This window comes from Colwellia sp. MB3u-8 (assembly GCF_014076985.1).
Lineage (GTDB): Bacteria > Pseudomonadota > Gammaproteobacteria > Enterobacterales > Alteromonadaceae > Cognaticolwellia.
Genome location: NZ_JACGVA010000066.1, coordinates 115343 through 173013 on the forward strand (window position 1 = coordinate 115343; position 57671 = coordinate 173013).

General features: G+C 39.9%; 50 protein-coding genes and 1 pseudogene (2 of these 51 running past the window's edge). 31 read left to right on the top strand and 20 right to left on the bottom strand.

The window, feature by feature from the left end:
* The 9 genes from H4J54_RS11725 to fdhA all read left to right on the top strand — a co-directional run.
* Positions 1-1575 carry the 3' portion of an ATP-binding protein gene (locus H4J54_RS11725; RefSeq protein ID WP_259366988.1) on the top strand. It extends 726 nt beyond the left edge of the window, so only the last 1575 of its 2301 coding nucleotides appear in the window; its start codon lies off the left edge, out of view; it ends in the stop codon at positions 1573-1575.
* 312 nt (positions 1576-1887) lie between these two features.
* On the top strand, positions 1888-3390 hold the full coding sequence (gene nhaC / locus H4J54_RS11730) for a Na+/H+ antiporter NhaC (protein ID WP_182191050.1): 1503 nt from the start codon (positions 1888-1890) through the stop codon (positions 3388-3390).
* A gap of 158 nt (positions 3391-3548) precedes the next feature.
* Positions 3549-4802 carry a serine hydroxymethyltransferase gene (gene glyA, locus H4J54_RS11735; protein WP_182191051.1) on the top strand — a complete coding sequence of 418 codons (1254 nt, stop codon included), beginning with the start codon at positions 3549-3551 and terminating at the stop codon, positions 4800-4802.
* Positions 4803-4876: 74 nt separating this feature from the next.
* Positions 4877-6127 (top strand): sarcosine oxidase subunit beta family protein, encoded by a 1251-nt coding sequence (locus H4J54_RS11740; RefSeq protein ID WP_182191052.1) that lies wholly within the window; start codon positions 4877-4879, stop codon positions 6125-6127.
* Positions 6128-6139: 12 nt separating this feature from the next.
* A complete protein-coding gene (locus tag H4J54_RS11745) occupies positions 6140-6439 on the top strand; it encodes a sarcosine oxidase subunit delta (protein WP_182191053.1) in 300 nt (99 codons plus the stop codon).
* Positions 6436-9459 (top strand): sarcosine oxidase subunit alpha, encoded by a 3024-nt coding sequence (locus tag H4J54_RS11750; protein WP_182191054.1) that lies wholly within the window; start codon positions 6436-6438, stop codon positions 9457-9459. The genes H4J54_RS11745 and H4J54_RS11750 overlap by 4 nt, the downstream gene beginning before the upstream one ends.
* Positions 9452-10048 carry a sarcosine oxidase subunit gamma gene (locus H4J54_RS11755; RefSeq protein WP_182191055.1) on the top strand — a complete coding sequence of 199 codons (597 nt, stop codon included), beginning with the start codon at positions 9452-9454 and terminating at the stop codon, positions 10046-10048. Before H4J54_RS11750 ends, H4J54_RS11755 begins: the two co-directional genes overlap by 8 nt.
* A 79-nt stretch (positions 10049-10127) precedes the next feature.
* Positions 10128-11006, top strand: a complete 879-nt coding sequence (purU, locus tag H4J54_RS11760; protein ID WP_182191056.1) for a formyltetrahydrofolate deformylase — start codon at positions 10128-10130, stop codon at positions 11004-11006.
* Between the two features lie 325 nt (positions 11007-11331).
* A complete protein-coding gene (gene fdhA, locus H4J54_RS11765; protein ID WP_182191057.1) occupies positions 11332-12528 on the top strand; it encodes a formaldehyde dehydrogenase, glutathione-independent in 1197 nt (398 codons plus the stop codon).
* Positions 12529-12991: 463 nt separating this feature from the next.
* Here the strand turns inward: fdhA and H4J54_RS19480 are convergent, their stop codons facing one another.
* On the bottom strand, positions 12992-13126 hold the full coding sequence (locus tag H4J54_RS19480; protein ID WP_259366989.1) for a hypothetical protein: 135 nt from the start codon (positions 13124-13126) through the stop codon (positions 12992-12994).
* 76 nt (positions 13127-13202) lie between these two features.
* Positions 13203-13424, bottom strand: a complete 222-nt coding sequence (locus tag H4J54_RS11770; protein WP_182191058.1) for a diguanylate cyclase domain-containing protein — start codon at positions 13422-13424, stop codon at positions 13203-13205.
* A gap of 354 nt (positions 13425-13778) precedes the next feature.
* Between H4J54_RS11770 and recA the strand changes: the two genes are divergently transcribed.
* From recA to H4J54_RS11795, 5 genes are all read left to right on the top strand, one after another.
* Positions 13779-14849, top strand: coding sequence for a recombinase RecA (recA, locus tag H4J54_RS11775; protein ID WP_182191059.1), 1071 nt, complete (start codon positions 13779-13781; stop codon positions 14847-14849).
* Between the two features lie 314 nt (positions 14850-15163).
* Positions 15164-16264 (top strand): XdhC family protein, encoded by a 1101-nt coding sequence (locus tag H4J54_RS11780; protein ID WP_182191060.1) that lies wholly within the window; start codon positions 15164-15166, stop codon positions 16262-16264.
* Positions 16265-16362: 98 nt separating this feature from the next.
* A complete protein-coding gene (locus H4J54_RS11785; RefSeq protein WP_182191061.1) occupies positions 16363-16821 on the top strand; it encodes a GNAT family N-acetyltransferase in 459 nt (152 codons plus the stop codon).
* 369 nt (positions 16822-17190) lie between these two features.
* The gene (locus H4J54_RS11790) at positions 17191-17880 is read left to right on the top strand and encodes a pseudouridine synthase (protein ID WP_182191111.1); all 690 of its coding nucleotides are present in this window, start codon (positions 17191-17193) and stop codon (positions 17878-17880) included.
* Between the two features lie 377 nt (positions 17881-18257).
* The gene (locus H4J54_RS11795) at positions 18258-18530 is read left to right on the top strand and encodes a hypothetical protein (protein WP_182191062.1); all 273 of its coding nucleotides are present in this window, start codon (positions 18258-18260) and stop codon (positions 18528-18530) included.
* A 239-nt stretch (positions 18531-18769) separates the two neighbouring features.
* Here the strand turns inward: H4J54_RS11795 and H4J54_RS11800 are convergent, their stop codons facing one another.
* The 3 genes from H4J54_RS11800 to mfd form a co-directional block, all read right to left on the bottom strand.
* Complete coding sequence (locus tag H4J54_RS11800; protein WP_182191063.1) at positions 18770-19060, bottom strand: DUF1244 domain-containing protein; 291 nt, start codon at positions 19058-19060, stop codon at positions 18770-18772.
* Between the two features lie 53 nt (positions 19061-19113).
* Positions 19114-20784, bottom strand: a complete 1671-nt coding sequence (locus tag H4J54_RS11805; RefSeq protein ID WP_182191064.1) for a CsiV family protein — start codon at positions 20782-20784, stop codon at positions 19114-19116.
* Positions 20785-20926: 142 nt separating this feature from the next.
* On the bottom strand, positions 20927-24436 hold the full coding sequence (gene mfd, locus H4J54_RS11810) for a transcription-repair coupling factor (protein WP_182191065.1): 3510 nt from the start codon (positions 24434-24436) through the stop codon (positions 20927-20929).
* 358 nt (positions 24437-24794) lie between these two features.
* Between mfd and H4J54_RS11815 the strand changes: the two are divergent.
* Together H4J54_RS11815 and H4J54_RS11820 are read left to right on the top strand one after the other, a co-directional pair.
* A pseudogene (locus tag H4J54_RS11815) lies at positions 24795-25244 on the top strand (DUF1456 family protein); the annotation flags it as partial.
* A gap of 582 nt (positions 25245-25826) precedes the next feature.
* On the top strand, positions 25827-26813 hold the full coding sequence (locus H4J54_RS11820) for a YeiH family protein (protein ID WP_182191067.1): 987 nt from the start codon (positions 25827-25829) through the stop codon (positions 26811-26813).
* Between the two features lie 177 nt (positions 26814-26990).
* On the opposite strand, the gene H4J54_RS11825 is transcribed toward H4J54_RS11820, so the two are convergent.
* The gene (locus H4J54_RS11825; RefSeq protein ID WP_182191068.1) at positions 26991-27857 is read right to left on the bottom strand and encodes a PA4780 family RIO1-like protein kinase; all 867 of its coding nucleotides are present in this window, start codon (positions 27855-27857) and stop codon (positions 26991-26993) included.
* A gap of 140 nt (positions 27858-27997) precedes the next feature.
* Between H4J54_RS11825 and H4J54_RS11830 the strand changes: the two genes are divergently transcribed.
* Positions 27998-28933 carry a glyoxylate/hydroxypyruvate reductase A gene (locus tag H4J54_RS11830; protein WP_182191069.1) on the top strand — a complete coding sequence of 312 codons (936 nt, stop codon included), beginning with the start codon at positions 27998-28000 and terminating at the stop codon, positions 28931-28933.
* 213 nt (positions 28934-29146) lie between these two features.
* Here the strand turns inward: H4J54_RS11830 and H4J54_RS11835 are convergent, their stop codons facing one another.
* Positions 29147-30340: a serine hydrolase gene (locus H4J54_RS11835; protein ID WP_182191070.1), complete on the bottom strand. Its 1194-nt coding sequence runs from the start codon at positions 30338-30340 to the stop codon at positions 29147-29149.
* A gap of 192 nt (positions 30341-30532) precedes the next feature.
* Positions 30533-31348 (bottom strand): mechanosensitive ion channel family protein, encoded by an 816-nt coding sequence (locus H4J54_RS11840; RefSeq protein WP_182191071.1) that lies wholly within the window; start codon positions 31346-31348, stop codon positions 30533-30535.
* 312 nt (positions 31349-31660) lie between these two features.
* Between H4J54_RS11840 and H4J54_RS11845 the strand changes: the two genes are divergently transcribed.
* Positions 31661-32377: an SIMPL domain-containing protein gene (locus H4J54_RS11845; protein ID WP_182191072.1), complete on the top strand. Its 717-nt coding sequence runs from the start codon at positions 31661-31663 to the stop codon at positions 32375-32377.
* Positions 32378-32625: 248 nt separating this feature from the next.
* On the opposite strand, the gene H4J54_RS11850 is transcribed toward H4J54_RS11845, so the two are convergent.
* Together H4J54_RS11850 and H4J54_RS11855 are read right to left on the bottom strand one after the other, a co-directional pair.
* Positions 32626-33594 (bottom strand): alpha/beta hydrolase, encoded by a 969-nt coding sequence (locus H4J54_RS11850; RefSeq protein WP_182191073.1) that lies wholly within the window; start codon positions 33592-33594, stop codon positions 32626-32628.
* A gap of 1 nt (position 33595) precedes the next feature.
* Positions 33596-34780: an MFS transporter gene (locus tag H4J54_RS11855; protein WP_182191074.1), complete on the bottom strand. Its 1185-nt coding sequence runs from the start codon at positions 34778-34780 to the stop codon at positions 33596-33598.
* Positions 34781-34937: 157 nt separating this feature from the next.
* Between H4J54_RS11855 and H4J54_RS11860 the strand changes: the two genes are divergently transcribed.
* Complete coding sequence (locus H4J54_RS11860) at positions 34938-38438, top strand: PAS-domain containing protein (protein ID WP_404851900.1); 3501 nt, start codon at positions 34938-34940, stop codon at positions 38436-38438.
* Between the two features lie 475 nt (positions 38439-38913).
* On the opposite strand, the gene H4J54_RS11865 is transcribed toward H4J54_RS11860, so the two are convergent.
* The 4 genes from H4J54_RS11865 to H4J54_RS11880 all read right to left on the bottom strand — a co-directional run bounded on the left by H4J54_RS11865 (position 38914) and on the right by H4J54_RS11880 (position 44864).
* A complete protein-coding gene (locus H4J54_RS11865) occupies positions 38914-40338 on the bottom strand; it encodes an OmpA family protein (RefSeq protein WP_182191076.1) in 1425 nt (474 codons plus the stop codon).
* Between the two features lie 255 nt (positions 40339-40593).
* On the bottom strand, positions 40594-41262 hold the full coding sequence (locus tag H4J54_RS11870; RefSeq protein ID WP_182136133.1) for a response regulator transcription factor: 669 nt from the start codon (positions 41260-41262) through the stop codon (positions 40594-40596).
* Positions 41263-41453: 191 nt separating this feature from the next.
* Complete coding sequence (locus H4J54_RS11875) at positions 41454-43727, bottom strand: TonB-dependent receptor (protein ID WP_182191077.1); 2274 nt, start codon at positions 43725-43727, stop codon at positions 41454-41456.
* 216 nt (positions 43728-43943) lie between these two features.
* On the bottom strand, positions 43944-44864 hold the full coding sequence (locus H4J54_RS11880) for a PHB depolymerase family esterase (RefSeq protein WP_182191078.1): 921 nt from the start codon (positions 44862-44864) through the stop codon (positions 43944-43946).
* 332 nt (positions 44865-45196) lie between these two features.
* On the opposite strand from H4J54_RS11880, the gene H4J54_RS11885 reads away from it, so the two are divergent.
* The 7 genes from H4J54_RS11885 to H4J54_RS11915 all read left to right on the top strand — a co-directional run bounded on the left by H4J54_RS11885 (position 45197) and on the right by H4J54_RS11915 (position 52133).
* A complete protein-coding gene (locus H4J54_RS11885; RefSeq protein ID WP_182185276.1) occupies positions 45197-45541 on the top strand; it encodes a hypothetical protein in 345 nt (114 codons plus the stop codon).
* 329 nt (positions 45542-45870) lie between these two features.
* On the top strand, positions 45871-46401 hold the full coding sequence (locus H4J54_RS11890; protein ID WP_182191079.1) for a sigma-70 family RNA polymerase sigma factor: 531 nt from the start codon (positions 45871-45873) through the stop codon (positions 46399-46401).
* The gene (locus H4J54_RS11895) at positions 46398-47096 is read left to right on the top strand and encodes an anti-sigma factor domain-containing protein (RefSeq protein WP_182191080.1); all 699 of its coding nucleotides are present in this window, start codon (positions 46398-46400) and stop codon (positions 47094-47096) included. Before H4J54_RS11890 ends, H4J54_RS11895 begins: the two co-directional genes overlap by 4 nt.
* Before the next feature lie 586 nt (positions 47097-47682).
* Positions 47683-49236 (top strand): DUF4331 domain-containing protein, encoded by a 1554-nt coding sequence (locus H4J54_RS11900; RefSeq protein WP_404851904.1) that lies wholly within the window; start codon positions 47683-47685, stop codon positions 49234-49236.
* 11 nt (positions 49237-49247) lie between these two features.
* On the top strand, positions 49248-49790 hold the full coding sequence (locus tag H4J54_RS11905) for an Ig-like domain-containing protein (RefSeq protein ID WP_182191082.1): 543 nt from the start codon (positions 49248-49250) through the stop codon (positions 49788-49790).
* A 36-nt stretch (positions 49791-49826) separates the two neighbouring features.
* On the top strand, positions 49827-50969 hold the full coding sequence (locus tag H4J54_RS11910) for a lipopolysaccharide assembly protein LapB (RefSeq protein ID WP_182191083.1): 1143 nt from the start codon (positions 49827-49829) through the stop codon (positions 50967-50969).
* Positions 50970-51023: 54 nt separating this feature from the next.
* The gene (locus H4J54_RS11915) at positions 51024-52133 is read left to right on the top strand and encodes a HupE/UreJ family protein (protein WP_182191084.1); all 1110 of its coding nucleotides are present in this window, start codon (positions 51024-51026) and stop codon (positions 52131-52133) included.
* A 189-nt stretch (positions 52134-52322) separates the two neighbouring features.
* On the opposite strand, the gene fur is transcribed toward H4J54_RS11915, so the two are convergent.
* On the bottom strand, positions 52323-52766 hold the full coding sequence (gene fur / locus H4J54_RS11920) for a ferric iron uptake transcriptional regulator (RefSeq protein WP_182191085.1): 444 nt from the start codon (positions 52764-52766) through the stop codon (positions 52323-52325).
* A gap of 211 nt (positions 52767-52977) precedes the next feature.
* Here fur and H4J54_RS11925 point away from each other — a divergent pair, with 211 nt between their 5' ends.
* The gene (locus H4J54_RS11925) at positions 52978-53433 is read left to right on the top strand and encodes a DUF4442 domain-containing protein (protein WP_182191086.1); all 456 of its coding nucleotides are present in this window, start codon (positions 52978-52980) and stop codon (positions 53431-53433) included.
* A gap of 205 nt (positions 53434-53638) precedes the next feature.
* Here the strand turns inward: H4J54_RS11925 and H4J54_RS19695 are convergent, their stop codons facing one another.
* Complete coding sequence (locus H4J54_RS19695; protein ID WP_310650768.1) at positions 53639-54010, bottom strand: hypothetical protein; 372 nt, start codon at positions 54008-54010, stop codon at positions 53639-53641.
* Between H4J54_RS19695 and H4J54_RS11930 the strand changes: the two genes are divergently transcribed.
* Both H4J54_RS11930 and H4J54_RS11935 read left to right on the top strand, forming a co-directional pair.
* Complete coding sequence (locus tag H4J54_RS11930) at positions 53949-54389, top strand: outer membrane beta-barrel protein (RefSeq protein WP_310650081.1); 441 nt, start codon at positions 53949-53951, stop codon at positions 54387-54389. The genes H4J54_RS19695 and H4J54_RS11930 overlap by 62 nt on opposite strands.
* 159 nt (positions 54390-54548) lie before the next feature.
* Complete coding sequence (locus H4J54_RS11935) at positions 54549-54881, top strand: hypothetical protein (RefSeq protein WP_182191087.1); 333 nt, start codon at positions 54549-54551, stop codon at positions 54879-54881.
* 45 nt (positions 54882-54926) lie between these two features.
* On the opposite strand, the gene H4J54_RS19790 is transcribed toward H4J54_RS11935, so the two are convergent.
* The 4 genes from H4J54_RS19790 to H4J54_RS19485 are packed head-to-tail and all read right to left on the bottom strand — an operon-like array spanning position 54927 to position 56449.
* On the bottom strand, positions 54927-55313 hold the full coding sequence (locus H4J54_RS19790) for a CFI-box-CTERM domain-containing protein (RefSeq protein WP_404851901.1): 387 nt from the start codon (positions 55311-55313) through the stop codon (positions 54927-54929).
* Complete coding sequence (locus H4J54_RS11940; protein WP_182191088.1) at positions 55270-55749, bottom strand: hypothetical protein; 480 nt, start codon at positions 55747-55749, stop codon at positions 55270-55272. Before H4J54_RS11940 ends, H4J54_RS19790 begins: the two co-directional genes overlap by 44 nt.
* Positions 55728-56306, bottom strand: a complete 579-nt coding sequence (locus tag H4J54_RS11945; protein ID WP_182191089.1) for a TraU family protein — start codon at positions 56304-56306, stop codon at positions 55728-55730. The genes H4J54_RS11940 and H4J54_RS11945 overlap by 22 nt, the downstream gene beginning before the upstream one ends.
* Positions 56307-56314: 8 nt before the next feature.
* Positions 56315-56449: a hypothetical protein gene (locus tag H4J54_RS19485; protein WP_259366927.1), complete on the bottom strand. Its 135-nt coding sequence runs from the start codon at positions 56447-56449 to the stop codon at positions 56315-56317.
* A gap of 209 nt (positions 56450-56658) precedes the next feature.
* Here H4J54_RS19485 and H4J54_RS11950 point away from each other — a divergent pair, with 209 nt between their 5' ends.
* Complete coding sequence (locus tag H4J54_RS11950) at positions 56659-57339, top strand: LPP20 family lipoprotein (RefSeq protein WP_182191090.1); 681 nt, start codon at positions 56659-56661, stop codon at positions 57337-57339.
* 71 nt (positions 57340-57410) lie between these two features.
* Positions 57411-57671, top strand: partial view of a hypothetical protein gene (locus H4J54_RS11955; RefSeq protein WP_182191091.1) — the 5' portion only. Its footprint extends 264 nt past the window's final position; the window shows 261 of its 525 coding nt (coding positions 1-261); the start codon lies at positions 57411-57413; its stop codon lies beyond the right edge, outside the window.

A 57671-nucleotide genomic window follows, 5' to 3' on the forward strand; every position in this document is an offset into this window, starting at 1 on the left:
CGCTATAATCGCGATCAACTCCAACAAATGGTAGAACGTCGTACGATGAGCTTGCAGCAAGCTAAAGAAGTCGCCGAAGAAGCAAACAATTCCAAATCAAAATTTCTGGCTACTATGAGTCATGAAATACGCACACCAATGAATGGCATGCTAGGGATGATTCAACTACTACAAAACGATGAACTCACAAAACTACAGTGCTACCGCGTGAAGGTATTACATGATTCCACTGAAGCATTACTTGAAACTTTTGACCATGTGTTGCAATACGCTCAACTGGAAGAAGGTGGCTACGTTGGCTCTGAATCTATTTTTTCTCTCGATGAGTTACTCCATAGCCTCATCAGCTTGATGCAGCCTAATGCTGATGAAAAGCACTTACAATTGAAGCTTGACCTCCATACAGCGGGTGAATGTTATTATGATGCCGCAGGCAGCTTGCGCCAAATCCTAACCAACTTGTTAGCCAATGCGATCAAATTTACCTACCATGGTGAGATATTACTCAGTGTCACTCACCTTGGGCAAGAAGATAATCAACATCGGCTACGCTTTTCAATTCAAGATAGCGGAATTGGTATTGAGTTAGCATTACAGCAAAAAATATTCGAACGCTTCACTCAGGCCGATGAGTTTATCACCCGCCGCTTTGGCGGAACAGGCCTAGGACTTTCTATCTGTCGTCAACTGAGTCAGGAAATGGGAGGACAAATTGGCGTCGAGAGTACCCTAGGTGAGGGGAGTACTTTCTGGGTTGAGGTGATGTTGAAAGTAGCTGAAGCAAGTGAATATAAAACCAAACCAATATTGCCGATACTGCCGGTACTGAAAATTTTATTAGTTGAAGATGTTGAGATTAACCAGCAAGTTGTGCTGGGTTTGCTGGAAAAACACCAAGTAAAACTAGCTGATAATGGTCATAGTGCCATCGAGATCGCGAATAACGAAACCTTCGATATCATTTTAATGGATATGCATTTACCGGGAATAAGTGGCTTAGGGATCAGTGCAAAAATCCGAAAAGAAACTGAATGTCGCAACTATAAAACGCCAATAATTGCTTTAACTGCCAGTGTCCGTCCTGACGATATTCACGATTATTTCAATGCTGGGTTACAAGATGTCGTGGCTAAACCTGTGAAACAGCACTTATTATTAGGGGCGATAGAGCGGGCATTGGATCCACAACAGCCCCAGCCTTTTATAACGACTACTCAAATAAGTCTCACCAGTGAGGCAGAGTTACTAGACCAGTCAATGATCGAAACTCACCTACAGATATTAGGTCCAGCTAAATTAGCAAAGTTAATGCAAAGCTTTTGCAAGACCCAACAGAGACTCTGGCCGACATTACAACAAAGCCTAGCGAGTGATGATCATTATGAAGTAGAAAACAAAGCGCATGAACTCGCAGGAGCCTGCGATATGCTAGGTTTTACACAAGCCAGTAAACTATTGCGTCAACTCGAACATAAGGCTAAAAAGGGTACCCTTAAACAAGGGTCACAACTGCTTTTACAATTGGTTCCTATTATGGAAAAGAGTTTAGCTAAGGCGGCAACTTATAGTAGTTAAATTATTCAAACAGACCCTAATAAAATCCAACTAAAATTGATATTAGGAAAATATAACAAGAAAACTTGGCAACATAAACACAATATGATTTAGCTAGTGGTATCGGCTATATCCCAAGAGTATTGTAAATTTCTCTCCAATCCTTCCTGCTAACCAGCGAGACATCTAATCAAGTAATCGCTCGTTTACATATTTTTACAAGTCATTTATTCTGAGTTTACATTTGTACTTTAGTGTTATCTAGAGAGTGAGAAAGAGCTCAAATTATTTTGAAATTTTGCTCATCACCTGATAACTGAACAGGAGCAACAAATGACTGAAAATAACAAATTAAAACCCAGTTTATTTATGGCAATACTGCCGGTAATATTGACACTGGCATTACTGGCCATGCAATTATTCTATTATGGCGATTTTACGCCCCATATTCCGCTGGCAATAGGCATAGCGATTACGGCTACATTAGCCTGGTTTCGTGGCTATCGCTGGGATGATATCGAAAAAGGGGTAATGCACGTCGTTCGTGTTGGCCTGCCATCCATTGCTATTCTAATGATCGTTGGTATGATCGTTGGCGTTTGGATTGCCAGTGGTACGGTACCTGTAATAATCTACTATGGTCTAAAAATATTGAATCCAGAAATATTTCTGGTTGCAGCTATGCTGTTATGTGCCGTCGTATCTGTATCTCTAGGAACCTCTTGGGGTACTACAGGTACGGTAGGATTGGCATTGATGGGCATTGGTTCTGGCTTTGATATCCCAATGTATTGGACTGCAGGAGCCGTAGTTTCCGGTGCTTTCTTTGGTGATAAAATATCGCCGCTATCAGATACTACCAACTTGGCACCTGCCGTAACAGGCGTTAATCTCTTTGATCATATCCGTAACATGTTGCCAACGACGGTACCCGCAATGCTTATTGCTTTGGTCATCTATTTGTTTGTTGGATTTAATCTAATTGCTTCCAATGAAGTTGATTTTTCTAAAATAGAAGCGATTACTAGTGGCCTAGAGAGCAATTTTAATATCACCTTGTTAGTGTTACTGCCACCATTACTCGTCATTGTACTTGCCCTTAACAAAATGCCTGCCTTGCCTTCGTTGTTCGCTGGCGTATTGGCGGGTGCGTTACTCGCGATATTTGTTCAGGGCGCTTCATTGCATGAAATATTTAATTTTATGCAATCAGGATATAAAATTGAAACCGGCGTTTCTGAAATAGATGGCTTATTAAATCGAGGTGGAATTCAATCGATGACTTGGGTTATTACCCTAGTTATCATTGCATTAGGGTTTGGTGGTGCACTTGAGTGTACTAAATGTCTAGATACTATTATTACGGCAATACTTGGCAGTGTTAAATCTTTTTTTGGCCTACAAGCATCAGCTACCGGTGCTGCAATAGCAACTAATCTTGTCGCTGGCGACCCTTACCTTTCTATTGCGTTACCGGGAAGAATGTTTGCATCAGCTTATGTTAAGAAAGGTTATTCTAAATTGAATTTATCGCGCGCCGTAGAAGAAGGCGGTACTTTAATCTCTCCTTTAATTCCATGGAATGCGGGTGGCGCTTTTGTCATCACGTCACTAGGTTTGGGAATTAGCGAAGGTAATGTAGAAAATCTACTTTATATTCCATTAGCATTTGCGTGTTGGTTATCACCCTTAATTGGTTTGTGCTATGCCGCATTGGGACATTTTTCACCCCAAATATCTGCTGCTGAATTAGCACGATATGAACAAGAAAAAATATATTTAGCGCAGAATGGAGCAACTAAGGTAGCTCATACACCGCCCACCAGTAAAGGTTAAACACAGAAGCTAAGCACGACATTATCCCTCAAAAAAAATGTCGTAATTTAGCGCAAAAATGGCGTTAACTGAACTATTACTAGGTTGACCTCAGGCTAGTATCAAATCAATCCTAAATAAAAAACTACGGCGATTATTTTAGCCGCGGAGAACGTAAAGTGTTTTATAAAAATGATCAAATAGCAGGCTTCGACGACAAGATTTGGCAGGCAATTCAGCAAGAAGATAGACGTCAAGAAGATCACGTTGAACTGATCGCCTCAGAAAACTATACCAGTGCTAGAGTAATGCAAGCTCAAGGAACACAACTTACCAACAAATATGCCGAAGGTTATCCAGGTAAACGTTATTACGGCGGCTGTGAACACGTAGATGTTATAGAACAATTAGCTATTGATCGTGCTAAAAAATTATTCGGTGCCGATTACGCCAATGTACAACCACATTCTGGTTCACAAGCCAATGCTGCTGTATTTATGGCATTGCTAAAACCGGGTGAAACTGTGCTTGGTATGAGCTTAGCCCACGGTGGTCATTTAACTCACGGCTCTAAAGTAAGTTTTTCCGGTAAAATTTATAACGCAGTTCAGTATGGCTTAAATGAAACAACGGGTGAAATTGACTACGAGGAAGTCGAACGCCTTGCCAAAGAACATCAACCCAAAATGATCATTGCTGGCTTCTCTGCTTATTCACGTGTGGTTGATTGGCAGCGTTTTCGTGATATTGCCGACGGCATTGGCGCTTGGTTATTTGTTGATATGGCTCATGTAGCAGGTTTGGTGGCTGCAGGGCTATACCCTAACCCAGTACCCATTGCCGATGTGGTTACCACCACAACTCACAAAACATTGCGAGGCCCTCGTGGCGGATTAATTTTGGCGAAACAAAATGATGAGCTTGCCAAAAAACTTAACTCAGCGGTATTCCCTGCGGGTCAAGGTGGACCCTTGATGCACGTTATCGCAGCCAAAGCTATTTGTTTTAAAGAAGCACTCTCTGATGGTTATGTCGAGTATCAGCAACAAGTCATCGACAATGCGCGTGAAATGGCAAAAGTATTCCAGCAACGTGGACATAATGTTGTCTCTGGAGGCACTGATAATCATTTGTTTTTATTAGATTTAATAGACAAAGGTATTACGGGTAAAGACGCTGATGCTGCACTAGGACGTGCCAATATCACGGTTAACAAGAACTCAGTACCCAATGATCCACAATCACCGTTTGTTACTAGTGGCCTGCGTATCGGCACACCAGCAATCACTAGTCGTGGCTTTGGTATTAATGAAGCGGCACAACTCACCGGTTGGATTTGTGATGTTTTAGATGACATCAACAACGAACAGGTTATTGATGATGTACGAAATAAAGTGTTGGAGTTGTGTGAAAAAAATCCAGTGTATCGATAATGGATATGCCCAAGGCTTAAGCTGCTTAGGTCTTCCTATTTGGCCAATAATACAATTTAGAAAAAGGTAATACCATGCAACAATATTCAGGATTTGGTTTATTAAAACACTCGTTTAGTTACCACGAGAATTGGCAGCGGGTTTGGAGTAATCCTACCCCTAAAAAACACTATGATGTTGTCATCATAGGAGGAGGTGCGCACGGTCTGGCAACCGCTTATTATTTAGCTAAAGAACATGGTATCACTAACATTGCTGTGGTTGAAAAAGGTTATTTGGGTGGCGGTAATACCGCGCGTAATACCACCATTGTACGTTCAAACTATTTATGGGACGAAGCATCACACTTATATGATCACTCATTAAAACTATGGGAAGGTTTAGCACAAGAGCTGAATTATAACCTGATGTTTAGTCAACGTGGTGTATTAAATCTAGGACATAGTTTACAAGACATGCGTGACATCGAACGTCGCGTTAATGCCAATCGTCTTAACGGCATTGACGGGGAAGTACTTAGCAACGCACAAGTACAAGAAATGGTCCCTATTTTAAACTGTTCTAAAAATGCACGTTATCCGGTAATGGGCGCTTCATGGCAAGCGCGTGGAGGTACGGCTCGTCACGACGCCGTTGCCTGGGGTTTTGCCCGTGCAGCAGATGCATTAGGTGTTGATTTATTACAACAAACAGAAGTAACTGGTATTCGTCGTAAAGATGGGGCAGTGGAAGGTGTTGAAACCAATCGTGGTTTTATTTCCGCGAATAAGGTTGCTTGTGTCGCTGCCGGCAACTCTAGTGTGATCGCCAAGATGGTCGGCATGGAATTACCGCTTGAATCACATCCTTTACAAGCAATGGTTTCAGAGCCATTAAAACCCGTTTTAAATACCGTGGTTATGTCAAACCATGTACACGGTTATATGAGTCAATCCGATAAAGGTGACTTGGTCATTGGTGCCGGTATCGATGGTTATAACGGTTATGGCCAGCGTGGTTCTTTCAATGTTGTTGAACATACCATTGCAGCCATTATCGAAATGTTTCCAATCTTCAGTCGTGTGCGACTCAATAGAGCTTGGGGTGGTGTTGTTGATACTTGCCCTGACGCCTGTCCTATTATTTCTAAAACGCACATTAAGGGGCTTTATTTTAACTGTGGTTGGGGTACGGGTGGTTTTAAGGCAACACCGGGGGCAGGTCATGTGTTTGCCCATACTATTGCCCATGATGAGGCGCACCCGTTAGCGAAACCATTTAGCATTGATCGTTTTTCATCGGGTGAATTAATTGACGAACATGGCGCAGCCGGCGTTGCCCACTAAGAGGAATTTATTATGTTACTTATCCACTGTCCTTATTGTGAAGAGATGCGTGAAGAAGAAGAGTTTAGTCCAGCAGGACAAGCACACATCGAGCGCCCGCTAAACCCAGAAGAACTAAGTGATGAGCAATGGGCGCATTATTTATTTTTCCGTAAAAATCCGCGTGGTTTACATCATGAAATGTGGCTGCATAGCCATGGTTGTCGTAAATATTTTAACGCGACTAGAAATACGGTGACCTATGAAATCATGGAAACATACAAAATGGGTCAAGAGCCCAGTGTTACCGCTAGTAAAGAGGGCCAATCATGAGCCAAGTTAATCGAATCGCTCAAAGTAGCAAACGCATTAATCGTAACCGAACTTTAACGTTTAGCTTTAACGGTAAAGAGTATGAGGGGTTTGAAGGTGATACCGTCGCGTCAGCCTTACTAGCCAACGGCGTTGATGTCGTCGGGCGTAGTTTTAAATACTCACGGCCTCGCGGTATTATTACCAGTGACTCACAAGAGCCCAATGCCATTTTTCAAATTGGCTCGACCCAAGCCACGACAATTCCGAACCCACGCGCGACCCAAACCGACCTGTATCAAGGGTTGACGGCGAGCTCAACGAACGGTTGGCCTAATGTTGATTTCGATCTAATGTCAACAGTTGGCAAACTAGGTGGTTCAATGATGCCGCCTGGATTTTATTATAAAACCTTTATGTTTCCACAGTCGTTATGGATGTCTTATGAACACTTGATCCGCAAAGGTGCAGGTTTAGGAGCTAGTCCACAAACAGGCGATCCAGATAGTTATGACAAAATGCACAATCATTGTGATGTGATGGTCGTTGGCGGTGGCCCTGCAGGGTTAGCGGCAGCATTGTCTGCGGCACAATCAGGCGCACGGGTTATCATTAGTGATGAACAAAATGAATTTGGTGGTAGTTTATTATGCAGCACACAGCAAATAGATGGTCAAATTCCAAGCAAATGGGTTGAAAAAACTGTCGCCCAGCTTGCTAACATGGACAACGTATACTTATTACCACGCAGTACAGTTTTCGGCTATTTCGATCATAATCTTGTGGGTATTAATGAACGCCGTACGGACCATTTAGGTGAGCATCAGTTACAAAGTACGCGCCAACGATTGCACAAAGTACGAGCAAAACAGGTCATTTTAGCCACGGGTGCTCATGAGCGTCCTTTGGTTTATGCTAATAATGACGTTCCAGGTTGTATGCTAGCGAATGCGATTTCTACCTATATTAATCGTTATGATGTTGTACCCGGTAACAAATTGGTGCTAATGACGACGAATGATAATGCATACAAAACGGCTATTGATTGGCATCATGCAGGTCGTAAAGTTGTGGCCGTTGTTGACACTCGAAGTACGTCAAATGGTGAGCTGGTTGATAAAGTCAGAAAACTAGGTATAGAAATCATCTTTGATCATGCGGTTATCGAAGTCAAAGGTAACAAACGAGTTAAAGGTGTGGATGTTGCGCCAATAGATGCTGCTAATCATAGTGTTACAGGCGCAGCAAAATATTTTGTGTGTGATACAGTTGCCAGCTCTGGCGGATGGAGTCCTGTTATTCATTTGTCATCGCATACGGGCTCTCGCCCGGTTTGGAATGATGACATTGCAGGCTTTGTACCCGGTAAAACGGTACAAAAGCAACATGTTTGTGGTGGATTGGAAGGTGTTTATGCCTTATCGAAAGTGATCAGTGACGGTTTCACTACCGGTGCTATAGCGTCTCAAGCAGCAGGTAGAGGTGAAGGAATTTATACCGGTGAATTACCGAAAATAAATGATCCACAAGAAGATGCCTCAATGGCATTATTTCACATACCGCACAGTAAAAAGACCAGTCGCGCACCAAAGCAGTTTGTTGATTATCAAAATGATGTAACTGCCGCCGGCATTGAACTGGCTAACCGTGAAGGTTTTGAATCTATTGAGCATGTTAAACGCTACACAGCGTTAGGTTTTGGTACAGATCAAGGCAAGTTAGGCAATATCAACGGCATGGCCATCACGGCTAAATCGTTAGGAAAATCCATCCCAGAAACGGGGACGACTATCTTTCGTCCTATGTATACTCCAACAACGTTTGGTGCATTAGCTGGCGCCGATGTTAAGCACTTGTTTGATCCCGCACGTTTTAGCGCTATGCATAAATGGCATTTAGATCATGGCGCCGAGTTTGAAGATGTTGGTCAATGGAAACGCCCATGGTACTTCCCTCAACCAGGTGAAACCATGCAACAATCACTTGAACGTGAGTGTTTGGCAACACGTAACAGTGTCGGTATTTTAGATGCTTCAACCTTAGGTAAAATTGACATCCAAGGAAAAGACGCTCGAGAATTTTTGGAGCGTGTCTATACCAATCCATGGAAAAAATTGGCGATTGGAAAATGTCGCTATGGGGTTATGTGTAAAGAAGACGGTATGGTCTTTGATGATGGCGTTACCGTGTGTCTTGACGATAATCGTTTTATCATGACCACCACCACAGGCGGCGCTGCAGGTGTATTGCAATGGTTAGAGCTGTGGCATCAAACCGAGTGGCCAGAGCTTGAAGTGTATTTCTCAACGGTAACGGATCATTGGTCAACGATGACCATCTCAGGGCCTAATTCACGTAAAGTGTTAGAAAAAATTTGTGACATTGATGTCAGTAATGACAGTTTCAAGTATATGGATTGGCGCGAAGCGACCGTAGCAGGGATTAAAGCACGCATTTTTCGCATCTCTTTTACCGGTGAGCTGTCGTTTGAAATTAACGTGCAAGCTAACTACGGTATGCATGCGTGGAAAGCCGTGATGGCAGCGGGTGAAGAATTTAATATTACCCCGTACGGCACCGAAACCATGCATATTTTACGCGCAGAAAAAGGTTTTATTATTGTTGGGCAAGACACCGATGGCTCGGTTAGCCCACAAGATTTAGACATGGACTGGGTAGTAGGCAAGAAGAAAGAGTTTAGCTTTATTGGTAAACGTTCTTGGACCCGATTTGATAATAAAAGAGACGATCGCAAACAAATGGTTGGCTTGAAACCCAAAGATCCAAATTTTGTCTTACCAGAAGGCGCACAAATTGTCTTGGATAAAAATCAAAGCATTCCAATGACCATGGTTGGCCATGTCACCTCAAGTTATTACAGTGCTTGTATGGGGTATTCTTTTGCTTTAGCAGTAGTTAAAGGCGGTATTAACCGCAAAGGTGAAAGTGTATTCTTGCCATTAAGTGATGGCAGTACCGTTGAAGCTGAAATTTGCAGTCCAGTATTTTATGATCCAAAGGGAGACCGTCAAAATGTCTAATGCAATCAAAGTAGAATCACCGCTGCATCATGCTCAGCTTGAGCAATTAATTGGCCAGTCGAACTCAGGCGGTATTATTTTGCATGAAGCGGCCTTATTGGGTCACCTTAATTTACGTGGCAATGCGCAAGATACTGAATTTTTGGCTGGTGTGCAAGAAGCCTTAGGGGTAGCGCTGCCAATAATGCCTTGTAGCAGTGCCAAGAGTGAACTTGCACAGATAATGTGGTTAGCGCCTGATGAGTGGTTAGTTATTGTGGCTTCCGGCAGTGAATACGATGTGGAGCAAAAACTTCGCGCTTATCTAAAGGGGCATTTTGCCGTGAGTGATATTAGTGGCGCACAAACCCTCATTGAACTGAGCGGTGAAAATGTTATCGACTTAATGAAAAAGTCTACCGGTTACGATTTCCACCTTGAGAGCTTTCCTGTTGGCAAAGTGGTTGGTACCACTTTTGCTAAAGCTGGTGCGCATATATTGCGTGTTAGCGAAGACAAGTTTCAACTGGTTGTGCGCCGAAGTTTTTCTGACTATGTCTGGTTATGGATCCAACAAGGTAGCCAAGAATATGGCCTAACTATTGTTTAAATAACCGACAAAAATAAAGCCGCTCAAGTTTAAATAAATATAACTAAGCGGTTTTTAACCATTAAAAATAGGATCGAAAATGTCCGATATCAATCCAGTATCGCAAACTCATATTATTACAGCAGATTGTCCTAGTCGACCGGGTACGGTTGATGTGGTTACCCGTTTTTTATGTGAAAAAGGTTTTTATATTAATGAAATTCATTCGTTTGATGATACGGCAGTCAATCGTTTTTTCATCCGCATAGAATTTAGAGCCGATACGGCAACAGACTTTAGCGCAGAAGAGTTTAGGCAAGAATTTGAGCGACGCGCCAGTGAATTTGAAATGCAATGGCAATTGGCCTCGAGTCCTTATAAATCTAAAGTAGTGATCATGGTGTCAAAACACGATCATTGTCTTAATGATTTATTATACCGTTATCGTACGGGGGATCTAGCTATTGAAATTCCAGCAATTATCTCTAACCATCCAGATTTAGAAGAGCTAGCGAAATGGCATGGTATCCCTTATTTCCATCTACCTATCAGTAAGGAAACCAAAACCGAACAAGAAGCGAAAGTTTGGCAGATCATTCAAGAATGTGAAGCCGACTTGGTGATATTAGCGCGTTATATGCAGGTATTATCGAATGACATGTGTAAAAAGCTGTCAGGTAAAGCCATTAATATTCATCATTCATTGTTACCCGGTTTTAAGGGCGCCAGACCTTATTATCAAGCTTATGATCGTGGCATTAAGCTAGTTGGCGCTACCGCGCACTATGTCAGTGATGAACTCGATGAAGGGCCTATTATCAGCCAAGGTGTTGAGACAGTCGATCATGGTTACTACCCAAAAGACTTAGCGGCTAAAGGGCGTGATATAGAATGTTTAACGTTATCGCGTGCGGTTCGTTGTCATATCGAGCATCGAATTTTTTTGCACGGTAAAAAAACCGTGGTGTTTTCTAAATAACCGGACAAGAAAAAGCCGTTAATATAATAACTTCTTCCCCATAACTAACGACATAGTTTTAATTAATTTCATTAAACCTTGTCGTTAGTTTTCTGCTTCAACACTCCTGATATTAAAGTTGATTTCGTCTGTTTTAGGCATGCCGATGTCTTTTTCAGATATGCTGATATTAGCGGTAAAACGTTACTCTGACTTATGTTTTTTAACCTTAGCCAATCACTACTTTACTAACGATAAGTAAATTGGCTTTTATCCTTAAATAATGACAAAAACAAATGATTAAAAATATGTTGTTAGTGTCATTTAACCAACAAGAGAGTTTGATATGTGTTCAAGTCATGGAAACCGCGGCGTTGTTTATACCGGCCCTGGAAGTGTTGAAATTCAAAATATTGCCTACCCTAAGCTTGCCATTGGCAACCGCAAATGTGAGCACGGGGTTATTTTAAAAGTGGTTACCACCAATATCTGTGGCAGTGACCAACATATGGTACGCGGTCGTACTACAGCTGAACCTGGCCTTGTTTTAGGTCATGAAATTACGGGTATGATTATAGAAAAAGGTAGTGATGTTGAGTTTTTAGACATTGGTGACATTGTCTCCGTGCCCTTTAATATTGCTTGTGGTCGTTGTAGAAACTGCCGAGAAGGTAACACGGGTATTTGTTTAAACGTTAACCCTGGTCGTGCTGGTGCCGCCTTTGGTTACGTTGATATGGGGGGCTGGGTTGGCGGTCAATCTGAATACGTCATGGTACCTTATGCCGATTTCAATCTGTTAAAATTTCCTGATAAAGATCAGGCATTAGAAAAAATTCGTGATTTGACCATGCTCTCTGATATTTTTCCAACAGGGTATCATGGTGCTGTAAGCGCTGGTGTTGTCCCTGGTGCCACTGTTTATATTGCTGGTGCGGGTCCTGTAGGCCTTGCCGCTGCCGCGTCGTCGCAATTGCTCGGTGCCGCTTGTGTAATTGTAGGCGACATGAACCCAGATCGTCTAGCTCAAGCGCGAAGCTTTGGTTGTGAAACCATTGATTTACGTCAAGATGCAACGGTGCCAGACATGATCGAACAAATATTAGGTGTTCCTGAAGTTGATGCAGCAGTAGATTGTGTTGGTTTTGAAGCCCATAGCCATGGCTGTAGCCATCATCAAGAACAGCCTGCAATTGTACTTAATACTATGATGGAGGTAACGCGTGCGGGTGGTGGAATCGGTATTCCAGGGCTTTATGTCACTGGCGATCCTGGTGCATCTACCGAAGCGGCTAAAACAGGCCAACTTAGTATGAACTTTGGCCTTGGTTGGGCTAAATCGCACTATTTTGTCACAGGGCAATGTCCAGTAATGAAATATCATCGCAATTTAATGCAAGCCATTTTATGGGATAAAGTGCAAATTGCCAAAGCTGTTAATGTACAAGTAATTTCACTCGATGGTGCACCTGAAGGTTACAGTGCCTTTGATCAAGGTGCCGCGCAAAAGTTTGTGATCGACCCTCATTCAATGGTGGTTTAATATAGAAAAGTCTAGCTTCATTACAGCAAACGGCGTATTAAATGCGCCGTTTGAGTAATTATTCAGCCTCTATGAATAAGGACGCTTTAATTTAGATGACTATGCACTTGACTCAGGACTATTTTACAGGGCATAGCATTATTTGGTAGCGTTACACGGGCGGTTGCGGTATAAAGTTTACAGTCAATTTTTATTTACTTGATAAATTTATATAGCGGTTTCGGACACAAAGCGAGATAGGATTTAATCTTAATTTGGACTGCTCCATTAAAGTTTTTAGATATCAGCCAAACCAGAAAACCTAACCGCAGCTCGTCACCTAACAGCTGATGTCTAAAAGGATCACAATGAGGAAACCGCCAAAATTAATCCGTAAATTGACAAATAAAAAGATAATAAAAGCAAGGTCGAGCAATTATTTGAAAGCCCTATCTACAAAATAGTGTTATTGCTACTTAGGCATTTATCTCTCAACTTCAACGCAATTTCGTCCTGAGTCTTTCGCTCGATACCATGCATTATCTGCCCGCTGAGTTAACAACGACACGGTCGTGTCAATGTCACTGAGTTGGGCAACATCTAAGCTGATAGTAACCATCGATTATCTTCAAAGTTTTATATTTATTGCTGCAATACAGTCACATAAACGTTGTGCAATATCTCTACTGCACTGTCTAGTGTAGAATCAGGTAAAACCACCATGAACTCTTCAGCGCCAGTGCGACCGACACCATCGTTTTTTCGCAGGGTAAGTTGTGCTCGGTTGATATTTTTTGTAGCAGACGATCACCAATCTCATGGCCCCAAGTATCATTAATACGTTTGAAGTAATCAAGGTCAAATAATAATAAACTCATAGGAGTGTGTGAGGAAAGTTCTTTTGTTATTATTATCATTGAACTGCATCATTGAACTGCCGTAACTAAAATTGATGAAAGTATTAAGGGCATAGATTATGCGTAAGACAGGTGATCAATTTTTCTATTTTTGATAAAATTCATCAGTTAAACTAATCATATAAAACCACTGTGTAAAGATTGATAACTGTAATAGTAACTTTTCAAATGAAAAATTTATAAAGTTACTTTTGTTAATAAACTCTTTATTTTTCAACGGTTAATATCTATAGGTTATTTTGTTTTTATATATAAATAAAATAATCTAATAAAAACCTTGATACTGTACGACTATACAGTATACTTTGTTTCATCAAAACAAATTAAGCACCTAAACCTCTCGTGGAGTAATAAATGGACGATAACAAAGAAAAAGCATTATCAGCTGCCTTAAGCCAAATCGAACGTCAATTTGGTAAAGGTTCTATCATGAAGTTAGGTGACAATAACACCATGGACGTTGAAACAATCTCTACCGGTTCATTAGGATTAGATATTGCTTTAGGTGCTGGCGGCTTACCTCTAGGTCGTGTTGTTGAAATTTATGGTCCAGAGTCAAGTGGTAAAACAACCCTGACACTTGAAGTTATTGCTGAAGCACAACGTAATGGTAAAATTTGTGCATTTGTTGATGCTGAGCATGCACTTGACCCTGTCTATGCGGCAAAATTGGGCGTAGATATTAACGAATTGTTGGTTTCTCAACCGGATACGGGTGAGCAAGCGCTTGAAATTTGTGACATGTTAACTCGCTCAGGTGCTATTGACGTTATTGTTGTCGACTCGGTGGCTGCGTTAACACCAAAAGCTGAAATTGAAGGCGATATGGGTGATTCACACATGGGCTTACAAGCTCGTATGTTATCACAAGCCATGCGTAAATTAACCGGTAATTTGAAAAAATCAAATACCATGATTATCTTTATCAACCAAATTCGAATGAAAATTGGTGTAATGTTTGGCTCTCCAGAAACCACAACAGGTGGTAACGCCTTAAAATTTTATGCTTCTATACGTTTAGATATACGCCGTATTGGCGCGGTTAAAAATGGTGACGAAATTATTGGTAATGAAACACGTGTTAAAGTGGTTAAAAATAAAATAGCACCACCTTTTAAGCAAGCTGAGTTTCAAATTCTATATGGTGAAGGTATTAATAGTTTAGGTGAGTTAGTTGACCTTGGCGTTAAAAATGAAATGGTTGAAAAAGCCGGCGCTTGGTATAGTTATAAAGGCGACAAAATTGGTCAAGGTAAAGCAAACGCAGCTAAGTACTTGAAAGATAATCCTAAAATAGCAAAAGAAATTGATACACGTTTACGTGAAGCACTATTATCGAAAAATAAACTGCCTGAAGCGGCTGAAACAGATAAACCAGTTAAAGCAGCCAAAACAACTAAAGCCACTGAAGAAGTCGTTAAATAATTATTAGCGAGTTTTACTTTTAATGAAAAAGCCACTGTAAAGTGGCTTTTTTAATATCAAAAACTTTATATAATCAGAACATTGCCAATCTTCGCCATCTTGTTAGTTGCTTCAGCATTGCTCTAACGACATGTTTCATCTCAGTATATGACTGCATAGCATATTCACCCTCCATGTCAGTCGATGTTAAAAGCTAGGATTTTGACCGATACACAGAGTAAATAGATACAAATTCGATGTTTTTTAACTTTACCCAACTTGTTATAATAAATTAAAGACCCGTGACCAGCTCCCAATAACTTTAAGGTTTACCATTGCTTAATAATCACTCTCATTACTCCCTGATTGAACATTACTTAAATCATAGCGAAAAACTTGACTGGGTAATTGCCACTATAGTAAATAAAGCGGGCTCAAGTTATCGCTCGCCGGGTGCTATCATGCTGGTTAATAGCTTGGGACAATCGCTTGGTTTAGTCAGTGGCGGCTGTTTAGAAGCCAATATTGTTTTACATGCGAAAAAAGTATTTGATAGCAAGCAAGCCCATTACGTTGTATACGATATGCTAGAAGAAGATGGCTATGCAGCAGAGCTAGGCGTAGGCTGCAAAGGTAAAATAGGCGTATTATTGCAATATGTCACAGCTGCACATCAAGTCTTATTTACCAAGCTTTTTAAGCGCATGCAAGAGGGGCAAGCAAGCTATTTACAACAAATATTTTTAACTGATGAATCAACACCGCAGGCGTTAAATAACATCAGTTTGTTTGATAATGTTGGCCAGTTATTAGTAACAACAGCTCAGGGGCAAGAAAACGTTAAGCAAGATGCTCTAAGGCAAATGATAAAACAGGCAACAGCGCACAGCAATATCACCATTGGCCAAGATCAAGTGTCGATAACCAAAATATCTGCACCGACTAATTTATGGATTTTTGGTGGAGGCTCAGATGCTATTCCTTTAGTGTCAATGGCGGCGCAGATGGGCTGGCGGGTAACGCTTGTTGATCATCGCTCTAGCTATGCCCGCAGCAGCAGTTTTAAGCAGGCCTCAGAAATTTTTAGAATTCATCCCAACGACTTTTCTCAAATAGCACAATTTCGCCAACTTGATGCCGCCGTGTTGATGACGCACAATTTGAATTTGGACGCTGCTTGGTTAAGTTTGCTGCATGAAAATAATATTGCAAAATATATTGGTTTATTAGGCCCAACTGAACGAAGAGGTAATGTTGAAACACTCGCTAATATTGAAGACAGAGCTTGGTTAATGCGTCATGTTAATGGCCCTGTTGGCCTTGATATTGGTGGTGAATTGCCCGAGTCGATTGCCTTGTCTATTTTAGCGCAATGTCACAGTATCTTGCATCATCGCAGCGGTTTAGCCTTGTCAGGTAAATTTATTAATACCTAAGCTCATTTCATATCGGCTTTATATCAAGGCGTAATGGTTAATTTATTCAGGCTAGGTTACTGCTTGGCAATATCCCTGTCGCATGGCATAAGGCAAATATGTATTTATCTCAACCATCGGATGAAAAATTAACTGAACTGATGTCGTGGTTTTCGACCGAAGCAGCACTAAGTATTTGGTCAGGACCTAATTTTAGCTTCCCATTCGACTTTAACTCTTTTAAGAGTGATTTGAATTTCGAGTCTTTGCCGACATTTGCCTTACTTTCTGCGCAAGCAGAGTTGTTAGGGTTTGGGCAGTATTATTTGAGACTAGGTAAGTGCCACCTTTGCAGGCTGGTGATTAACCCTAACTTTCGTGGCCAAGGCATTGCTGCGCATTTAATTCAGCAATTAAGTGTTAGAGGAAAAGCTGATTTAAACACCAATGCATCTTCATTATTTGTTATGCAAAATAATATCAGTGCAATTAAAACTTATGAAAAAAGTGGATTTACTGTTGCGTGCTACCCTGAAAAGATAACCTTGAAAGATTGCTTATATATGATTAGCGATTAGCTGTATTTGACATATAATACCAATTTCATTAATTAGGTGGTCTACTTTATACACAGGGGAAATGGCCAACTACTGCGTTATTTTAACCAGTAGAAATGATCAGATAATTAGTGAGATTGGTATAAATAGCGCTAGGTGAACTTAGTTAATTTAATTGTTGAGTAGCTCAATATTTCGGTGTTTTGTGCATTCACTTAACCAAGGCTAGTTATTGGGCATCTTTCTACTCTGTTATATGCTATCCGATTCAATTCAATCAAGCTAATGAATATTTTTGTAATGCCTGTACACGCTAGCCTTGCTAAAAACATTCAAATAGCGATAATAGCGGCGCCTTTATTTCATTACCTTTTAGCGATATTACTGACTATGCGTCTCGACAAATTTATTTGTAAAAGCACTGAACTTACCCGCACTGAAGCTAAAAAATTGCTTAAAATGAGCACAGTAACGGTCAATGATGTGGTCATTAAAGACCCCGCCAGACAGGTGCATGAAGATGATTACATTTGCATTGAAGACGAAGCACTCACTGCGCGTCGTTTTCGTTATATCATTTTGCATAAACCCCTTGCCACCATTTGCTCTAATGTTGATGAAATTTATCCCTCGTTATTACATTTAATTGCTGTTGATAAGGCCTTTGATATGCACATTGCCGGTCGCCTAGACGCTGACACTACAGGGCTAGTGCTAATTACTGACGATGGTCACTGGTCGCATAATATTATTTCACCTAAGAAACAGTGCGAAAAAGTTTATCGTGTGTGGCTACGTGACCCGTTGAAGACTACTACGGCAGAGAAGTTCACTCACGGCGTGCAGTTGCAAGGTGAAGAGGGTTTAACCCGTCCTGCGAAGTTAGAGCAAGTTGCCGAGAAAGAAGTCTTATTGACCATAACCGAAGGTAAATATCATCAAGTTAAACGCATGTTTGCAGCGGTTGGTAATCAGGTGCTGGGTTTGCATCGCGAGCAAATAGGCCCAGTACAATTGGCTAATTTACCCTTAGGTGAGTGGCGTTATTTAACCACAGAGGAAGTCAGTGCTTTTCTATAAACGCTTAGTTTTAGTTAGTGCAGATAATCGCTATTCGTCATTTGCATAAATGTTTTCTTACCCTATCGATTAAGAAAAAAGATAATAGTAGCTTCTTTTTTAATCGTAATCCTAATCGTAATAATTAGCGACTAGCTAATCAAACGTCTTACTCTTACAGCCCTTTACTCATCTACTTTCACAAAATTCTTATAGCAAGTGTTATAAACAACTTTTCAGTAGCAGTGACTTCTTTAGCTTTGCTGCACTCGACTCCTCTTAAAACTTAAAATTCAGCAAGGGTCTATTGCTGCTTAACAAAGATTAAACTTTTGCCGCTAACTGCCGATTAATTAACCAAGGGTTGTAGTTACTATTAATAGGGAGTGAGAATAGTTATGGATGTTTTTGTAAGTTTATTGCCGGCCAGTTTTACAGCCAAAACAGAGCGTTTGGAAAAAGACAGCCGTGAGAAACAACAGCAGCAGAGCAAAAAAACGCCTAATGCATTGATTAAGCAGCTGAAAATTAAAATAACTTCTCCAGAGCTATCTGAATATGAACGCCGCTCTGGCCGCGATCGGCGTCAAAAACGAATTAAACGAGGGCGTTGGTTGGAATCACGTGACCGAAATGATCGCAGAGCTACAGCATTGAACGTTATCGTTTAAGTTTTACTTTAACCTAAGCCTGAATCTTAAACCAAGTATTAAGTATCTAGCGGTGATTTTTTTATTCGCTTAAAGGTCAGGCTGTAGTGCTTCTACTTAGCGACATATTGTCTGTTTATGCTGATACTTTTACATATCACTGACAATAACTAAGTACTGTAAGATACAGCCCAACGGATTTCATTCTTGTATAAGGTGGTACGGTAGCGTATTAATCGTCTAGAAAAATTGAGCTGACTTTATTTCTTTGCGTTTAACTGGTTAAATTTCGCTAGCTGTTCATCTGTTGCCGGCAGTTGATGTTTCTCTTTCCACTCATTATAAGGCATACCATAAACCTGCTCGCGTGCTGTATCAATATCGACCTTAACACCCAATTTTTCAGCTTCAGCCACTGTCCATTTAGAAAAACAGTTACGACAAAAGCCGGCAAGGTTCATTAATTCGATATTTTGTACGTCTTTACGATTATCTAAATGTGCGAGTAAACGACGAAATACCGCCGCTTGAATTTCAATTTCTTTATCCATAGTATCCTCGAAAGTGTTGTTGGTAAAAATATAATGAAGTCATTAATCAGTCTCTAAAGACTTTCTATAGGCTCTGGTTCTGGTTTAGGCTCAGGCTCTGGTTTTGTATAAGGTCTAATTTGCACTATCATGCCCATGTAGGGGTGGTCGAAATAATGCACTTCGCCACTAATAACGCGTCGGTTTTGTTGAAAACGAATAGCTTTAGCCTGTATGGGTTTAGACGTATTTGCTGCGCTATTTAGATTTACATTAGCATTAGTTGGTAGCCTTGGGGCTAATCTTGCTGTGGCCAGTTCTGCTAAGCTTTTATCTAAAATATTAAAATCAGCGGTAATAAATAAATAATGCTTTAAATGAATATTGAAAAAACCTTCAATAAACCACTGTTGAATAGGCGCTATGGGTGGCGTACTTACTGTTGCTGTTAAGGGCATTTCATCAGTAAGTTTTAGCGATAAGTCTTGTTGGTCAGGTGCTGCTAATAGTTCGTCGGTGTTTTCGTTTACCTGTGCTATTTGCGCTATAATTTCTTCGAGACGCGCTTTTTTAGCTTGTTGTAGCTGTTCAGTTTGGTTTTGCACCGATAAAGACTCAATCAGATTTTTCTTGCTAGTATCTGTAAGCAAGTGGTTTTTTTGGTCGTTGAAATGAGTTAATTGTTTTTGGTAAGGGATAAAAAAATTATCACCGGCATACACTTTCACTGGCACAGATTTTTTTTCAGGCCGAGCAACTTGTCGCCAGCCCATATGCAACATAGGGCGAAAGTTCTTGCTATACCTTAAGTCTTGAATAATATCATTAAGCTGTAATGAGTTTTTGCTAAGCAAATGTGTTTTATTGTTGTCGATATGTTCTGGGCCATCAATCAATAATGGCACTTTATCAACAGAAAAACCGTGATAGTCAAAGTCAGGATTTTCGACTTGATAGTTAGCAAAGTATGCTGGGTCAATTCGGCATAATAATATTGGCTCAGTCTTGGCTGGATATTGAAATTTAAGCCCTTGAAATTCTTTTTCGGCTGCTAGTACTAAACGTTGAGTTTTTGCCCGCTCGTTATCAGACAAGGTGGTTGATAAGGCTATGGCATTGATGTCAGTGTTGCCGGTGTTGCTATTATTGATAGTCGCATTATTAATGGTCGCGTCACTAATAGCGGGATTATTCACTGGTTCGGCACGAGTAATTTCACGGTTTAGCTCAGTATTATTTAGCCCAGCATTTTTTAGTCCGGTATTGTCGGTAAAAATATGTCGATTAGCCGTGTCATTATCTGCTGAAGGCTGTGTCACATTGTTGCTAGAATCAAGCAGATTGGTGCTATCTTGCCCTATACCTATAGCTTGGTTCGAGACCGAAAGCTCTGGCACTAATTGTGATATTTGCGCTAATGATTTTTCATTAAAAAGCGCAGGGAGTTTGGCATTTTTTTTCGCTAAATCCCCGACATAGTGTGGTGAATCACATTGGGGTAATAGTTGCTTTAACGTGCGAATATCAGGGTTTAAATAGCGGCTGAGTAAATCTTCCACACGTCGATGTTTTGGTAATTCACTGCTGTCTGGAAAGTTTTCTTTTAACTGGCTTTTATCAGCTAATTGACTAAAAAGAATAATTTCGACATCAAACCATCGGTCATTATTTTCTTGTGTCGTCGCATTTAAGCTTAGTGGAAATGTTAAGACGGCAGAACATAAAAATAGTTGAGTTAATTTCATTCAGTATCCAGTTAATGTTTATTTTACCCAGAGATAATAGCAAAGGTTGATCAATACTTATATTGTCAATCAGTTATCAATCCGTTATCTGTTAAATATAAAAGATAACTAGACTAGCTTTACGTATTGATCATTGTGGTGTTTAAGCACGCAGGTGATTTGCCAATTCGTTCAGCATGGTAGCGATTAAAATAAAGCGAGATTTTGCATCTTCGGTCACTTGCTTAAATTTCAATTTATTAGCACCTTCCATTTTATATATTTTCGGTTGTTGCTGAATTAAGCCGATGATAAACATAGGGTCTACTTTAGTTTCGCTGCTAAATTCAAATGTACCGCCAGCAGGGCCTGCATCAATGCGGGTAATACCCATTTTTTGTGCTTTAAGTTTCAGCTTGGCGATATGCACTAAATTTTTTGCTGCTTGTGGTAATAAGCCAAAACGGTCTATCAGCTCAACTTGCACGTCGTCGAGTGCTTGTTTATTTTTACAACTGGCAATACGTTTATATAAACTTAAGCGTAAACTTACATCGAAAATATAGTCATCGGGTAATAGTGCCGCTACGCGTAAATCTACTTCAGTTTGAGTTTTTGTCACTTGGTCAAGCGACAATTCTTTACCTTCTTTTAGTGCGGTAACTGCGGCATCAAGCATTTCCATGTATAAGGTATAACCCACTTGGCTCATTGAACCACTTTGATCTTCGCCTAATAGCTCACCGGCGCCACGAATTTCTAAATCGTGAGTCGCCAAAGTAAAGCCGGCACCTAAGTCTTCTAACGAGGCGATGGCTTCAAGGCGTTTTTTTGCATCTTTGGTCATACGTTTTTCATGCGGGGTTAATAAATAGGCATAAGCTTGATGATGTGAGCGCCCAACACGGCCACGTAATTGGTGTAGTTGTGCTAAACCTAAGTGGTCAGCTCGATCCATAATAATGGTATTAGCTGTGGGCACATCGATGCCAGTTTCAATAATGGTGGTACAAACTAGCACATTATAACGTTGGTGATAAAAGTCGTTCATCACACGTTCAAGTTCGCGCTCACGCATTTGTCCATGAGCGGTAATAATTTTTGCTTCGGGTAATAATACTTGAATATCTGCAGCGGTTTTATCTATGGTGTCGACATTGTTATGTAAGAAGTAGACTTGACCACCACGCAATACTTCCCGCAGGATTGACTCGCGAATTAAGGCGTCATCGCGCTCTCTTACAAAGGTTTTTACCGCTAATCGTTTTGCTGGCGGTGTGGCTATTATTGATAAGTCGCGCATGCCACCCATGGCCATATTTAAGGTGCGTGGGATTGGGGTTGCGGTCAGTGTTAAAATATCTACGTTTGCCCGCAGCTGTTTTATTTTTTCTTTTTGTTTAACACCAAACCTATGCTCTTCATCAACCACTAAAAGCCCTAGATCTTTATATTTTATGCTATTTTGTAAAAGCTTATGGGTACCAATTAAAATATCTATTTGGCCAGATTCAACCTCTTTGACAATAGCGTTTTGTTCTTTAGCGGTTTTAAAGCGTGATAAAACTTCAATGTTAATAGGCCAATTGGCAAAACGGTCACGAAAACTTTCATGGTGTTGTTGAGCAAGCAGGGTAGTTGGCACTAATATCGCCACTTGTTTGCCGTCATTCACCGCAATAAATGCCGCGCGCATGGCCACTTCGGTTTTGCCAAAACCGACATCACCACAGACTAATCTGTCCATCGCTTTTGGCGATAACATGTCGCTAATGACCGCATTGATGGCTTGTGCTTGATCAAAGGTTTCTTCAAAACTAAAACTGTCTGCAAAAGCGCGATAATCATCTTTATTTCGTTTAAAACTATAACCATGATTACTGGCGCGTTTGGCATAAATATCTAACAGTTCAACGGCTACGTCACGTACTTTTTCTGCCGCTTTTTGCTTGGCTTTACTCCAGGAATCGTTACCCAATTTATGTAACGGTGCATGGTCAGCATCAGCGCCTGAGTAGCGACTAATTAAGTGCAGTGAGGCAACGGGCACATATAATTTGGCTTCTTTTGCGTAACTGAGCATTAAAAATTCTGTGGTAATACCACTATTTTCAATGGTTTGTAAGCCCATATAGCGACCAATGCCGTGATCAATATGTACCACAGGTTGGCCAATACTTAGTTCGGCTAAATTTTTAAATATCGCGTCGTTTTGAATTTCTTGTTGTTTATTACGACGGCGAGTTTGACGGACACGATCGCCAAGTAATTCAGCTTCTGTTATTAAGGCAATGGCATTTTTTTTCGCACTGCCTTTGGCTTGAAAAATAAAGCCGGCACTTAAAGCGTTAACCGTAATACCAATGAGCGCGTCACTGTTAACAAAGTCTTCAATACTGTTAAAGATACTTGGCTTTGTTTGATTACGCTCTAGTAGCTCTAATACACTTTCACGTCGACCTTGGCTTTCTGCAACAAATAAGAGTTTGCTTGGTGTTTCTTTGCTGTTAACAAAGTTATTGAGTAATTCAAATGGCTGCTTTAATTTATGATCTATGGTCAGATCTGGCAAGGTGTGTACGTCAAACTGCACTTGTGATGCTTTTAATTCGTCCTCGATGACTTCGGGTTTTAAATTGATGCGATCAAAAGGTTTTAAGGCACTATAGAGCTCTTCACTATTGAGAAATAAATGCTTTGGTGGCAATAGTGGCCGAGTGGGATCATAGCGTCTGTCTTCATAGCGATAGTCAATATCGGTCCAGTAATGAGCTAAGGCTTTATCAATATCGCCACTGATAATCACTAAGGTATTATCAGCAAGGTAATCACATAAGGTATTGGTTTGCTGAAAAAACAAAGGCAAATAATATTCTATGCCCGCGGGCATAATGCCATTACTTACTTGGTGGTAAATCGATGCTTTGTCAATGGTGCTGGTAAATTGTTCGCGGTATTGGCTGCGAAATAAGTTGGTGCCGTCAGTGTCGGTTGGAAACTCATGCGCAGGCAATAAATTTATGCCATCTATTTTGTCGCTAGAGCGTTGGTTTTCTGGATCAAATAAGCGAATTTCGTCAATTTCATCATCAAAAAAGTCTAAACGGAACGGTGTTTTACTACCCATAGGGAAGATATCAAGAATGGCACCACGAGCAGAAAACTCACCGTGCTCCATTACTTGATCAACACAGCGATATCCGCTGGCTTCTAAGCTTTGTCTTAATTGATGTAAATCTTTTTTATCGCCTTTTTGGATGATTAAACTATTGGCTTCAATGTATTGTTTTGGTGCTAAACGTTGCATTAAAGTGGAAATGGGCACAATAACAATGCCTTTATCCATACGCGATAATTGATATAAGGTGGCTAAACGCTGGGAAATAATATCTTGGTGTGGCGAAAAGGTATCGTACGGCAAGGTTTCCCAATCAGGAAATAAACAAATAGGTAATTGAGCTTGTTGATTTAAGCTGGTTAGTTCTTGCTCTAGGCGCAATGCCGATGGCGTATCATGAGTAAGTAGTAATATGGGCTGTTGCGTTGATAACGCGCCGTGAAAAATAGCGACAGTGGCACTACTACCAGGTAGGTTTTGCCAAACTTTTTTATCGGCACTTTTACCCCGGCTTTTAGCTAATACCGGATTGAAGAGATTAACATTTTTGCTCATGACTGCTCGTAATTTAATTGCGTTGAAAAGAATACCTAGTGAAGCATTTTACTGAACCGTGACCTTGGTATTTTTAAGCTTTAGTATTTGCACCAGTAAATGTAGTTTACATTAAAATTACCCGTATCTTAACATGAGTTTTACCTGATCTTTAACCGCTAAATTTAACACCTTAATGCTTTTACATTATTCAATTAATAAATAGCGCATGCAGGTAAAGATCTGCTTATTTAAAGCGTGTATAATATCGCGTAATTGAATCACTAGAGTTTTGCTAGTCGCTCATAGGCTGATGCCAGCCTATTTAGCCTGAAAGTAAAACTAACCAGCGACACGCGTTGGATTTTTGGAGAAGTTTGTGACTAACAACGATGTTTTACGTCGCCTGAGATATACCTTTAATTTTAACGATCAAAAGGTGATTGCTATTTTTGCTGCCGGTGATTTAACCGTGACCCGAGATCAAATAAGTAACTGGCTAAAGCAAGAAGAAGACCCTGCTTATGTCAATTGCCCTGATACTACGTTTGCTGCATTTTTGAATGGCTTTATTAATGAGCGCCGTGGTAAAAAAGAAGGTGAACCAGCCAAGGTTGAAAAGCGTTTAAACAATAATATTATTCTCACTAAATTGAAAATTGCTTTTAATTTAAAAGCAGAAGATATTATCGAGATGTTGGAATCAGCAAACTTTCGTTTAAATAAGCCAGAGCTAAGTGCGTTTTCTCGCAAGCCAGATCATAAAAATTATCGTGAATGTAAAGATCAGGTATTACGCAACTTTTTACAAGGCGTTGACAAGAAATTTCATGTCCAACGTCGCGCGAAAGAACAGGTAAAAAAGCCGGTAGTTGAAGAGGTTAAAGATAAGTTAGAAGAGGTGTTAGCGGATAAAAATTATAATTCGGCTAATGCTAAGGCCAGTAAAATTTATGTTAACCCGAATAAAACAAAAGTTGAACGCAAACCCGGTGAACGTAAAGTGCTAAAACTTAAAGCGAAAGATATTTGGGGTGAATAGTCGCACTTAACAAGCTGATAGCTGTGTTATAAATAACCTAAGGCTTTTAGTCGTGTTAAATGATCATTAAGTTATATTATGGCGAACGGTAAGCCAAACCCAGAAATTATTGGATACCTAATTGTAATACCTAGTTGGTTTTACACTGCTGATGTCGCCTTCGGGCTCTGCGGCTAAAGGTAATAATAACAACGGGTTTAGTTAGTCGCTGTTATGTTTGATTTTCAAACCCTATAATATGTTATATTTTAAGCCTGCACTTGCAGGCTTTTTAATGCTTAGTATGAGAAAAACCAATATAAGTGCTACCACTAGTGGTACAATTCACAACCTGTTTTTTAGCAACAAAATCTTACGGTTAAACTAAAAATGCTGATAAATTTACAAGCTAAATTATTAGGTATTGCCTTATGTGTATTGATTGGAATAATTGCCGCAATAGTTGCCACGCGTTATCAAGCACCCATTATACTCTGTGCGTTATTAATGGGTTTGAGTCTGCATTCATGTTACAGCAAGGTCAATATTCAAGCGGGTGTTAACTTTTGCTCACGAGAGTTATTACGTTTGTGTGTGGGTTTATTGGGTGTGCGTATTGCTTTTGCTGATATTGTCTCGCTCGGTATTACTCCGCCCTTAATTGTGATGGTGAGCATGGCGTTGACCATGGTTTTTGGGGTGTTGTTTGCGCGAGCTTTAGGCTTGTCGAAAGTTTTTGGGGTATTGTCTGGTGGTGCGGTGGCGGTTTGTGGTGTCTCAGCGGCAGCCGCGATTTCAACCGTGCTGCCAAACGATAAATCTCAAGAAAAGTACTTTGCTTTTACCGTGATAGGTATTACTACCTTTAGTACTTTATCAATGATATTTTATCCTGTTGTTGCCCGTTATTTAGGTTTCTCAGATGAATTAGCCGGGGTTTTTATTGGTGGCGCCATTCATGATGTGGCTCAAGTGGTTGGTGCTGGTTATACCATATCGCCTGAAGCAGGCGACGTAGCCACTTATATTAAGCTGCTCAGAGTAGCGTTGTTAATGCCAATAGTCATGATGGTTTTTTTTGCTTTTAAAGAAAAAAACAGCAAAATGTCGGGGGGTGTTAGTGCCTTTATTCCAGGCTTTTTGATTATGTTTTTTGTGCTGGCATTTTTAAAAAATGTCGGTGTCTTGCCCGTTTGGCTCATTGATTTTATTCGCAGTCTATCGAGTAATTTACTAGTGGTTGCTATTGCGGCAATCGGTGTTAAAACTTCATTAAAACAAGTGTTTTCTCTTGGTTGGCGACCTGTGATGTTAATGGGCTGTGAAACGATATTTTTAGCGAGTTTGATTATTGCGGGTATCATTTTCTTTTATTAGCCGTATTGCTCTAGTAAGGCGATTTCACAGAACTTAACCTGACACAGCTTTACTTTATTTAGTTTGATTTAGTTTGATTTGATTTAATTTGATTTAATTTGATTTAATTAAGCCCAACAAACAAGTTGGGCTTAATCAAAACATAATCAAAAAAATAGTGACCATGTATCCGTAATGTTAATAGTCACTATCGACCGCATTAGCGTCACTAATACGTTCTATTCTGGCTTCTTCTTCTTCAAAGGCAGCTTTAATTTCTTCTAATACCGTATCAACGTCTGCACTGGCTGTGTCTTCTTTAAATAAGCCAGTCAGTGCTAATTCTGGTGTTAGCTCACCACTTTCAAACAGTGCCCACATTTCCTGGCCATATTTGCTTTGTTTTAACGCCGGGCTAAATTGACCATAATAGTTAGTCATATTGGTAACATCACGCATTAACATAGCTTTGGCATTGTTATTGGCTGATGCATCTACCGCTTGTGGTAGATCAATAATGACCGGGCCATAATCATCAACTAAAACATTAAATTCTGATAAATCGCCATGAATAATACCGGCACAGAGCATTAACTGGACATAATGCATAACCAGCGTGTGATCTTCTTGTGCTTGTTCTGCTGACATTACCACGTCATTTAAGCGCGGTGCCACATCACCAGTATCATTGGTGACAAGTTCCATTAATAAAACACCGTCGAAACAGCCAAAAGGTTGCGGTACACGAACGCCAGCTTCTGCTAATTGGTAAAGCGCATCAACTTCAGCATTTTGCCAAGCAGACTCTTGTTGGTCGCGACCATACTTTGAACCTTTTTCCATCGCTCGGGCACGACGGCTATTTCGACTTTTTCTCCCCTCTTGATATTGCGCTGCTTTTTTAAAGCTACGCTTAATGGCTTCTTTGTAAACTTTAGCGCAGCGAACTTCGTCGCCGCAACGAACCATATAAACGGTGGCTTCTTTTCCACTCATTAATTGGCTTATTACTTCATCTATTAAGCCATCATTAACAAGTGGCTGTATGCGTTTAGGTACTTTCATAGCGCCGTTATACCTTAGTTGGGCGTTGGATGCCAGAGCAAAAGTATAACTTTTTATTTATCAAAAAATTAAAACATTGTCTGGTTTAGGTAAATCTTGGGTAATATAATAAAATCTCTTCAACATAAACGCAAAGCCATATGATCCCATTTATTAGTCAATTACCTAAAGATGAAGAAATTACTTGGATAACAGCACTTAATCAGGCCTTGCCTGATGAAAATATTGTGGCTTTTTCTGAGCTCAAACCGGCAGAAAAAAAACACTGTCAGCTAGCGATTGTTGCCAATCCTAATACTGAATTACTGGCTGAATTTGAAAATTTGACATGGCTACATAGTGTTTGGGCCGGTGTTGAACATTTGATGATGTCATTGGCTAACTCGCAGATTGAGGTGGTGCGTTTAATTGACCCAACCCTAAGTAGAGCTATGTCTGAAGCGGTGTTAGCCTGGAGTTTATATCTTCATCGAGACATGCCACGTTATGCTAAGCAGCAGAAAAATAAGCACTGGCAGCAACATCAACTTGTGCCAGCAAGTGAGCGGCGTATTGGTGTTCTGGGCTTAGGAGCATTAGGCCAAGTTAGCGCAAAGCAATTACAACAAAATGGTTTTAAGGTCATGGGCTGGAGCCGCACGGCTAAAAAAATAGCAAATGTTAGCAGTTACAGTGGAAATAATGGCTTGGCTGAAATGGTAGCACAAAGTGATATTTTAGTTTGTTTACTACCATTAACGCCTGCAACACGCGGTATGGTGAATAAAGAATTATTAGCGCAATTACCTCAAGGTAGTGCGGTAATTAATTTTGCCCGTGGCGGCGTCATTAATACCGATGAACTGTTAAATGCGCTAAACAGTCATCACCTTAGCCATGCCGTGCTTGATGTTTTTGAGCATGAGCCATTAAACGCTGATAGCGGACTTTGGCATCACCCTGACATCACTATTTTGCCTCATATATCTGCGCCAACAAACCTTAACAGTGCTTGTGATATTGTCGCTAAAAACATTATGAGTTTTCGTGCGACTGGTCAAATACCCAAAGCGGTCAGTAAAGTTAATGGTTATTAATCTAGGCAGTAAAGCAGACTTTGTTACAAGGTCTAGTTTTTATTTAACGGCTTCATTAATAATTAGGTTTTTGAGCGGCTATTGAAGTTTAATGAAGATAACGTTTAATTAAGTGAGCGTTACTGACTTAAATGGCATTAGATTAAGTCATTATTTAAAAGCGGGCTAGTTGCAAGCAGCAAAGCGCAATTCTGCAGCTTCCGGAGTAAGACGTTAAGATTTATTTTTATCATTGTTGACAAGTAATCGATGGGCTTGTGACCAAAATTTGCTCGATATTTTGTTAATCACATTTGACTCTGCATTGATTAAAATCGCAAAACCTATCTCTAACTCGGGCGAGTAACCAATATCAGCACGAAAGCCAGCAACCCAACCAGAATGATAAATAATAGGATGACCGTCAAATTGATAAATGCGCCAGCCGTATCCGTAGTGGGCATCAGTTAAATGCTCACGCCAATATCGGCGGCGCAAATCTTTTTTTGTTTTAATACGTGGTGTAGTAAGTTCAGCCAGTAGTGCAGGAGAAAGTGTTTTAGGGTTATGACCTAAATTGGCAATTAGCCATTTTGCTAAGTCAGCAATACTGGCGTTAATACCTGCAGAGGGAGCCACTTTATAATAGTCAGGATCAACATCTACTGTACGCCAAATATAGCGTTTGATATTTCTGCCTGCGCTATTTTTTTTACCTGTTTTTATCCGTTTTCTGAGAATGTGAGGCTTGGCGGTGTTTTGCTGTTGTAAAAACACATCAATACCCACTGAGGCATTGGCCATTTTTAAGGGCGAGAAAATTCTTTCTTGTAGCAAAGTAGCGTAGCTTTTAGCACTAACCGCTTCAATGGCAGGTTGTAAAAATCCGTAGGCAATATTTTGATAGCCGTAACATTTTGCCGGCTGGCAAATCGGTGTAATACGATCAAAGCGACTAATTATTTTTTCCATACTCCAATTTTCATGTAGTAAATTATCATAGGAATTTGGCATCAAGCCACTTGAATGGCTGAGTAGGTGTTTTAATTGGATATTGTCTGCAGCGCCTTCGGTGGCTAAAGAAAAATTAGGCACATACTTAGTGACTGGGTCTGATAAGTTTAGCTGCTGCTCTTGTGCCAACATAGTGGTAATAGTGGCGGCAAAAGGCTTAGATACTGAGGCTAGGCGAAACACCGTATTATGATCTACTTTTTGGCTTTTCGCTTTATCAGTATAGCCAAAGCTTTGCATAGCAAAAACGTGGTTGTTTTTAACAATGGCATACGCGGCGCCTGGAATGCTAAATCTTTTTAATTCGCTGGCAATATTAGCCGATAACTTTTTATTTAAGCTATTTAGGTCAGCAGCATAGGAGGTTAATGTTAAAAACAAGGTAAAAAAAAGCGCGATAAAGCGAAAAAGCATGCAGACGACCCATTTGAAAAACAAGCTAGTTTAAACAGTTAACGCGCAAATAAGAAGTAATATTAATTCGCTATAAGGGCTGAACTAGCTAAGATATTGATTTTTTATAGCGTAGCATGTCTTGATCTGTCTTCCTCGCTTAGCGCTGAAACTGTATCTCGAGCTCAGCGCTTATTTTTAAAAACAGAGCGATTAGTGATGACTTTTTGCACTAAACCAAAAGTTCATGAAATCAGCGGTGAGTTTGTTTTCAATTTCCATTGCGCGCTCGGTTGGGCAAAAAATAGTGAAAATAATCTGCGTATCACCAAGCTCTGACGTGGCGACTTCAATATGAGGATCAGGTCCGGCAATTTTTATGTCTAATCGACTTTCAATCACTTGGTTATATCTTACGGCAACATCATTAAAGTCGGCACAATAGGTGTTGGCTTTGATTTTTAGCGCATCAATAAACTCAAATGGGTTAACGCTGCCATCTCGGGTAATAGTAAAGTGATGAACGGCGTAACGTTTAAGGAAATTTAAGTTTTTAATTGCCGATGCCACCAATTGATTATTGGGTATGTAAAGTGTTTTACCGGTAAATTGATAATTACTGATATTAACTTCTAATAGCGTTAAATTGATCCAGTCAATAGAGTTTACTTCACCGCAATAATTACCCACTTGTATCCAATCACCAATTCGAAAGGGACGATTTGAGACCACATAAATAAAGCCAATAAGACATTGAATAAACTCGCGTGTAGCAAGCACTATTGCCACAACAAATGCAGCAATTGAAAAAGCAAACTTTTGAATCTCAACAGACCAGATATTAAACACCACACAAATGAGTGCAAAATTGAAAAGATTATTCAGTAAATTAACGCTTAAGCGTTTATCTAATTTTTTCTTTTTTGCGCGACGTTTAATTAAGCGGGTAATAACTAATTTTACCGTAATAATAGCGACAGCTAATACCGCGGTGACTAAAGATTTATTTTCTAAAAGAGATTCGATCATGTTTTGCTCGGTAGATTACTAAAATAACGACTTACTTTGGCGCTAAAACGTGCACGGTAGATTATTTCAGCCGGTAAATCGAGCGAAATATGATTTTAATTATTGATTATTCATTTGTCATGATGAAATCAAAAATTATTTTGTTCTGCTAATGTTCAGCTAAAGTTCATTTATATTGTTATAAAATAGTGTGTGGTTACAAGAAACCACCAATAATTTAGAAACTTAAATTTAGAAACTTAAATTTAGAAACTTAGTCACAGAACTTGTGTTTACTGTGCAAGTATAAATGGCTTTTTAATAGGATATGTTATGAAATTATTTATTTGTGTTGTGCTGTTTATCTTTTCTACCTTAGCTTTTTCGAATACTAGTTTACCCAGCAACCGGCATATTAGTGTGACGGGCAATGCACAAATGCTGGCGATGCCAGATATTGCGGTGGTATATCTAAATGTTGAAAGTGAACAAAAAAGCAGTTTAGCGGCCAAAAAAGAAGTCGATGAACGGGTAAACAATTTACTGAACGGATTAACTGACTTTGACGTTGATGAAAAAAATGTCTCGGCGTCAAATATTTCAACCGAAGTGCGTTACGCTTATAACCGTGATGAGCGAGATAAAATTGAAGGTTATCTTGCCCGGCGAACCTTAACAGTGACATTAAAAAATATAGCGAAGTTGAATGCCTTTATGGACTTTGCTTTAAGGGTGAAAATTAATGCTATTCGTAATATCGAATTAAAATCTTCCAACGAAAAGCTACTACAGCAAGAGGTTAATGCGCTTGCGGTTGAACATGCGAAAAGCAGAGGCCAATCACTGGCAAAGGCCTTTGGCGTAAATTTAGGGGCAATTTACAGTATCAATGCTAACTCAACTCAAATTCAGCAGAGATATGGCGCCAATAATGAAGGCTATGAAACCAGTGTTCGTATGGCTGATAGCTCGGCAAAACCTGGGCGTTACTTACAAGAGAATATGGTTTTTTCAGCCTCAATTAGTGTGGTATTTGACCTTGAACTATAAAGTGTTTTTTTGTTGATGTTAAATGCTTATTGATGGAGTACATATCGATTGACAACAATCTAGCGCTAAGCGCTACTGTGTCTTTTTGTCGTTGGTGTTTCAGTCAATCGCTTATGTTCAGTGTTTTATTTGCTCAGCTAACTTCACCACATGGAGCTGAGCAATAAGAGAATTATGCCATGAAAGGTATTGCTTTATTCAAGGCATAGGTAGGTTTATTAACTTATGGATAAGACAGGGAGTGTTAGTTACTTATTAATAAACTGTTTAATCAGCAAGCAAGTTTGCTGGTATTGCTCTGGTATCAGTTTTGACAGCAACATATAGGCGTGGATCAGTTCATCAAATTGATAATGTTCAACACTTACGCCAGCTTGTTTGGCTTTATCAGCATATAAAATACCTTCATCTCGCAAGGGATCACAACCTGCGGTTATGACTAAGGTTTTGGGCATTCGGCGATCAAATACGCCAAGTAAAGGTGATGCCTTGGTTATCAGTGCCTTTGTTTGCTTAGTTATTTTTTCGCCAATATTTTGATTTTTAAGATTGAAATATTGCCCAAAGTACCAAGACACTTTATCTGCCTCTAGCAGAAAACCATGGCCATTTTCGTTAATTGATGGGCAACTCATGGTGTAATCAACACTGGGATAGATCAATATCTGTTTATCAATCTTGATATTAGGCTGGTCAATGTTGTTCATCACTAAACTGGTACAAATTGCGCCACCGGCACTATCGCCAGCAATATAAAGTTGGCTGCTATGGCGGTGATCTTTGAGTAGCGCGGGGTAATTTTCTAACAAATATTGACAGTCGTCTAAACCACAAGGGTAAGGGTGCTCTGGTGCTAAGCGATAATCAATGCAAATAACAATGGCATTGGTGGCAATAGCCAGTTCACGACTAATGGGGTCATATAAATTAATGCTACCGCACATATGGCCACCACCATGAAAGTGCAGTAAAACCGGCAGTGCTTTTTCTGGGTTTGGATGATAGATGCGCGCGACAACATTATGCTCATTTATCGTCATGATTTTGTCTTCTATCAGTGCCAGTTCAGGACCTGGTATCATATAAGCGGATAAATTTTCCAAATTTTGCCTAATAACGGTTGGCTCAAATGCTGCGCCACTTGCTTTAGCTTGCTCAATAGCGATATTAACTTGCTCAAGTAACGGCATTAAATTTTTCGATACATTTCCTCGCATATTAACTTCCTTCTTGCGGTGCTTTAGTTTTATGGCCGGTTTCAGGTAAAAAGTAACTACCTATAAATAAGGTTGAACTCAGTACTGTGATTAAAATAAACGATCCGGTGTAATCACCTTGATTAATATCGACCAAGCGACCGAATACCCAGAGAATTATCGTCGATATTATGTAACTAATTGAGTAAAACATACTAAAAATAATGGTGATACGAGCGGAAGTCATCTTTGGTAGCTCGTGTGGAATTGAAACGAGTGCGGTGACGGGTAAAAATATAAAAAAGCCTAACACCATAGCCGCAAAGGTTTGTAGCCAATATAAATCACTAAACGAAAATACGGCGGTGCTAATAATAACCACTAAGCCCGACCAACGTATAACTGGCAAGCGTAAGGGCACTTTTTTACTATAAATAATGCCAAAGATAGTACCGACAATACCAAAGCCAATCACCCATTTACTTTGTACAATACCGGCCTTGGGATAAAAGGTGAACAAACAAATATAAAAGGCTAAAATGCCTGAATAGGCTAAACCGTATAACCAATTAAAACGCTCTGTTAAGCCTTGGCGGTAAGTGTAATTTTCTGGTAGGGCATTTTGATCTTTGCTTGCTCTTGATGGTTGCTCAAATTTAACCAACAGCCAAAGTAGGGCAACAGCCAAGCTAAGCACAGAAAATAGCGTTAAACTATTTTGCCAACTACCGGTAAGCTGATTAATACGCTGCATTTGCCACAAAATTATTGCCGTACCCATATTAAAAGCCACGGCGTTAATGCCATTAATGGTTGAGCGTTCTTCTGCTTTGAAAAACTGTAAAACGATAGGATTAAAATACACCACCATAAAAGCGCCACCCAGCCCCATTAAAAATCGACTGAGTAACAGCCATTCATAATTTGGTGCATAAGGAGTTAGTAAGCCGATGGTGATTAATAAACTGGCCACAAAAAAAGCATATTTAATACCGAGTTTAATCGCTATCCAAGCGGCAATGAAAGTGCCAACAATTTTAGCTAACGTGACTGCACCACTAATAAAACTTGCTGACGCTAAGCTATGCACGTCAAGTGCAAGCATAATGCTTTGCATGCTAGCGGTGCCACCGACCCAAGCCATGGCAAATAATACATAACTAAAGAAAACAATAGCTTCTACTAAATATTTGTTAGTAATTTTCATCTATAATAACTTTCAAACTGATTAACAATGAAGGGTTAGATTACCCTAGGATGTTAGGGAAATAAGTACTACCTTAGTGCACTAACATCAACAAACGAGCATGATATGCTAGATGAGATAAGTGTTGATGCGAGTATACAATTGTTAAAACAAAGGAATGAATTTGTTAGCTTGGTTATCTATTGATACGTGGTTGATCACCGCTCTTTCTATTGGCTACTTGTGCCTATTGTTTTTAGTTGCTCATAAAGGCCAAAATCAATCGCCTGAACAATGGCGCTGCAAGCCGTGGGTATATAGCTTATCTTTAGCGGTTAGCTGCACCTCATGGGCCTTTTACGGCACAGTGGGTCAAGCCGCAACTACCGGCGCTTGGCTTGCACCGATTTATATTGGCTCCATGCTTTGTCTGGTATTAGCTTGGCCAATGTTGCTGAAAATGTTAAACATTATTAAGCGACAAAACCTTACCTCAATTGCCGATTTTATTGCCTTTCGTTATGACCGTTCGCCTAAAATTGCGATTAGTGTAGCGCTAATCGCTTTAGTTGGCACCATACCTTATATTGCCTTGCAATTACGCGCTATTAGCACCAGCTTTGATTTACTCACCGGCACTTTTCAATCAGGTATCAGTACCGCTTTTGTCGTTACCATAGTATTAATTGTCTTCAGTATCTTATTTGGTACTCGGCAAATTGCTGCCAGTAAGCAAAATCAAGGTTTAGTGTTAGCCATTGCCTTTAGCTCAGTGGTGAAATTATTAGCATTAACTGCCGTGGGTATTTTCGCGACGTTTTTTGTTTTTGATGGTTTTGCCGACTTAGCTGCTCAGCAACAAAGTCAGGGCTTATTTACTGACGGTAATTCGGTTTATCTTGCGGTGACTCAGGCGATATTGGGCGCAATAACCATTTTTGTTTTACCACAGCAATTTCATATGATGATGATAGAAAACCATCACCCACAAGAGCTAAAAACGGCCCGTTGGTTGTTTCCACTGTATTTTATTTTAATTAACATTTTTGTTTTACCCATAGCAATCGCGGGCTTAATTACCTTTCCTGGCGGCAGTGTTGATGCCGACACTTATGTGCTTACCTTGCCGATGTTTTTTCAGCAAGCTTGGTTAGGTATTGTGGTTTATATTGGTGGTTTAGCGGCGGCAACCAGTATGGTTATCGTTTCTGCTATTGTGCTTAGCACCATGATTTCAACCGAAGTTATAACGCCAATAACCTTAAAATTTAACTATTTTAGTAAGGAAGGTGCACCGCAATTTTCTCGCTTGTTGTTAAAGCAGCGCCGACTGACCATTATCGCCATATTGTTATTTGCCTTTGCCTTTGAACGCAGTATTAATCAGCAAAGTCATTTAGCCAGTATTGGCTTACTCTCCTTTGTGTTGTTATCACAGTTTGCGCCGGCGATTATCGGCGCCTTGTACTGGCGCAAAGCGAATGCTAAAGGCGCATTAACCGGCTTAATTATTGGCAGTTTGATGTGGTTTTTCACCCTACTTTTACCCATCATAGCTCCTAATTTAGTGTGGGTACAAGATGGCGTTTTTGGCCTTGCTTGGTTAAAGCCAAATGCGCTGTTTGGCGTCAACTTTTTAGATTTAACCAGTCATGGCGTATTCTATAGCTTAATGAGCAATATTGTTTGCTTTGTCGGTGTTTCATTATTGACCCAACGCAGTGTAGGTGAAAAATTACAAGCAGACATTTTCATTAGTAAAGCTCAACAGCAAGTTGAGAGTAAGTTAAGTACAGAAGACCTTTACAGTTTATTAATGCGCTTTATCGATAAAAACGCCGCTGATGCCTTTATGTTGATCGTAAAGGCTAATCAAGCCAATCAAATATCTTCTGACGTTGAGCCAGTAAATCTGGTTGAATATACCCGTGTGCAACTTTCTGGTGTATTGGGCTCAGCCTCAACACGTATGGTCATGAAAGCGGTATCAAGGTCAGCACAAATGCCCTTTGAAGATGTGGTGAGTATTGTGGACGAAGCAAATCAACTGTTTCGTTTTAACCGCGAATTATTGCAGTCGGGTGTTGAAAATATTGAACAAGGCATTAGTGTGGTTGATGCGGATATGAGATTAGTAGCTTGGAATCAGCGTTATATTCAATTACTTGATTATCCAGAAGGTTTTGTTCAAGCCGGCTTATCGATTGAAACCTTGTTAAATTTTAATATTGCGCGAGGCATTATTGTTGGTGGTGCTAATCATGAGCAGATGATCACCAAACGTATCGCGCATATGAAAAACGGTGATAGTCATCATTTTCAACGAAAAATGCCTAATGGCATGGTATTAGAAATTCGTGGACAGTCGATGCCTGCTGGCGGATTTGTCAGTACATTTTCAGATATTACCGCTCATATAGAAGCTGAAAAGTCCTTACAAAAAGCCAATGAAAATCTTGAAAAACGTGTGGCAAGCCGAACCCAAGAATTACAAAATGCCAAAGCCGAAGCCGAAGCGGCCAACAGCAGTAAAAGTCGATTTTTAGCGGCAGCAAGTCACGACCTTATGCAGCCTTTTAACGCCTTATCTTTATTTACCTCGATGTTAAAAAACAAAGTACAAGGTGAGGAACTCACCGCACTTGCTCAGCACATTGATGATTCATTGAACGTGGTCGAAGCCTTGTTGTCAGACTTAGTTGAGATTTCTCGCTTAGATAGTAGCTCTGAAAAAATAGTAAAAAGTCAATTCGCCCTTGATGACTTATTACAGCCACTCAAGAATGAATTTGCGGCCTTATCCGCGCAAGCCGGCATACGTTTCTCATATCAAGTTAGCCAATGTGTTGTGCATTCTGACAAACGCATGCTAAGGCGAATAGTACAAAATTTTTTATCGAACGCCGTACATTATTGCCATGATAAGCAGGGGGTAAAAGCGGGGATTCATAATCGCATTTTATTAGGGATACGACGCAGCAAAACAATGATAAGGCTTGAGGTGTGGGATAACGGCCCAGGGATCGCGTTAGCACAGCAAAAAGCCATCTTTCGTGAATTTGAACGTTTAGCGCAAAACCGTGAAATACCAGGATTAGGTTTAGGTTTGGCGATATCAGAGCGCATAGCAAAATTGCTCGGTTTGTCAATTTCCGTTAAATCTCAACTCGGTAAAGGTACGTGTTTTAGTCTTGAAATACCGCGCGTCAGTGCTAGTGAGGCCGCCATCGTTAAGGCAAAAATACACCATAAAGGTAAGTTGAATAAAAGTTTGGAGGCTATAGCCGAAAGTTCACTCGAAAAATATTTTAATAACATGGTGGTATTATTGATCGATAATGACCAACTGATGCTAACCGCAATGGCCTCACAGCTTAGTGATTGGGGTTGTTGTGTGTTAACTGCATATGATCAACCGTCATGCCAGCAAATATTAGCCAATGGCGAGATTATTCCTAATATTATTATTGCTGACTATCACCTTGAACATGGCACTAAGGGCGTTGATTTAGTGCGAGCCATGTTGCGAGCACAACAATGGCAACTACCAGTGATAATTTGTTCTGCTGACCCATCAGAAAGCGTTCGACAACATACCAGTGATGCTGAGTTTTTGTTTTTACGCAAACCCGTTAAGTCATTAGCATTAAAGCGCATGATGCGGCAATTACTGGTATAAGCTGAGTTGCTTTTTTTATTATGTGCTTATTCTGTGTTTATTCTGTGTTACGACTAAGCAAGCTTTCTACATAATATTTTTATAGCCTTTGTGCTATTTAACATAGTCATTATTTAGATTTTATCGCCGAGATAATCTTAATTACAGAGATAAAATTGATGAGTAAAAAGTCTGCTATTGCTGAGCGTATATTTTGTCCTAAAAAGAAAAGGGTAAAGTTAGTTGGCATCAAGATTAATCATCTTGCTGTACTTTGTTTTAAGGGCATATTTCTGCTTGCGTTGAAAAGATGATCTCAGTCACAAAAAACCGTTCAATTAACTATTTATTTTAGATGTTATGTTTTTAGGTAACTAGATTTTTAGGTAATTAGATTTTCAAATAACTAGCGCTCGAATAACTAGCGTTCAAATAAGAAAAGCCTGCTTAATAGTATTAAGCAGGCTTTTCTCGCGAGTCTAATTGATATTAATCATTAATCATTAATGATTAATATCTCTACTCGTCTGTTTTCAGCGCGACCTTCTGCGGTTTCATTTGATGCCACAGGTTTGTTTTTACCAAAGCCACTAGAGTCTACTTTATCTTTGGAAATAAGGCCCACTTGGGTAATAAAATTAGCAACAGTTTGGGCACGTGCTTGCGACAGCGCCATATTCAACTCCTCGCTACCAAGGTTATCGGTATGTCCTGAAACCATGATGTTAGCACCAGGGAAATTCTTAATGGCTTCAATAATCTTATTCAGTAAAATAAAATTACTCGACTCTATTTCACTACTACCTGATTTAAAGGCAAAGCCTTGGGCGCGAATAAGCACATTGTTTAACTGACGATATACATTGGCCTCTTCAGGGCTATACATTGACTGTACTCTGGAGAATCTTTCATCATCAGCTCTTTTTTGCGCCTGTGCCTGCTCATATTCCATCTTAGCTTCTGCTTTATCTTTTGCTAACTGAGTTTGTTTTGTTTCGGCTGATTCCATCCCCATTAACAAGGTTTTACGTTCTTCAACAACGTTTGCTACTGCCGCACTTAGCTTATTCACCACTTCTTTGTTTGGCTGGTTAAAGCCAACATCAGTATCAATAGATTTAACGACTTGGCTAAGTTGATCTTGATACCAAAGGATTTTTTGTTCTGCATCAAAGTTGGCATTTTTAAAGAAAGTTTCAATATCGACTATACCCTTAGCCTTTTGTACCAACCATATTGCCCGGTTAGCATGTACGTTGGCTTTTTGAGTATCAGTTCGATCGGCTTCTATTGTCGCTAAAGCAAGGCGGTATTCATCTTCTGCCATGGCCATAGTGCTAGGTGCTATATCAGCTAGATCATTTTTCTTGGCATTAGTTAGCGCTTGCTCAGCAACACTGAGCATATTACGCTTTAACGAATTTAGCTCTATATCTAAATATTGATTGCGCAAGGCATTGACATCGCGTATGGCTTTTTCATCCTCTCCAACTTCAAGTAAGGCTAATACTTTTGCCAGTTCTGATTCTGCTTTTTTAAAAGCAGCGGGTGCAGCTGAGCTAGCATTGACATTTATCGCTCGGTCTCGGGCATTGAAAACCTCCTCAAAAACATATTTTGCTTTTACGGCTTGTTTCTTCGCCGTTTCAATACGCGCTATAACTTCGCTGGCACTATCCTTTACTTTTGGGCTACTATTTTGAGCTTGTTCAAGTGCGTTTTGATAAATATTTTCGGCATTTTTCAACTGTACGGGGGAGTAGAGTGCTAAGTTTTCACGCTCGGCGGCCTCAATGCTGGTTTTAGCCTGAGCCAATGTTGGGTGTTGTACTAACATTTCCTGCTCAGTCATGAGTTTTTGTGTAGCACAAGCACTTAAGATGGTGATAAGTAAGGCTACCGCTGTGTATTTTACTTTCATGTTATTATCCTTTTAACAATGAATTTATTGCAGCGCTTATCTTGCGCTAAGTAACTAATAAAAATGGCTAAACTTCTACTTACAGCCAAGCGGCAGGTGTTATTATTTCCTTGTGCTGTCTATTTTATCTAGATTAACACTAGCACCCCCAGAGATTTAAACCAGTAACTATCGCCCAAAGAGCATGAAAGTTTAGAGAAAAACTTTGTTGTTAAACGGGAGAGGTTTATAAGCTTTATAGCTGTTTTAGAGAGATTAAGACACATTCAAATGCTGTGAAGGGCTTAGCATGAGTTGCTGATATGCTAGGCCAGCTAATGTGCGGTTGTTTACTTCTAATTTTAATAATATCGCGGAAACATGCTTTTTAACCGTAGTTTCCTTGATGTCGAGATCATAGGCAATTTGCTTATTTAACTGACCATCGGCTATTTGGGTTAATACTATGTATTGTTGAGGAGTGAGTTGGCTTAATTGTTTGGCCAGTTTCTGGTGCGCTAAATCTATTTTTTGGTCAGCATTAAATTCGATATTTTTTGGTAACCAAATCCCCCCAGCTAAAACGCTGTCAATGGCTTGTGCTATGGTGGCTAAATCAGCCGATTTAGGAATAAATGCTGCTGCGCCAAAGTTAATCGCTTTTTGCATAGTTTCAGAATTGTCGTCTGAAGAGACCATGATCACCACAATATCGGGAAAATGGTTTTGCAGTTGGGTTAAGCCGGTAAAGCCATCATTACCTGGCATATGTAAATCTAGAAAAACGATTTCTAAGCTGTTGTTAAGGGTAACTGCTTTGAGTAGATCGTCAAAGTTGTCTACTTCTAAGCTTTCGTGATCCTCAATGCATTCAACTATGGCTTGTTTTAATGCGGTGCGAAACAAGGGGTGATCGTCGGCGATAATTACTTTTGCTTGCTTCATTACAGCAGCCTTTTATATGCTTACCACATTAGGAGGTCGCCCAATACACTGAAAATAATGGGCGTATTATCAAGTCTATTAGCTTTATTCCCTCAGCGGGAACTAATTTAACAGACGGCTTAATTTTTTATTATTAAAAAAAGCGCCAGTAAAAACCAGCACTTTCTATACTATTGAAAATAGCATGATTTTTAGAAACTATAACCTATGGTCAATGCAAGGGTTTCAGGATCCCCGTAATAACCAATCAGTGTCGTATCACCACCTAAACCAGGTTGATAACTGCCATCATTATTTTGTTCGCCTAAGAAGGCGTAGTTACCGACTAAGTACTCTTCGTCGGTAATATTTTTCCAATGCAGTGCTGCAGTCCAATCTCCGTTGTTGCTATACCAATTAACACCAAAGTTAAGTAGACCATAGCCGTCTTGAGTTAATAGGTTTTCGGTAACGTTTAAGTCATACTCACTACGGTAATAGTAGTTACCATTAACAACAAAAGCACCAACCGATGTTTCGATATTATAAGCAAAACCAAGGTTAGCGGTAGTTTCAGGCGTATTAGTAATAGTGAAACTATCGCTAATATCTATTTGGCTACCGTCAGTATCAAATGATGTTACTTCTTTAAAAGATGAATCAATCAAACCTAAACTCGCAAATATATTTAAGTTATCTGCCGCAGCATATTCAATTTCTAGCTCTAAACCTGATGCGGTTGATTTACCAATATTACCTAAACGTTGGCTTAAAGCGCTATTGTCTTCTGAAGGTAAAACAGTAACGAATTGTCTGTCTTTATGATCAAGGTAGAAGGCTGTCGCATTAACCCTTAAATTATTATTCCACTCACTTTTCAGGCCAACTTCAAATGAATCTACCACTTCTGGATCTACCGCTGGCTCTGGACCACTGGCTCTTGGATTAAAAGTACCTGATTTAAAGCCTTGTGAATAACTGGCAAAAAACATCATGTCGTCTGAGTATTGATACTCTGCGCCTACACGCGGGGTAAAGCGCGACCAATCTTCTTTATCATTAAGCACTTCAGGGAATTGAACATCACCTCGTTCATAACCGGGTACCCAGCTACTTTCTGGATAAACGGTTTCAAATACCACACCATTATTTACGTTAGCTATTTTTTCTTCTTTGGTATAGCGCGCACCTAAAGTCATGGAGAATTTATCGGTAATATTGTAGGAACCTTGAGCATAAACAGCATAGCTTTCACTGTTATTACACCCCGTCACTTCTCGAGTTAGCCCAGGTAAAGCCAAAGATTTGCCGAAATTCTCTAAAATAGCATCGAACTGGCCACATGATTCACCATCAAAGTAGTACAGACCAGAGACAAAGGTTAAATTATCTGAGTTATAGTTTAGCTGAAATTCTTGCGTAAATTGTTCATCATCATAAATGGCAGGGACATCGAAAATACGCTCGGCGGTATTATCAAAATCAATATTTGTTTTTGAATAATTATCACGGCTTGAGGTGATTGATTTAACCGACCAAGTATCATTGATCATATATTCAGCTGTTAGGCTAAAGCCTTCTGACTCAACACTATTCCACGTAGGCATACTGGTGTAAGAATCATAAACACTATTGGGTACTGGCGCATCAGTCACCATGCTTGGCAGTAAACGATAACCGCCTTTTGCATTTGAGTCGTCGGTGGTTTTATCGTAATTTAAACGTAAGAATAAATCCTCTGTCGGTTCGAACTCAATGGTAAGTCGACCAGCAAAAATATCTTTATTATAGTTCTCTAAGCTTTGACCCGGTAAGGCAGATTGTAAAAATTCCCCATAACCATCTCTCTTTAGGTCAGCCAAAGCAAAGCCAAGATATAATTTATCAGCTATCACTGGGATTTTACCCGCAACTTTATAATCTTTACGATCGTAAGTACCAAAGGTTCCTGTAAGATCAAGTTCTACATCACCAGACATTTTTTTAGTGACATATTTAATCGCACCCCCAATAGTGTTTTTACCATATAAACTACCTTGAGGACCTCGTAATACTTCAATACGTTCAACATCAAGAATATCTAGTACGGCTCCCTGTGGACGGGCAATATAAACATCATCAATATAAATGCCGACACCAGGTTCATAGCCCCAAAGTGGATCATCTTGACCAACACCACGAATAAAAGCCGTTAAGGTTGAGTTAGTACCACGACTGGCCTGTAAAGTCGTATTCGGTGAAAACTGTTGAACTTCTGTCATCACACTAATGCCATTTTGCGCTAATTGTTCAGCGCCAATAGAAGTGATTGCGACAGGTACAGATTGTAAACTTTCCAATGATTTTCGAGCGGTGACTTCAATCCGCTCCAATGTTGGATCATTGTTTAGCTGTTCATTCGCTGCTGCGGCCAAGATGCTTTGACTGGTCAGTGCGGCTGAAATGGTGATGGCCAAAACACTTAGCCTTAGGTTGTAATGCTTCATAATATTTCCCTGTGTTTTAAATCTAATCAACCGCTAATGTGCGCAGTTTTTATTTCTTCATTATTGGGCTTAAAACTTTATAGTAAATTTGCCAGAAGACAATTTGTACTATAGTAGTATGTCGTCGGTATTTATTTTTAAGTTGCTGTAATTAAAGCCGTTAAATATAATTTTATTTATTGCTTACAGTCTATTTTTAGCGAAATAGCTAAGCATTTATAGCCCCCAAGCCTCGAGTAAGTACAATGCAGTGCTAATAGGGGTGTTAATGACAAACGGCGCTTCACTGCCACCATCAATTTTTTGTGGCGCTACCGCAATGCCATGGCCCATATTTTCAATCTCAATGAGTTCGACATTCACTTGCTTGTTCTGGCCTTGCCATTGGCTAACTTTATAGCCTTGGTGTTTTGAGATAATGGGCTGTTTTGACGACTGAGTTAACTCGGCCCAATGGATAGCAAGTTGTTGTGAATTTTTTGGGTTAACGACTGTGTCTTGAGAACCGGTCCAAATTGACAGCGTAGGCCAATGTTTTGTTGAGCTGTTTATTTGATGCACTAATTGGGTTAATTGCTCAGGGTTTTGTGAGGGGCCGCTGCGCATGCAGGCAATAGCCGTGCTTAAGTTATGGGCGCAAGGGTAGGGTATGCCAGCAATAATGGCGCCAGCAGTAAATAGCTGTGGGTAATTAACCAGCATTGAACTTGCCATCGCACCACCGGCTGATAACCCTATCATATATATTTTGTTAAAATGATGTTCAGCATTAACGCTCGTGATCATGTTTTTTATTGACAGGCTTTCACCTTGGTTTTGCTCTATATCTTGTGAAGAAAACCAATTGAAGCAGCCTTGAATATTATTGTCTTGGCTTTGTTGTGGAATAAGTAGTGAAAATTGTTTTTTGTCTGCTAAAGCCATTAAGCCACTTTGCTGTGCGAGCACTTGCCCTTGTTGAGCACAACCGTGTAACAAAACAATAAGGTTTTTATTGTCTTTAGCGCCTTGAAAATAACTGGCGCTTAGCTCACCAGGATTAAGGCCAAATCCAATTAATGCCCTTGGCTTAGCTTGGCTGTTAGCACTTAACAAGCTGATGGTCATGATGAGAAACATCGATAAATATTTAGTCATGTTAAACTTCCTCCATAGTAGAAAATAAAAAATAAAAGCTTCCAATTAAGAGGCTAAGAAAATAATTTCAGCTTAGCAGCATGGCTTATAAAACCAAGTTGTAGAATACTACTTTAGGTGCAGAAAAAGAGCTGATAATTAGTGTAAATAATAAAACTAGTGGTTTGAGTCTGTAAGCAAAAACGCTAAACTGTCGAGATAATCACACTAGGCTATGACTGTGTGGTTAATCACATGAACCTAATATTAAAGTGCATGAAAGTTAAGTGAAATTTAATCAAAGTGACATTTAATCAAAGTGACATTAAAACTAAGTTAAAGAGGCATAAAGTATGACAGTTAAAAAGTTGGCGCAGCGTTTGTTTATTATCAAGCCGTTATTAAATTTTGCCTTTGTTGCCTGCCTGGTTTTTATCGTGATTTTATTTCTTAATGGCTCGATTGCTGAGCAAAATAGTTATGGTGTACCGAGTTTGTTATTAGCCACATGGAGCTTGTTATTAAGTGCAATATTAGGTTTATTAGTTAATACGCCAAATATTGATGATATGCCCAAAGGTTGGTTTGCCCGGATGAAACATTGGCTAGCAAAAAGTATATTTAAATTGGCCGCAATCGTTTTCATTTTTATCAGCTTAGCACTGCTCTATGTAACGATAAAACTCTTGAGTGTGTGAGATTTAATAAGCTATTTATTCTGATGAACCTAGCTACTTACACTTACCTCCCTAGCCCTCTGCTAAAACTACTTACTGATGTTCAATTTAATATCAAGAGTTACTCGGTGCAATAATTGTTGGTGGATACTGAACAGTTGTGTCATAAATTTAGCCAGATAATAGCGCTATTTAATCGGATTTATTTATTTTCCAATCGGGCGTTTTTAGGTTTTTTTAAAAGGAGTTTCTCGGTTGAGGCTAAATGGAGTTGTAGGTAAATCCTCATCAGTTAGTATACTATCTTGGCTTGTCAGTAAATTATTCTTACAGAAAAAGAGCCATAAATAATGGAACATGAACAGCACCTAGCCTTACTTGGCGCTATAGCTCAAGGCGATAAAAAGGCGTTTTCAGCGCTTTACCAAACCACCAGTAAACAGCTTTATGCGGTTAGCTTGAAAATGTTAGCGCGTAAAGAATTAGCTGAAGAAGCTTTGCAAGAGGCTTATGTGCGTATTTGGCATAATGCATCAGAATACCGAGTGGGCAAGGGCACAGTGTTGACTTGGATGATCAGCATAGTGCGTTATCGGGCGTTAGATATTTTGCGCTATAACAAAATTAGAAAAGAAGATGAATTAATTGAGCCAGACAGCCTTGATTTAGATACGCCCGAGAAAACCCATGACATGGAACAAGGGTTACTAGACAAATGCTTGCAAAAGCTTGATCTTCAACAACGTCAGGCTATTTATTTGGCCTACTTCAATGGCTGCTCCCATCAGGAGGTGGTTAAACACCTCAATAACCCTTTGGGCACTGTTAAAAGCTGGATAAGACGCGGTCTTACAAGTTTACAAAGTTGCTTAACCTCATGAATTATTTATCTGAAAACCTCAAAAATGCGCTAGCTGCAGAATACGTATTAGGTACCTTACGCGGTCCTGCTCGTCAGCGCTTTCAAAAATTAATGATGCAACATCCGCCGATCAGCGAGGCAACCCACACTTGGGAGCAGCAGCTAAATGGCTTAGGAGAAAAAATTCCACCCGTGACACCTGATGTGTCAGTTTGGCTGCGCATCGAGCAGCAGCTAGGGTTTGTTACTGAACCAGAAAAAAATAATATTGTGTCGATAACCCAGGCCAAGCCCAAAATCTGGCAAAGCATCGCGGGTTTAGCGTCAGCGGCTGCCTTGGTGCTAGCGGTATTATTAGTCAATGTTGAACCCATATCAGCACCTGATGCTCAGCAACTCGCATTGGTCAATAATGAACAAACTGAGCTGTTATGGGCACTAGAAATTAGCAAAGACACTATTGATATTCAAGCGACTAAAACCTTAGTGGCGCAGGCTAATGCGGATTATCAATTATGGATAGTACCAGCAGATGGCAGAGCGCCTATCTCCTTAGGCTTATTACCTAAAACGGGTAAATTGACCTTAAGTAAACCTCAATTGTTTGATCAAATTGAAATTGCTGCTTTGGCGGTGAGTTTAGAGCCTCTAGGTGGCTCGCCTAATGGTTCACCTACTACCGTGCTATATACCTCTAAATTGGTTACGCTTTAGTTTATTAATAAGCGCTAATGAGTTTACACTTACCGCATGATTTGTTCTAAATAAGATGATAAGCGAAACGCAAGTTTCGCTTTTTTTTTACTTTTTTTATTGCCCTAAAATAAATCTACCCATTGGCGGTCTGTTATTAGTGTGTTGGATAAATCGTCAATCATTAAAAAATATTGAGCGGGATTACAGCATAAGTTTAACCGGCTCGTACAAGTTGTGTCAGCTTTAAATCAGCTTACGATAGTCAATTAATTTGCTTAAGTTGCCTAGGTTGAATGAATAACATAATCAATAAAAGAGCATAAAAGTATAGCGATGCTGCGGTACAAAGAGCGATGCATAAGAGCCGTGCATAAGCTATGACACGTTTTAATAGGGTAAGTAAATATGACCGATTAGCGTGTTTAAGCTGATTAATCGCTTGGAAAAATAATTAATTTAAAAAAAGATGACTTTTTTTTGCATCCAATACTGAATCTCAATCGTTTAACTATATGAAGTCTAAAAAAAGTACGATTAAGAATCATAAAATTAAAAAGGAAACGTCATGAAAAAATATAAATTAACACTTATTGCCTCGATAATTATGAGTGCAACCTTGTCTCAAGCTGTTACAGCATCAAGTCATCGTGAAGCACCTAATGTTACGCGCATGCCGACAATAGATTCAACAGATTTTTATTCATTCAATAGTTACGAAGCAGGGCGTGGCGATTACGTTACCCTAATTGCGAATTATATTCCTTTACAAGATGCCTATGGTGGACCTAACTATTTCGCAATGGATCCTGCTGCGACTTATGACATACATATCGACAGCGATGGCGATGCTGTTGAAGATATTACTTTTAGTTTTAATTTTAGTCAGATGCTAGGCAATGACAATGCGGGTATTGCCTTGATGGTAGGTCCAGAAGGTGAACAAATATCTGTTGGTGTACCGCTTAAGAATGTGGGTAAGATCACGGCGGATAATCAAGGGGCAGCTAATTTCTCTGAAAAGTACACGGTTAAAATGACTTCAGGCCCGATGCGCACCGGCACTACGGTTGATGTTACTAATATGGACACAGGCGGCACAAGTTTTCGCAAGCCACTAGATTATATTGGTACTAAATCATTTGGCAGCGCCGCAGAGTATAAAACTTACGCCGATAGCTTTGTTTACTCAGCAACTATCCCTGGATGTGATGTCCCGGCTAAAGTGTTCGTTGGTCAGCGTAAAGATGCATTTACTGTTAACTTGGGTAAGGTATTTGATTTAGTCAACTTTGTTCCTGTTGAAGGTGACAGTGTACGTGGTAATGGCGATGGAGAAGGTTTTCCAGACGGTATTACTCAGTCATCAATGAATGATGATTTAGCGGATAAAAACGTCACCAGTATTGCTATTGAAGTACCAACAGCTTGTTTAATTGGTGAAGGTAATGGTGTTATTGGTAGTTGGACTAGCGCAAGTTTGCCGCAAGCAAGAATTTTGAATCCTAATGCGAGTTTTGATAGCACCGAAGTGAACGGTGGTGCAATGACTCAGGTTTCACGTTTGGGTTCACCGCTAGTCAACGAGTTGGTTATTGGCTTAGCAGATAAAGATAAATTTTCAACTTCGCATCCCAGTAATGATGGCCAGTTTATCAATTATGTCACACACCCAACGTTACCTGAGTTACTGAATATTCTGTTTAAAGATGCGGTAAACACTAGACTTGGCACTGAGTTAGAAACACTGGCACCAACAAACTTTCCACGAACTGATTTAATCGCGGCATTTTTGACCGGTGTTGCAGGCGTGAATCAACAGTCAATTGTTACGGGTTCTGAAATGTTGCGCTTAAATACAGGTATTCCTGCTAAGCCAGCTAGCGAGCAATCTGCATTCGGCGTAGCTGGCAACGATTTAGCGGGTTTTCCAAACGGTCGTCGCCCAGGAGATGATGTAGTTGATATTGCACTTCGTGTAGTCATGGGCGCTTTATGTCATGACATTCCAGTGAATGGCGAGCCGACTAACTTAGGCTTTTGTATGCCAGAAGATGCGAGTGTTGGTAATGCCCCCTTTACTGATGGCGCACCTAGCGATGCATCTATGACAGGTACTAGCTTCCCATATTTAGCTATGCCGTTACCCGGTTCTGAATAAGGAGTACTTTAATGCAATATTATAAACGCAACACAGCGTCGCATATTATCGCAGCACCTAAACTCAAAGTGATAGCGCTAAGTTTAGCGACCACTCTGGTACTTGCTGGCTGTAATGATGGTTATGAAGCGCCAAGCGCGCCAGCCAATGTGGCACCTACTACCATAACGGTGGATTTGATTACTCAAACAGAAACGCCGATCACCGATATGTTAAGTGCAGTTGACGCAGATGGCGACGCTTTAAGCTTTAGCCTTGATCAACAGGCAATGTTAGGTGTGGTTACTGTTAGCGGCAATGGTGGATTTACTTACCAGCCAAATAATGAAGTCACTGGTAGTGACAGCTTTACTTTTTCGGTGACTGACGGCGTAAATACCGCGGTTACTGGTACAGTTAACATTACTATTGAAGCGCTGACAGTATCTTTTAACAGCACGAGTCGTGCAGCCTTTAATCAGCAATCTAATGATAAACCTTTGGCCGTAAATGGTCGTGCGTTTACTCAAGATGTTGAGGATCCAACGGCATACGACGACTTGCTTCCACAGTAAAATAAAGTTTGACTGCGCCATGGAAGGCGCCCTTTTATGGATAATAATATGCCAATACTAATTTATTTGCGACGTTACACCAGCTACTTTTTAGTATTGGTTTTCATAACTAGCGCACACCTTGGCTATTCAGCAAGTTATGTACCCCCATCAGACCAAAGTATCCTTGCCAGTTGGACTGTGCCTCAACCTGCAGAACAACCAAAAGTGTTTATCGCGCAACTGATCAGTGACGCGAGTAAACCAGGTTTAGCCAGTCGCTATTATGGCCGCGCCAGCGCATTACTTAAGCCCTTACTTTTAGCGACGCCTAATGATCTAGAATTACAATTTTACTCTGCTACGGTATTGCAGCACTATCATGAATTTGATCAGGCACAACAACTGCTTTTGGAAATACTGCAGCATCAGCCTGATCATGTCGCCGCTTGGCTAATGAAAGCCAATATTCACATGGTTCAAGGTGATTTAGTAGCGGCTAAACGAGCCTGTTTACAAGTGCTAGGGCAGGGCAGTCTTTTGCTAAGCACAGCTTGTGTACTTGAAGTTAATGCTGAACAAGGACAAGTTGCCCAGAGCTATCAGCAACTACAACGCGTGGTTAATATGGCGGGCGACATTCCACGTAAACAGCATGTGTGGCTTAAACAAATTTTGGCTGATCTTGCCCAACGCCAGCAGTTACTGGAGCAGGCAATTCAGCATTTGTCAGATTTTCCTTTAGCACAAGCGCCAGTGAGTTATTTGGCGTTATGGGCTGATATTCATTTGGAGCGACAACAAGGTAACATTGTATTAGATAAGTTAGGGCCTATTGTACTGGCCAGTGACAGTTTTGATGATGCATTATTACTGCGTTTAGCCTTGGCAGAGCAAGCAGGTAAATCAGCTAGTAATTTAGCCAGTAGCTCAGCCAGTAATTCAGTCAGTAGCTCAGTCAGTAATTTAGACAAGCAAGTGTGGCAACAGCGACTAAGCCAGCGCATTGAAATACGCTTGCAGCGCAATGACACAGCCCATGCCGCCGACATTGCCCGTTATTATTTAGATATTGCACCTAATGCGATTAAAGCGCTGCACTGGGCAAAAATTAACTGGCAACAAGCTAAATTAGGCCCAGATAAACGTTTACTCGACCGCGCAATGGCAAGACAAAATTTGTCTAAAAGTGCAACGTAGGCATAAGCCATCAACATTATTCTCCATTAAGTCATAACAGTAGTGAGATCAAATATGCAACAGTGGTTAAAAATAGGCTTAATCGGACTGTCGTTCTTATTAGCGAATACTGTGGCGGCTCATCAGTTGAGCACCAGTTATATTATTGCTGAAATTGACGACACGGGTCGCATTAATGGCGAATGGCAATTGAGTTTAACTGATTTGGAATTGGCGGTGGGTTTAGATCTCAATGCCAACGGTGAGTTAACCTGGGGAGAAGTAAAAAGTCGCCAAGCTGAGATCGCCAGTTATTTAGCAGAAAATTTATTACTAAGTCGAGACAAGCTTAGATGTAACCTGCATTTTGACCTGGTAGAGCGATTACAGGATCATGCTAACGAAGCCTTTGCTGTTACTGACTTTTCAGGGCAATGTGCTATCAGTGGGCCATTAAATATAAAATATAGTGCGATATTTGCTTTAGATAGTAGCCATGAAATGGTGCTAAACATTGGTGATGGCAGCAATATGCACAGCTTTGTCTTGGATGATAGCACCAGACAAATAGCGATAGATTTACGTGAAGGAAGTTGGCAGACCACCTTTAAGCAGTTTGTCTATCAAGGCATTATTCATATTTGGATCGGCATTGATCATATTTTATTCTTGTTAGCACTATTGTTGCCGGCGGTACTAGAACGTAAAAACAAGCAGTGGCAAGCTATTACCAGTGTTAACGTTATTTTGACCAATACGGTATGGATTATTAGCGCATTTACCTTAGCCCATTCGCTGACATTAACCGCAACCGCTTTAGGCTGGTTAAGCCCAAGTAGTCGTTGGGTGGAACTTGGCATTGCTTTATCAGTTTTATTTGCTGCCTTGAATAATATTTGGCCTCTAGTACTACGTTTAGCTTGGTTAACCTTTGCTTTTGGTTTGTTACACGGTATGGGCTTTGCTGGCGTATTAGGCGAGTTAGGTTTACCCGCTGATCAACAATTGCTGAGTATATTAGCCTTTAATCTTGGCGTGGAAATCGGTCAGTTAGCCATATTAGCTATTTTATTACCGGTATTGATTTTACTGCGCAAGACCAATTTCTATAGCAAAGGTGTGATGCCGGTAGGTTCTTTATTCATTGCCTTGATGGCGGTGCAATGGAGTATTGAGCGTTGGTGAGTTTGATTAGCGTTTAGTGCGCTGCGTTAGCTGGATGTTAGCCTAGGTGGTAGTTGTTTAAAGAGAGTTTATTATCACTAAGTGAGCGATAACTTGAGTGTCTATTTTATATAGACAGCTCTTCTTGAAAATAAAAAGCCCTAGCTAACTTAATCACTAGGGCTTTTTATTGGTTGTTTTTTCTGCGCTTTAAAACTGCGCTTTACGATATTTCTCGCACGCTACTTCGTCTTCACATTCGCCATACAAATATAAACTGTGATTGGTCAATTTTACTTTATGAAATTTTGCCACGTCTTCTTGGCGTTGTTCGATTACATCGTCTTCAAATTCAATCACTTTACCGCAATTCAAACACACTAAGTGATCATGGTGTTTCTTATGACTTAGTTCAAATACTGATTTACCACCTTCAAAATGATGACGAGTGACAATACCGGCATCATCAAACTGGTTTAATACGCGATATACTGTCGCCAAACCAATCTCTTCATTTTGCTCAAGCAAAAGTTTGTATACGTCTTCAGCACTGATGTGTTGGTTATTGGGGTTTTGTAAAATGGCCAAAATTTTAATGCGCGGCAGAGTAATTTTTAGTCCAGCTCTTTTTAGTTCTTCATTTTGTTCAGGCATTAATTTTGGTCTCTACATCTGCTTTAAATATAGGGAAAATTATAGGGGGTTATGAGCTTGGTTGAAAGGGCTAGTTGTAAATGATTGTCTGTTTTGTTGGTTTTATTGGCTTAAAACGTCATAATACTTTGCTGGTCTGATGAGTGTGATGTTATAAACCTTAGCCTTGATATCAGCACTCACGTTTTTATACCACTTTTGAGGAAAACCTATGTTTAAAAAAGCTTGGCAAATGAAATTATTACTAAATATCTGGCCACCATTTCTATTTACCGGCATTCGTGTTGTGGATGTTTCAAAGGATTTTCGTCAAGCCAAAGTGCGTTTAAAATTAAACATCTTCAACCAAAATGCGGTTGGTGTACATTTTGGTGGTTCGTTATATGCAATGACAGATCCCTTCTGCATGTTATTGGTGATGGCGCGATTGGGCAACGATTATATCGTTTGGGATAAGTCAGCAGACATCGACTATATTAAACCCGGTAAGGGCACAGTAACCGCAGAATTTATCATTACCGATGCTTTGATTGCCGATATTTTGATCCAGACCGCGCAAGGCGAGAAATACTTGCCTGAAATTCCTGTGTATGTAAAAGATGCGCAAGGCGAAACTGTCGCTAAGCTCAATAGAAAACTCTATATTCGCAGAAAAAAATCAACGTAATAATAGCCGTAAAGTGACTCAGACTTGAGGTTAAAATTTCAATCATTTATGCTAATAAGTCGGCTAAGGTAAAGTAAGGCGTGAGTTTTATGTTGATTAGTAGACAAAAAACGGGAACACATGGCTTAATGTGTTCCCGTGAGAAGCGTTAATTACTGTGCCGTGGATGCACTAGCATTTACGACTTAGACTGAGGACTTATGCTTTATGAGTCATCAGTTGATAAACCTAGCATGCTCTTTTTTAATCTTTCTAAATCGATCGCATTTGAACGTACGGTAAGCTTAATATGGCTGTACTCATATTCTTCTTTAATAACACTCATATTAGCACGAATTTCACCTATGATACCTTTAGCGGTATAGGGGATAATAACTTCGTCTTCAATCATCTCGTCCTGTGCAACGCCAACAATATATTTATGCAATTTACTGATATCAGCGGGATTACGGGTTGAAGTCATCATAGCATCAGGGAACTCTTCCATCAGCAATGTCGAATTTGAATATTCGCTAATTGACCTAGAAACCAAAGCAAAAAAATTTTCAAATTTCCATGTACTTTCAGGCGGATACAACTGGTATTATTCCAACAACCTACTACTTCACTCGTCAATAGGCGCAGCGATTAAAGAAGAAGATATGGAACAATCATCCGGCCTGCTAACAGGTAAGGAAAGAGTACTTAAGTATTTAATAACGACAGATGCTAGATATGAGTACCCAATTAGCGATGAGATAGCCACCTATGCCATACTAGGACTAACCTATGTAGATTTCAGAACCTCTAATTTGATAACAGACGAAAAACATAATAGCTTTGGCTATAGGTGCGGTGTTGGAGGTAGTTATGTTTTATCGCGTAATAGCGCTGTATTTATAGAGTACAAGCAAGAGATAAAATCAGCAAAAATAGAAGGAGCTTCTTGGTCTATTGGCTATAAACTCACACTTTAGCCACCTCATTTCTTCAAAAGCTATACTTGAGTAGCCTCTAACAACCACCTGAGAAGTCGTCCCATTTTTCCTAGTTTCTGGATTTTAGATTAAAATAAAGGCATAATCGATTTAATTAAGAAAAGAGGTACCTCTTTTACGTTTTCCGAGATTGTTTTCATGAAAAGATTAATATTACTATTACTCGCACTTTGCCTTAGCACCATCACTACTGCCCAAAATTATCTTGCTGCCGATGGGTTTATCTCTATTACCGAACAGAAGTGGAAAAGAATAAACGGCATTACTCATTTTTGTGATCGTTCTGGGGTTAATGGCGAGCAGTGCTCTGACGAGATTTCACCTGAACTTGGAAGTGAACCTGGAGAGTACGCAGTGAGCAAATGGAGAACCGCCGATGAATATATCAAATACCAATTAACCGAAGAGTTTCAATACATTGGCATGTCAGCTAGAGAATCAGGTATGTTTTTATATTACAAGAAAAAGTAAATTACTATTAATTGATATTAAAAAAAGACCTCGCGAGGTCTTTTTTTATGCCCTTGATTTTACACACGAGCTCACATAAGGACATACCCTACATTTCACTTTCTTTACAGAGGTTGATAAACGCTTACCTGATTTAATCTTTTTTGCCTGTGTGATGAATTTCATACACTTGCCATATAAACGCTTTTTACTTCCTGCCTTAATCTTTTTGTATTTATAACTAACCTTGCAAACCGAAATTAATAAAGGCGACATACAGTAGTAGAACTGAACAACTCTTCGACCTAAAGCGCTTTGGTTCACCACAATATCCCTGAAAACTCGGAGCCTTACTGTTCTTTCATCCTGCGGGCCATATAAATATGTAGCAAGAAAATACCTCCTATCTTCACACAACCAAAATAGCGCCTGACCACATAGCCTCACGAGCATATGACTTTATCATTCCTTCGGACATAGAGTAGCTAACGAACACATACAAATGACTTTTCATCTCAGAAACGCCTAGGAAATTCAATACCTCCTCCCTCTCTAAAGCAGCATCCAAATTAGCAATACCAGAGGCAAGCTGGATTGGATTCATTTTATCAAAATTTTCACCGTCCTTGACAATATCCCCAAAACCTTTCATTACACTTTTAACATCGAACTTAGATTTCAAGTCAGCACCAACGACATCACGCAAGTCACCAAGATTATAATCATCGATATCTAATTCAGAAGACCGCCTTATAAGACCATCAATTCCAACATCTAAAACCAAGGCGTCTGAAGCCCTAAAAAGACCTTTAACCTCAACATCAGCGGCATTGGCACAAACACTTAAACTTAAAGCTAAAGACAAAACTAAGGTAGTGATACGCAACATTGCATTCCCTTCCATATTAAAAACGAACCATCGGCTAACCCTAACAGGTTTGCCGGATATAAATCCTTCAAAATAAGGGGATTACCAACGTTATATGTTTGGCTACCTCTTTGCTTAATAGGCCAGACTCGATTGATTTTATATTGAGTCTTCATCATAAAGTAAGAAGGATGAGATATACACTCAGCTGTTGGGCCGATAGTAACCCATTCTTTAAATCTTGACGCTTGTCTTTGCAAATGATTAACAACTTGCTTGTAATTATTTTGAGAAGGGCCATTCTGGTCTACCGCCTTATTAGTAAAAGGGAAGCCATTAGTAAACGTACCATGACACTGAGGAAGATAACTAGCAGGCCAATGCACAGCCGAAAGGACAGTGCCAGCAACGCAACCAAGCAAACGAGTTATACCAGAAAAGAACAACGTGGCCTCTGACTCACCATTCAAGGTGGGATCTAAATTCGTGTCCTCTGTTAAGCTAATACCAGCAACCTTTTTGCACCCCAAACCCTCCACCAATATCTTCACCGCAAAGTTGGCTGCTACAGTAGCCATACTCATCGTTACTTACTTACTGCCTGTATCGCTTTTTTACATTGAGCAAGTTGCTTCGATGTTTGCTTTCTGATGTTATCTTCTAGTAATGACTGCTCTCCAATTAGTAATGTTTCAAAATACGATACCATTTTTGGTGTCATATACTCTTCTTCGCCCGATGGTTTGTAATGTTTTTTGGACATGCTTTCCCTTTCAAAAACTTTAAAATGAATTGTTTAGTAAACGTTATATAAACTAGTAGATAACGAATTCGATTAAATAGCGGTTGACATGGGGAAATTTATCATTATCTTTACTGTTGTCTCAGCAGAGGCTTAAACAGTTATAATTACTTAAAGGAAGAAAGATTATGAAAAACATTAATAAATTGTCAATAGTATTGTTTGTGTCGGCTTTGGTGTCGGCTTGTGGCACTACTAAGAATGCTGGCGAGATGTACGCCGAACACCAGGGTAATAAATACGAGGCTGAGGTCGAATTAGTAGAAGACTCTGTTTCAAATGTACCTGATTGGTTTTTAGATGAAACTCCATACGATGAAAACGGCTTCTACGCAGTCGCTAAGGGTAAGAGTACTGATATGACTATGGCTATGCGTATTGCGCGTATTGAGGCCAAAGCGCAGCTCGGAGGGCAGGTTTCTGAGTTGATTTCATCCCAGGAAAAGCTATTTGCAAAAAGCGCAAATGGTTTGGCGGGCAAAGCAATGACAGCAACAGTTGAATCTTTTATAAAAGAATCGAATGTTGCTGGTACTCGTTTCGACCGTAAAGAGTTGTCAAATGAGGGGAATGAATACGTATTTTACGTTCGTGCTTACCTGCCTGTAACTGCAATGGCTGAAGCTCAGCGTCGTGCTGATTTTGCGAAAGATCTTGAGTTAGAGTCACAAAGTGCACAAGCAGAGTTGATGATTCGAATTGCAAAGGCTGATAAATTAAAAAAACAGCGTCAAGAAGCAGAAACGAAAAAAATTCAGGCTAACGCTGATTTAAAGGCTGCTCAGTTGGTAGAGAAGGCTTCTTTGTAAAAATATAAGTTTATAATCTTTCTTTTATGGGTGGTATCCACCCATGTTTTTAAGGGTTTTTAAGGTGCAGTATGAAGTCGTTTTTATCTATCCTTTCCGTGGGTTTTTTTTTGATTGGTTGTGCGGGAGGTGCTTTGCACAACAAGCAGTTGGATGCTGTAAAATCAGAAGCTCGCTATGAGTACTCGGTGTCTAATGAAGGTTTTCAAAAGCCAATTGCCCGAAAAGGGAATGAAATATCAAGCATAGCAGGTGATATTTATCCTCAATGGGTGATGCACCCTGCTTCTAATTATGAATTTCCTGTCGGTATAGCATGTGAGCCTATACGT

Coding starts and splice junctions, on each gene's coding strand:
- nhaC (WP_182191050.1), top strand. CDS start 1,888: ATGACTGAAAATAACAAATTAAAACCCAGTTTATTTATGGCAATACTG.
- H4J54_RS11740 (WP_182191052.1), top strand. CDS start 4,877: ATGCAACAATATTCAGGATTTGGTTTATTAAAACACTCGTTTAGTTAC.
- H4J54_RS11745 (WP_182191053.1), top strand. CDS start 6,140: ATGTTACTTATCCACTGTCCTTATTGTGAAGAGATGCGTGAAGAAGAA.
- H4J54_RS11750 (WP_182191054.1), top strand. CDS start 6,436: ATGAGCCAAGTTAATCGAATCGCTCAAAGTAGCAAACGCATTAATCGT.
- H4J54_RS11755 (WP_182191055.1), top strand. CDS start 9,452: ATGTCTAATGCAATCAAAGTAGAATCACCGCTGCATCATGCTCAGCTT.
- purU (WP_182191056.1), top strand. CDS start 10,128: ATGTCCGATATCAATCCAGTATCGCAAACTCATATTATTACAGCAGAT.
- fdhA (WP_182191057.1), top strand. CDS start 11,332: ATGTGTTCAAGTCATGGAAACCGCGGCGTTGTTTATACCGGCCCTGGA.
- H4J54_RS19480 (WP_259366989.1), bottom strand. CDS start 13,126: ATGGTTACTATCAGCTTAGATGTTGCCCAACTCAGTGACATTGACACG.
- H4J54_RS11770 (WP_182191058.1), bottom strand. CDS start 13,424: ATGATAATAATAACAAAAGAACTTTCCTCACACACTCCTATGAGTTTA.
- recA (WP_182191059.1), top strand. CDS start 13,779: ATGGACGATAACAAAGAAAAAGCATTATCAGCTGCCTTAAGCCAAATC.
- H4J54_RS11785 (WP_182191061.1), top strand. CDS start 16,363: ATGTATTTATCTCAACCATCGGATGAAAAATTAACTGAACTGATGTCG.
- H4J54_RS11790 (WP_182191111.1), top strand. CDS start 17,191: ATGCGTCTCGACAAATTTATTTGTAAAAGCACTGAACTTACCCGCACT.
- H4J54_RS11795 (WP_182191062.1), top strand. CDS start 18,258: ATGGATGTTTTTGTAAGTTTATTGCCGGCCAGTTTTACAGCCAAAACA.
- H4J54_RS11800 (WP_182191063.1), bottom strand. CDS start 19,060: ATGGATAAAGAAATTGAAATTCAAGCGGCGGTATTTCGTCGTTTACTC.
- H4J54_RS11805 (WP_182191064.1), bottom strand. CDS start 20,784: ATGAAATTAACTCAACTATTTTTATGTTCTGCCGTCTTAACATTTCCA.
- mfd (WP_182191065.1), bottom strand. CDS start 24,436: ATGAGCAAAAATGTTAATCTCTTCAATCCGGTATTAGCTAAAAGCCGG.
- H4J54_RS11820 (WP_182191067.1), top strand. CDS start 25,827: ATGCTGATAAATTTACAAGCTAAATTATTAGGTATTGCCTTATGTGTA.
- H4J54_RS11825 (WP_182191068.1), bottom strand. CDS start 27,857: ATGAAAGTACCTAAACGCATACAGCCACTTGTTAATGATGGCTTAATA.
- H4J54_RS11830 (WP_182191069.1), top strand. CDS start 27,998: ATGATCCCATTTATTAGTCAATTACCTAAAGATGAAGAAATTACTTGG.
- H4J54_RS11835 (WP_182191070.1), bottom strand. CDS start 30,340: ATGCTTTTTCGCTTTATCGCGCTTTTTTTTACCTTGTTTTTAACATTA.
- H4J54_RS11840 (WP_182191071.1), bottom strand. CDS start 31,348: ATGATCGAATCTCTTTTAGAAAATAAATCTTTAGTCACCGCGGTATTA.
- H4J54_RS11845 (WP_182191072.1), top strand. CDS start 31,661: ATGAAATTATTTATTTGTGTTGTGCTGTTTATCTTTTCTACCTTAGCT.
- H4J54_RS11850 (WP_182191073.1), bottom strand. CDS start 33,594: ATGCGAGGAAATGTATCGAAAAATTTAATGCCGTTACTTGAGCAAGTT.
- H4J54_RS11855 (WP_182191074.1), bottom strand. CDS start 34,780: ATGAAAATTACTAACAAATATTTAGTAGAAGCTATTGTTTTCTTTAGT.
- H4J54_RS11860 (WP_404851900.1), top strand. CDS start 34,938: ATGAATTTGTTAGCTTGGTTATCTATTGATACGTGGTTGATCACCGCT.
- H4J54_RS11865 (WP_182191076.1), bottom strand. CDS start 40,338: ATGAAAGTAAAATACACAGCGGTAGCCTTACTTATCACCATCTTAAGT.
- H4J54_RS11870 (WP_182136133.1), bottom strand. CDS start 41,262: ATGAAGCAAGCAAAAGTAATTATCGCCGACGATCACCCCTTGTTTCGC.
- H4J54_RS11875 (WP_182191077.1), bottom strand. CDS start 43,727: ATGAAGCATTACAACCTAAGGCTAAGTGTTTTGGCCATCACCATTTCA.
- H4J54_RS11880 (WP_182191078.1), bottom strand. CDS start 44,864: ATGACTAAATATTTATCGATGTTTCTCATCATGACCATCAGCTTGTTA.
- H4J54_RS11885 (WP_182185276.1), top strand. CDS start 45,197: ATGACAGTTAAAAAGTTGGCGCAGCGTTTGTTTATTATCAAGCCGTTA.
- H4J54_RS11890 (WP_182191079.1), top strand. CDS start 45,871: ATGGAACATGAACAGCACCTAGCCTTACTTGGCGCTATAGCTCAAGGC.
- H4J54_RS11895 (WP_182191080.1), top strand. CDS start 46,398: ATGAATTATTTATCTGAAAACCTCAAAAATGCGCTAGCTGCAGAATAC.
- H4J54_RS11900 (WP_404851904.1), top strand. CDS start 47,683: ATGAGTGCAACCTTGTCTCAAGCTGTTACAGCATCAAGTCATCGTGAA.
- H4J54_RS11905 (WP_182191082.1), top strand. CDS start 49,248: ATGCAATATTATAAACGCAACACAGCGTCGCATATTATCGCAGCACCT.
- H4J54_RS11910 (WP_182191083.1), top strand. CDS start 49,827: ATGGATAATAATATGCCAATACTAATTTATTTGCGACGTTACACCAGC.
- H4J54_RS11915 (WP_182191084.1), top strand. CDS start 51,024: ATGCAACAGTGGTTAAAAATAGGCTTAATCGGACTGTCGTTCTTATTA.
- fur (WP_182191085.1), bottom strand. CDS start 52,766: ATGCCTGAACAAAATGAAGAACTAAAAAGAGCTGGACTAAAAATTACT.
- H4J54_RS11925 (WP_182191086.1), top strand. CDS start 52,978: ATGTTTAAAAAAGCTTGGCAAATGAAATTATTACTAAATATCTGGCCA.
- H4J54_RS11935 (WP_182191087.1), top strand. CDS start 54,549: ATGAAAAGATTAATATTACTATTACTCGCACTTTGCCTTAGCACCATC.
- H4J54_RS19790 (WP_404851901.1), bottom strand. CDS start 55,313: ATGCTCGTGAGGCTATGTGGTCAGGCGCTATTTTGGTTGTGTGAAGAT.
- H4J54_RS11940 (WP_182191088.1), bottom strand. CDS start 55,749: ATGTTGCGTATCACTACCTTAGTTTTGTCTTTAGCTTTAAGTTTAAGT.
- H4J54_RS11945 (WP_182191089.1), bottom strand. CDS start 56,306: ATGGCTACTGTAGCAGCCAACTTTGCGGTGAAGATATTGGTGGAGGGT.
- H4J54_RS19485 (WP_259366927.1), bottom strand. CDS start 56,449: ATGACACCAAAAATGGTATCGTATTTTGAAACATTACTAATTGGAGAG.
- H4J54_RS11950 (WP_182191090.1), top strand. CDS start 56,659: ATGAAAAACATTAATAAATTGTCAATAGTATTGTTTGTGTCGGCTTTG.